This is a genomic window from Duganella violaceipulchra, from assembly GCF_019166075.1.
Classification (GTDB): Bacteria; Pseudomonadota; Gammaproteobacteria; order Burkholderiales; family Burkholderiaceae_D; genus Rugamonas; species Rugamonas violaceipulchra.
Window position 1 is genome coordinate 283,931 of record NZ_JAHTGR010000007.1, and the last position, 54,302, is coordinate 338,232.

General features: G+C 63.7%; 55 protein-coding genes (1 of these 55 cut by a window edge). 21 read left to right on the top strand and 34 right to left on the bottom strand.

The window, feature by feature from the left end; genetic code table 11:
* The 5 genes from KVP70_RS15550 to KVP70_RS15570 form a co-directional block, all read right to left on the bottom strand.
* Positions 1-450, bottom strand: the 5' portion of a protein-coding gene (locus KVP70_RS15550) for a cytochrome c oxidase assembly protein (protein ID WP_217943125.1). The gene continues 108 nt to the left of window position 1, outside the view; 450 of the gene's 558 nt are visible here — the first part of the coding sequence; its start codon is at positions 448-450; its stop codon lies beyond the left edge, outside the window.
* Between the two features lies 1 nt (position 451).
* Positions 452-559: a cytochrome oxidase small assembly protein gene (locus KVP70_RS15555; RefSeq protein WP_217943126.1), complete on the bottom strand. Its 108-nt coding sequence runs from the start codon at positions 557-559 to the stop codon at positions 452-454.
* 2 nt (positions 560-561) lie between these two features.
* Positions 562-2,151 carry a cytochrome c oxidase subunit I gene (ctaD, locus tag KVP70_RS15560; protein WP_217943127.1) on the bottom strand — a complete coding sequence of 530 codons (1,590 nt, stop codon included), beginning with the start codon at positions 2,149-2,151 and terminating at the stop codon, positions 562-564.
* 15 nt (positions 2,152-2,166) lie between these two features.
* On the bottom strand, positions 2,167-3,375 hold the full coding sequence (gene coxB, locus KVP70_RS15565) for a cytochrome c oxidase subunit II (protein ID WP_416053877.1): 1,209 nt from the start codon (positions 3,373-3,375) through the stop codon (positions 2,167-2,169).
* A 425-nt stretch (positions 3,376-3,800) separates the two neighbouring features.
* A complete protein-coding gene (locus tag KVP70_RS15570; protein ID WP_217943129.1) occupies positions 3,801-4,727 on the bottom strand; it encodes a methyltransferase domain-containing protein in 927 nt (308 codons plus the stop codon).
* Between the two features lie 71 nt (positions 4,728-4,798).
* On the opposite strand from KVP70_RS15570, the gene KVP70_RS15575 reads away from it, so the two are divergent.
* The 3 genes from KVP70_RS15575 to KVP70_RS15585 are packed head-to-tail and all read left to right on the top strand — an operon-like array spanning position 4,799 to position 6,797.
* Positions 4,799-5,563, top strand: a complete 765-nt coding sequence (locus tag KVP70_RS15575; RefSeq protein WP_217943130.1) for a ComF family protein — start codon at positions 4,799-4,801, stop codon at positions 5,561-5,563.
* A 21-nt stretch (positions 5,564-5,584) separates the two neighbouring features.
* Entirely contained in the window at positions 5,585-6,055 is a 471-nt protein-coding gene (trmL, locus tag KVP70_RS15580; protein WP_217943131.1) for a tRNA (uridine(34)/cytosine(34)/5-carboxymethylaminomethyluridine(34)-2'-O)-methyltransferase TrmL, read from the top strand.
* A 4-nt stretch (positions 6,056-6,059) separates the two neighbouring features.
* The gene (locus KVP70_RS15585) at positions 6,060-6,797 is read left to right on the top strand and encodes a substrate-binding periplasmic protein (RefSeq protein ID WP_217943132.1); all 738 of its coding nucleotides are present in this window, start codon (positions 6,060-6,062) and stop codon (positions 6,795-6,797) included.
* Positions 6,798-6,853: 56 nt separating this feature from the next.
* Here the strand turns inward: KVP70_RS15585 and KVP70_RS15590 are convergent, their stop codons facing one another.
* From KVP70_RS15590 to KVP70_RS15640, 11 genes are all read right to left on the bottom strand, one after another.
* Complete coding sequence (locus KVP70_RS15590; protein ID WP_217943133.1) at positions 6,854-7,816, bottom strand: DMT family transporter; 963 nt, start codon at positions 7,814-7,816, stop codon at positions 6,854-6,856.
* A gap of 64 nt (positions 7,817-7,880) precedes the next feature.
* The gene (locus tag KVP70_RS15595; protein ID WP_217943134.1) at positions 7,881-8,624 is read right to left on the bottom strand and encodes a helix-turn-helix domain-containing protein; all 744 of its coding nucleotides are present in this window, start codon (positions 8,622-8,624) and stop codon (positions 7,881-7,883) included.
* 28 nt (positions 8,625-8,652) lie between these two features.
* A complete protein-coding gene (locus KVP70_RS15600; RefSeq protein ID WP_217943135.1) occupies positions 8,653-8,958 on the bottom strand; it encodes a cytochrome C oxidase subunit IV family protein in 306 nt (101 codons plus the stop codon).
* Between the two features lie 8 nt (positions 8,959-8,966).
* The gene (locus KVP70_RS15605; RefSeq protein ID WP_217943136.1) at positions 8,967-9,632 is read right to left on the bottom strand and encodes a heme-copper oxidase subunit III family protein; all 666 of its coding nucleotides are present in this window, start codon (positions 9,630-9,632) and stop codon (positions 8,967-8,969) included.
* Positions 9,629-10,213 (bottom strand): cytochrome c oxidase subunit 3, encoded by a 585-nt coding sequence (locus KVP70_RS15610; protein ID WP_217943137.1) that lies wholly within the window; start codon positions 10,211-10,213, stop codon positions 9,629-9,631. Before KVP70_RS15610 ends, KVP70_RS15605 begins: the two co-directional genes overlap by 4 nt.
* Positions 10,210-11,943 carry a cytochrome c oxidase subunit I gene (gene ctaD / locus KVP70_RS15615; RefSeq protein ID WP_217943138.1) on the bottom strand — a complete coding sequence of 578 codons (1,734 nt, stop codon included), beginning with the start codon at positions 11,941-11,943 and terminating at the stop codon, positions 10,210-10,212. Before ctaD (KVP70_RS15615) ends, KVP70_RS15610 begins: the two co-directional genes overlap by 4 nt.
* Positions 11,944-11,953: 10 nt before the next feature.
* Positions 11,954-13,039 (bottom strand): cytochrome c oxidase subunit II, encoded by a 1,086-nt coding sequence (locus KVP70_RS15620; RefSeq protein ID WP_217943139.1) that lies wholly within the window; start codon positions 13,037-13,039, stop codon positions 11,954-11,956.
* A 15-nt stretch (positions 13,040-13,054) separates the two neighbouring features.
* Positions 13,055-13,558 (bottom strand): hypothetical protein, encoded by a 504-nt coding sequence (locus KVP70_RS15625; protein WP_217943140.1) that lies wholly within the window; start codon positions 13,556-13,558, stop codon positions 13,055-13,057.
* A 35-nt stretch (positions 13,559-13,593) separates the two neighbouring features.
* The gene (locus KVP70_RS15630; protein WP_217943141.1) at positions 13,594-13,917 is read right to left on the bottom strand and encodes a hypothetical protein; all 324 of its coding nucleotides are present in this window, start codon (positions 13,915-13,917) and stop codon (positions 13,594-13,596) included.
* A 1-nt stretch (position 13,918) separates the two neighbouring features.
* Entirely contained in the window at positions 13,919-14,401 is a 483-nt protein-coding gene (rfaE2, locus tag KVP70_RS15635) for a D-glycero-beta-D-manno-heptose 1-phosphate adenylyltransferase (protein WP_217943142.1), read from the bottom strand.
* 12 nt (positions 14,402-14,413) lie between these two features.
* Entirely contained in the window at positions 14,414-15,598 is a 1,185-nt protein-coding gene (locus KVP70_RS15640) for a PilT/PilU family type 4a pilus ATPase (RefSeq protein WP_217943143.1), read from the bottom strand.
* Between the two features lie 111 nt (positions 15,599-15,709).
* Between KVP70_RS15640 and KVP70_RS15645 the strand changes: the two genes are divergently transcribed.
* From KVP70_RS15645 to KVP70_RS15655, 3 genes are all read left to right on the top strand, one after another.
* Positions 15,710-16,645: a hydrogen peroxide-inducible genes activator gene (locus tag KVP70_RS15645; RefSeq protein WP_217943144.1), complete on the top strand. Its 936-nt coding sequence runs from the start codon at positions 15,710-15,712 to the stop codon at positions 16,643-16,645.
* A 57-nt stretch (positions 16,646-16,702) separates the two neighbouring features.
* The gene (gene ubiA / locus KVP70_RS15650; RefSeq protein ID WP_217943145.1) at positions 16,703-17,557 is read left to right on the top strand and encodes a 4-hydroxybenzoate octaprenyltransferase; all 855 of its coding nucleotides are present in this window, start codon (positions 16,703-16,705) and stop codon (positions 17,555-17,557) included.
* A gap of 84 nt (positions 17,558-17,641) precedes the next feature.
* Entirely contained in the window at positions 17,642-17,989 is a 348-nt protein-coding gene (locus tag KVP70_RS15655) for an ElaB/YgaM/YqjD family protein (RefSeq protein WP_217943146.1), read from the top strand.
* A 93-nt stretch (positions 17,990-18,082) separates the two neighbouring features.
* Here KVP70_RS15655 and KVP70_RS15660 read toward each other — a convergent pair whose 3' ends face one another.
* Positions 18,083-18,382, bottom strand: a complete 300-nt coding sequence (locus tag KVP70_RS15660; RefSeq protein ID WP_217943147.1) for a high-potential iron-sulfur protein — start codon at positions 18,380-18,382, stop codon at positions 18,083-18,085.
* Between the two features lie 143 nt (positions 18,383-18,525).
* Between KVP70_RS15660 and KVP70_RS15665 the strand changes: the two genes are divergently transcribed.
* Both KVP70_RS15665 and KVP70_RS15670 read left to right on the top strand, forming a co-directional pair.
* Positions 18,526-19,785 (top strand): parallel beta-helix domain-containing protein, encoded by a 1,260-nt coding sequence (locus KVP70_RS15665; protein WP_217943148.1) that lies wholly within the window; start codon positions 18,526-18,528, stop codon positions 19,783-19,785.
* The gene (locus KVP70_RS15670; RefSeq protein WP_217943149.1) at positions 19,782-20,915 is read left to right on the top strand and encodes an SO2930 family diheme c-type cytochrome; all 1,134 of its coding nucleotides are present in this window, start codon (positions 19,782-19,784) and stop codon (positions 20,913-20,915) included. The genes KVP70_RS15665 and KVP70_RS15670 overlap by 4 nt, the downstream gene beginning before the upstream one ends.
* 1 nt (position 20,916) lies before the next feature.
* Here the strand turns inward: KVP70_RS15670 and KVP70_RS15675 are convergent, their stop codons facing one another.
* From KVP70_RS15675 to KVP70_RS15685, 3 genes are read right to left on the bottom strand one after another with little or no spacing between them, the layout of a single operon-like run.
* Positions 20,917-21,879 (bottom strand): CE1 family esterase, encoded by a 963-nt coding sequence (locus KVP70_RS15675; RefSeq protein WP_217943150.1) that lies wholly within the window; start codon positions 21,877-21,879, stop codon positions 20,917-20,919.
* Between the two features lie 16 nt (positions 21,880-21,895).
* Positions 21,896-22,720, bottom strand: coding sequence for a pyrroline-5-carboxylate reductase (proC, locus tag KVP70_RS15680; RefSeq protein WP_217943151.1), 825 nt, complete (start codon positions 22,718-22,720; stop codon positions 21,896-21,898).
* A 2-nt stretch (positions 22,721-22,722) separates the two neighbouring features.
* Positions 22,723-23,427 (bottom strand): YggS family pyridoxal phosphate-dependent enzyme, encoded by a 705-nt coding sequence (locus KVP70_RS15685; RefSeq protein ID WP_217943152.1) that lies wholly within the window; start codon positions 23,425-23,427, stop codon positions 22,723-22,725.
* A 222-nt stretch (positions 23,428-23,649) separates the two neighbouring features.
* Here KVP70_RS15685 and KVP70_RS15690 point away from each other — a divergent pair, with 222 nt between their 5' ends.
* The 4 genes from KVP70_RS15690 to KVP70_RS15705 all read left to right on the top strand — a co-directional run bounded on the left by KVP70_RS15690 (position 23,650) and on the right by KVP70_RS15705 (position 29,104).
* A complete protein-coding gene (locus tag KVP70_RS15690) occupies positions 23,650-24,693 on the top strand; it encodes a type IV pilus twitching motility protein PilT (RefSeq protein ID WP_020704971.1) in 1,044 nt (347 codons plus the stop codon).
* Positions 24,694-24,800: 107 nt separating this feature from the next.
* Complete coding sequence (locus KVP70_RS15695; protein ID WP_217943153.1) at positions 24,801-25,937, top strand: PilT/PilU family type 4a pilus ATPase; 1,137 nt, start codon at positions 24,801-24,803, stop codon at positions 25,935-25,937.
* Positions 25,938-25,941: 4 nt separating this feature from the next.
* Positions 25,942-26,427, top strand: a complete 486-nt coding sequence (locus KVP70_RS15700; RefSeq protein ID WP_217943154.1) for a glutathione peroxidase — start codon at positions 25,942-25,944, stop codon at positions 26,425-26,427.
* A gap of 172 nt (positions 26,428-26,599) precedes the next feature.
* Positions 26,600-29,104 (top strand): EAL domain-containing protein, encoded by a 2,505-nt coding sequence (locus tag KVP70_RS15705; RefSeq protein WP_229224843.1) that lies wholly within the window; start codon positions 26,600-26,602, stop codon positions 29,102-29,104.
* Here KVP70_RS15705 and glcF read toward each other — a convergent pair.
* From glcF to KVP70_RS15725, 4 genes are all read right to left on the bottom strand, one after another.
* Positions 29,087-30,310: a glycolate oxidase subunit GlcF gene (glcF, locus tag KVP70_RS15710; protein ID WP_217943155.1), complete on the bottom strand. Its 1,224-nt coding sequence runs from the start codon at positions 30,308-30,310 to the stop codon at positions 29,087-29,089. The genes KVP70_RS15705 and glcF overlap by 18 nt on opposite strands.
* A 7-nt stretch (positions 30,311-30,317) precedes the next feature.
* A complete protein-coding gene (gene glcE / locus KVP70_RS15715; RefSeq protein ID WP_217943156.1) occupies positions 30,318-31,394 on the bottom strand; it encodes a glycolate oxidase subunit GlcE in 1,077 nt (358 codons plus the stop codon).
* A gap of 10 nt (positions 31,395-31,404) precedes the next feature.
* Entirely contained in the window at positions 31,405-32,904 is a 1,500-nt protein-coding gene (locus KVP70_RS15720) for an FAD-linked oxidase C-terminal domain-containing protein (protein ID WP_217943157.1), read from the bottom strand.
* 72 nt (positions 32,905-32,976) lie between these two features.
* Positions 32,977-33,726: an MBL fold metallo-hydrolase gene (locus KVP70_RS15725; RefSeq protein ID WP_217943158.1), complete on the bottom strand. Its 750-nt coding sequence runs from the start codon at positions 33,724-33,726 to the stop codon at positions 32,977-32,979.
* A gap of 117 nt (positions 33,727-33,843) precedes the next feature.
* Here KVP70_RS15725 and KVP70_RS15730 point away from each other — a divergent pair, with 117 nt between their 5' ends.
* Both KVP70_RS15730 and KVP70_RS15735 read left to right on the top strand, forming a co-directional pair.
* Positions 33,844-34,188 carry a winged helix-turn-helix transcriptional regulator gene (locus KVP70_RS15730; RefSeq protein ID WP_217943159.1) on the top strand — a complete coding sequence of 115 codons (345 nt, stop codon included), beginning with the start codon at positions 33,844-33,846 and terminating at the stop codon, positions 34,186-34,188.
* Between the two features lie 41 nt (positions 34,189-34,229).
* Positions 34,230-34,784 (top strand): cob(I)yrinic acid a,c-diamide adenosyltransferase, encoded by a 555-nt coding sequence (locus KVP70_RS15735; protein ID WP_217943160.1) that lies wholly within the window; start codon positions 34,230-34,232, stop codon positions 34,782-34,784.
* A gap of 5 nt (positions 34,785-34,789) precedes the next feature.
* Here the strand turns inward: KVP70_RS15735 and KVP70_RS15740 are convergent, their stop codons facing one another.
* The 4 genes from KVP70_RS15740 to KVP70_RS15755 all read right to left on the bottom strand — a co-directional run bounded on the left by KVP70_RS15740 (position 34,790) and on the right by KVP70_RS15755 (position 38,720).
* Positions 34,790-35,542, bottom strand: coding sequence for a M48 family metalloprotease (locus tag KVP70_RS15740; protein WP_217943161.1), 753 nt, complete (start codon positions 35,540-35,542; stop codon positions 34,790-34,792).
* 161 nt (positions 35,543-35,703) lie between these two features.
* Complete coding sequence (gene dxs, locus KVP70_RS15745; protein WP_217943162.1) at positions 35,704-37,575, bottom strand: 1-deoxy-D-xylulose-5-phosphate synthase; 1,872 nt, start codon at positions 37,573-37,575, stop codon at positions 35,704-35,706.
* The gene (locus KVP70_RS15750) at positions 37,576-38,466 is read right to left on the bottom strand and encodes a polyprenyl synthetase family protein (protein ID WP_217943163.1); all 891 of its coding nucleotides are present in this window, start codon (positions 38,464-38,466) and stop codon (positions 37,576-37,578) included.
* Positions 38,463-38,720, bottom strand: coding sequence for an exodeoxyribonuclease VII small subunit (locus KVP70_RS15755; protein ID WP_116992359.1), 258 nt, complete (start codon positions 38,718-38,720; stop codon positions 38,463-38,465). Before KVP70_RS15755 ends, KVP70_RS15750 begins: the two co-directional genes overlap by 4 nt.
* Before the next feature lie 318 nt (positions 38,721-39,038).
* Between KVP70_RS15755 and KVP70_RS15760 the strand changes: the two genes are divergently transcribed.
* Genes KVP70_RS15760 through KVP70_RS15770 form a run of 3 tightly spaced genes read left to right on the top strand, consistent with a single transcriptional unit; the run spans position 39,039 to position 41,935 of the window.
* Positions 39,039-40,139 carry an aromatic ring-hydroxylating oxygenase subunit alpha gene (locus KVP70_RS15760; RefSeq protein WP_217943164.1) on the top strand — a complete coding sequence of 367 codons (1,101 nt, stop codon included), beginning with the start codon at positions 39,039-39,041 and terminating at the stop codon, positions 40,137-40,139.
* Positions 40,140-40,146: 7 nt separating this feature from the next.
* On the top strand, positions 40,147-41,070 hold the full coding sequence (locus KVP70_RS15765) for a DMT family transporter (RefSeq protein ID WP_217943165.1): 924 nt from the start codon (positions 40,147-40,149) through the stop codon (positions 41,068-41,070).
* Positions 41,071-41,083: 13 nt separating this feature from the next.
* The gene (locus KVP70_RS15770) at positions 41,084-41,935 is read left to right on the top strand and encodes a sulfurtransferase (RefSeq protein WP_217943166.1); all 852 of its coding nucleotides are present in this window, start codon (positions 41,084-41,086) and stop codon (positions 41,933-41,935) included.
* On the opposite strand, the gene KVP70_RS15775 is transcribed toward KVP70_RS15770, so the two are convergent.
* The 5 genes from KVP70_RS15775 to polA all read right to left on the bottom strand — a co-directional run bounded on the left by KVP70_RS15775 (position 41,932) and on the right by polA (position 47,121).
* Entirely contained in the window at positions 41,932-42,234 is a 303-nt protein-coding gene (locus KVP70_RS15775) for a type II toxin-antitoxin system RelE/ParE family toxin (RefSeq protein ID WP_217943167.1), read from the bottom strand. The two genes, KVP70_RS15770 and KVP70_RS15775, sit on opposite strands and share 4 nt — an antisense overlap.
* Positions 42,206-42,487 (bottom strand): hypothetical protein, encoded by a 282-nt coding sequence (locus tag KVP70_RS15780; RefSeq protein ID WP_217943168.1) that lies wholly within the window; start codon positions 42,485-42,487, stop codon positions 42,206-42,208. The genes KVP70_RS15775 and KVP70_RS15780 overlap by 29 nt, the downstream gene beginning before the upstream one ends.
* 61 nt (positions 42,488-42,548) lie before the next feature.
* Entirely contained in the window at positions 42,549-43,301 is a 753-nt protein-coding gene (locus KVP70_RS15785) for a ZIP family metal transporter (protein WP_262311784.1), read from the bottom strand.
* A 134-nt stretch (positions 43,302-43,435) separates the two neighbouring features.
* Positions 43,436-44,320, bottom strand: a complete 885-nt coding sequence (locus KVP70_RS15790) for a dienelactone hydrolase family protein (protein ID WP_217943169.1) — start codon at positions 44,318-44,320, stop codon at positions 43,436-43,438.
* A gap of 29 nt (positions 44,321-44,349) precedes the next feature.
* Positions 44,350-47,121, bottom strand: coding sequence for a DNA polymerase I (polA, locus tag KVP70_RS15795; protein ID WP_217943170.1), 2,772 nt, complete (start codon positions 47,119-47,121; stop codon positions 44,350-44,352).
* A 243-nt stretch (positions 47,122-47,364) separates the two neighbouring features.
* Here polA and KVP70_RS15800 point away from each other — a divergent pair, with 243 nt between their 5' ends.
* The 3 genes from KVP70_RS15800 to KVP70_RS15810 all read left to right on the top strand — a co-directional run bounded on the left by KVP70_RS15800 (position 47,365) and on the right by KVP70_RS15810 (position 49,587).
* A complete protein-coding gene (locus KVP70_RS15800; RefSeq protein ID WP_217943171.1) occupies positions 47,365-47,769 on the top strand; it encodes a hypothetical protein in 405 nt (134 codons plus the stop codon).
* Positions 47,770-47,857: 88 nt separating this feature from the next.
* A complete protein-coding gene (locus tag KVP70_RS15805) occupies positions 47,858-48,817 on the top strand; it encodes a homoserine kinase (RefSeq protein WP_217943172.1) in 960 nt (319 codons plus the stop codon).
* On the top strand, positions 48,814-49,587 hold the full coding sequence (locus KVP70_RS15810) for a BPSS1780 family membrane protein (RefSeq protein WP_217943173.1): 774 nt from the start codon (positions 48,814-48,816) through the stop codon (positions 49,585-49,587). The genes KVP70_RS15805 and KVP70_RS15810 overlap by 4 nt, the downstream gene beginning before the upstream one ends.
* 49 nt (positions 49,588-49,636) lie before the next feature.
* Here KVP70_RS15810 and KVP70_RS15815 read toward each other — a convergent pair whose 3' ends face one another.
* Complete coding sequence (locus KVP70_RS15815) at positions 49,637-51,940, bottom strand: UvrD-helicase domain-containing protein (protein WP_217943174.1); 2,304 nt, start codon at positions 51,938-51,940, stop codon at positions 49,637-49,639.
* A 273-nt stretch (positions 51,941-52,213) separates the two neighbouring features.
* On the opposite strand from KVP70_RS15815, the gene KVP70_RS15820 reads away from it, so the two are divergent.
* Positions 52,214-53,980: a hypothetical protein gene (locus KVP70_RS15820; protein WP_217943175.1), complete on the top strand. Its 1,767-nt coding sequence runs from the start codon at positions 52,214-52,216 to the stop codon at positions 53,978-53,980.
* The last annotated feature ends 322 nt before the right edge of the window (positions 53,981-54,302 follow it).

The window sequence follows — 54,302 nt, forward strand, 5'->3', positions numbered from 1 at the left end:
CATCTGCCGCGCCTCGTTCGGCTTCATGGTCTGCTGCTTGAAGCAGAAACACTCGACCTTTTTAAAATGCGGCATCGCGCTTTGCGGCGCGTAGCTCGGTATCGCCTGCGCGCTGACTTCGCGGTTCTGGGTGTTGACCACCTCATACATCACCGTCGCCAGCTCGCCCGGATGCACCGTCATGCTGCGCGTCACGGGGCGGAAACGCCACGGGCCTTGCGCATTGCCGTCAAACTCGATCACCACATCGCGCGTCTTGTCGATTTGCGTGTTGGTGTCGGCGCTGACCGTGCCATCCTTCTGCGTCAGCACGTTGATGCCCAACGCCTCGCAGATCTGGCGGTAGAACGGGTTGAGCGCGTACGCAAACCCGAACATCAACACCGCCACCACGATCAGCTTGCCGAGCAGCGTGCGGTTCAGCCCGCCTGTTTCCTTGTCTTCGCCCACGTCAGCTCAGCCACATCCGTTTGACAAACACGGACAGGAAAAAGAACAGGGCCACGCCCGCCAGCAGCAGCGCGGTCCTGGTGTTATTCGGCTTCTTCTGTTCGGCCATGATTATTTGAACTGCGGTGGCGTTTCGAAGGTGTGGAACGGCGCCGGCGACGGCACAGTCCACTCCAGGCCTTCAGCGCCATCCCATGGCTTGTCCGCCGCTTTCTTGCCGCCACGGATGGTTGGCAAGATCACGAAGAACAGGAAGAACACCTGCGACAGACCGAAACCGAAAGCACCGATGGTGGCGATCATGTTGAAGTCGGTGAACTGCGCCGAGTAGTCGGCGTAGCGGCGCGGCATACCTGCCAGGCCCAGGAAGTGCATCGGGAAGAAGGTGATGTTGAAGGTGATCAGCGACAGCCAGAAGTGGGTCTTGCCCATCGCTTCGTTGTACATGTGGCCGGTCCACTTAGGCGACCAGTAGTAGAAGCCGGCGAACAGCGCGAACAGCGAACCCGCCACCAGCACGTAGTGGAAGTGCGCCACCACATAGTAGGTGTCTTGCAGCTGGATGTCGATCGGGGTCACAGCCAGGATCAGGCCGGTGAAGCCGCCGATGGTGAACACGAAGATGAAGCCTACGGCGAACAGCATCGGGGTTTCAAAGGTCATCGAACCCTTCCACATGGTGGCGATCCAGTTGAACACTTTGACGCCGGTCGGCACCGCGATCAGCATGGTCGCGTACATGAAGAACAGCTGCGAGGTCACCGGCATGCCGGTGGTGAACATGTGGTGGGCCCAGACGATGAAGGACAGGATGGCGATCGACGCGGTGGCGTACACCATCGACGCGTAGCCGAACAGCTGCTTGCGGGCGAAGGCCGGCAGGATCTGCGACACGATGCCGAACGCCGGCAGAATCATGATATAGACCTCAGGGTGGCCGAAGAACCAGAAGATGTGCTGGTACATGACCGGGTCGCCGCCGCCGGCGGCGTTAAAGAACGAGGTGCCGAAGTGACGGTCGGTCAGGGTCATGGTGATCGCGCCAGCCAACACAGGCATCACGGCGATCAGCAGGTAGGCGGTGATCAGCCAGGTCCAGCAGAACATCGGCATTTTCATCAGGGTCATGCCAGGCGCGCGCATATTCAGGATGGTGACGATGATGTTGATCGAACCCATGATCGACGAGGCGCCCATCAGGTGCATCGCGAAAATCGCCATGTCCATGCCTGGGCCCATCTGGGTCGACAGCGGTGCGTACAGCGTCCAGCCGGCCGCGGTGGCGCCGCCGGGGACCAGGAACGAGGTCGCCAGCAACAGCGCCGCCGGTGGCAGCAGCCAGAACGAGAAGTTGTTCATGCGGGCGAAGGCCATGTCCGACGCGCCCACTTGCAGCGGGATCATCCAGTTGGCGAAGCCGACGAAGGCCGGCATGATGGCGCCGAACACCATCACCAGGCCGTGCATGGTGGTCAGCTGGTTGAAGAACTCCGGCTGGAAGAACTGCAGGCCCGGCTTGAACAGCTCGGTGCGGATCATCAGTGCCAGCACGCCGCCGGACAGCAGCATGATGAACGAGAACCACAGGTACAAGGTACCGATGTCTTTGTGATTGGTGGCGAACAACCAGCGCGACAGACCATGGGGATGGTCGTGAGCGTGATCGTGATCGTGTGCGTGATCCAAGGTGCTAGTGCTCATTTGTAACGCTCCTGATTACTTACGTGCAGCCACAACTTCGGCTGGTTGAACGATGTTTTCGGCGGCCTTGTTCGACCAGCTGTTACGGGTGTAGGTGATGACAGCCGCAATATCCGTATCCGACAGTTGCTTCCATGCCGGCATTTCAGCGCTGTACTTGCCGCTCTTCTTACCGTGCAGCAGGACGTTGATCTGTTCCGCCTTGGGACCGTTGACCACTTCCGAACCGTCCAGCGGCGCGAACGCGGCTGGCACGCCCTTGCCGTTGGCCTGGTGGCAGACCACGCAGTTGGCGGCGTAGACTTTTTCGCCCTTGGTTTTCAGCTCGTCGATGGTCCAGGTTTTAGTTGGATCGTCAGCCAGCGCGGCCATTTCTTTTTTCTTGCCGTCGACCCAGACCTTGTACTCGTCGTCGGTGACGACCTTGACCACGATAGGCATGAAGGCGTGTTCCTTGCCGCACAGCTCGGAGCAGTAGCCGCGATAGGTGCCGGTGTGTTCGGCCTTGAACCAGGTGTCGCGCACGAAGCCGGGGATGGCGTCCTGCTTGACGCCGAAGGCCGGGATCGACCACGAGTGGATCACGTCGTTGGCGGTGGTGACCATGCGGATTTTCTTGTTGACCGGGACGACGACGTCGTTGTCGACTTCCATCAGGTAGTTGTCGCCGCGCTTCTCGGTCGGCTCGAAGCCTGGGGCGCCCACTTGCGAGCGCGGGGTCGACAGCGTGGACAGGAAGGAAATGCCTTCGCCCTCGCCCTTCAGGTAGTCGTAGCCCCACTTCCACTGCATGCCGGTCACTTTGATGGTGATGTCGGCGTTGGAGGTGTCTTTCATGCCGACCACGGTGCGGGTCGCTGGCAAGGCCATGCCGATGACGATCAGGAACGGTACCACGGTCCAGGCGATTTCAACGGCGGTCGATTCGTGGAAGGTGGCTGGCTTGTGGCCCAGCGATTTGCGGTGCTTGAAGATGGAGTAGAACATCACGCCGAACACGCCGACGAAGATGACCAGGCAGACCAACATCATCCAGGTGTGCAGATTGTAGATTTCGGTCGCGATCTGGGTCGCTGGAGGTTGCAGATTAAGCTCGCCGGGAACGGGACCGCCGGTACCGCCGGTCGCTGCGGCATAGGTACCCACTGAGGTGCCTACCGCGGTTGCCGCCTTGTCAGCCGCCCACGCTGGGATACTTGCCGCCGTTACCGACAGCCCGAGCATCAACGATTGAAGTCGCTTCGCATGTTTCATGTTTTCCCCAACCACCCAAGAAATTAAAATATTTTTTTAACGACTCCGGATTTCGGTGAACTGAACCGGCGCCGCTCCTTAAACAACTTCAGGCCCCTTGCCAGCCTCGTCTGAAAAATTCTTCATGACGCGACCCCGGCGGGACCTTGAGGCCTTCTACTTCATCCCCAGATACTGCCCAAGGACAACGCAAAAGCCTGATTCTGCTTAATTCAAATGCTCGTTCGTGCTCGTTCTTGCCTGCCTATTGCTCCGCTCGCTGGTTTATAGCTGGCGACGTGACTAGCTGGCAAAATTAGTGAATGATTATATATAACAACAACGCCCCGCTCAAGAAATAATCCATATCACAACTATGGCGTAGCCCGTGGCACCACACTGTGCCCGCAAAGCCGCTACTGGCGCGGCTTTCGTGGTAAATCAAAACGGATGATCGCTTCGCCCTTGGAGGTCATTTTGGGCGCAGGACGGAAGGCGTGGCCGTAAATCACCTCGAAAGTCAGGCCCAGCTTGCCATCCGGACGACGTCCTTTTTCCAGCGTGGCCAGCATGCGCTGCCATGCCTGCCTGCCCATCAGACCGCGCCGCAGCGTGCTCAGCGGGTTGCCGCCCAGCGCGCGCACGTCGGCCAACAGGGCCTGCGGCGTGTCGTAGGTGACGGTGATGACTTCCATGTCCAGCACCGGTGTCGAAAAGCCAACTTCCACCAACTGGTCGCCAAAATCGTGCATGTCGACGAAAGGCAGCGCATGCTGGGCCAGGTCGGCCTCGGCAAACGCGGCGCGCAGTTCGCGCAAGGTGTCCGGGCCGAAGCAGGAAAACATCAGCAGGCTGTTCACGCGCAGCACGCGGCGCCACTCGGCGAACACGCGGTCCGGCTGCGGATGCCAGTGCAGCGCCAGGTTGGACCAGACCAGGTCCACCGTGTTCGGTCCCAGCGGCAGCTCGGCGAAGTCGCCGCACAGCAGGTCGACGCCGGTCTTGGTCGGCAGCAGCTTGCTCAGCAGCTGGTTCAGCGACGATTGTTTCGCCGCCGGGCTCTGCGCGGCACGCACCATGGCTTCGGCCGCATCAATGCCGAGTATTTGCGCGGCCGGATAGGATTTCTGCAACAGTGACAGATCGGCACCAGCGCCGCAGCCGGCGTCCAGCACGCGCTGCGGGACAACCTTGATCAGTTCCAGCCGGTCGAACATGCGCGAGGCGATTTCGCGGCGCAGGAAATCGGACGGCGCGATGCGCTCGGGACGGTTGAACAGCGCGCGCACGCGCTCCTGGTCGATCGGGGCGCTCAACTTCGGGGGATTTGCGGGGACTTGCATGATGTGGTTCGGTGTAGTGCGATAATGTCGGCAGTGTACATGGTTGAACGCAAACGCGTCCTGGAGCTTTGATGCTTGCCACTCCGAGAATCGGCACTGTCGGCACGATAGCCGCCCTGCTTCATCAAGGCGGATCGGCCTTGCTGCGCGGTCTGCTGCCGGCCTCCTGCGCGCTGTGCGCCGCCAGCGGCGAATTGCTGTGTCCCGCCTGCGCCGCCCAGTTCTTCGGCGCCGAGGCCGCCATCGTGCGTTGTCCGCGCTGCGCCAACCCCTTGCCGGACACTGACCAAGGCCAGCTGTGCGGCGCTTGCCGCGTCGAGCCGCCGGCCTTCGACGTCACCCTGGTCGCCGCCGACTACGCCATGCCGCTGGACCAGCTGGTATTGCAACTGAAGTTCGGCCACCGTCTCGCGCTGGCGCCACTGTTTGCCCGCCTGCTGCGCGACGCCGTCCTGCAACAGCCCGGCTTCACCCTGCCCGCCCTGCTGTGTCCGGTGCCGCTGGGTCCCCGCCGGCTGGCCGAACGCGGCTACAATCAAGCCCTGGAGATCGCACGGCCGTTGGCGCGCAGCCTGGGCGTGGCGCTGCATCCGCGGCTGGCCCGCCGCGTGCACGAGACCGCGGCCCAGAGCAGCGTCGCACCCGAGCAACGGCTGCACAACATCGCCGGCGCGTTTGCGATTCCGGACGCCGCGCTGGTGCAGGGCCGCCACATCGGCGTGGTCGACGACGTCATGACCAGCGGCCGCACGCTGAACGAACTGGCGGCAACGCTGAAGCGCCACGGCGCCGCGCAGGTGAGCAACCTGGTGTTTGCCCGCACGCCGCCACATTGAATTTGAAAGAGGAGAACCACTTTGTTTCACGTCGTACTAGTCCAACCCGAAATCCCTCCGAACACCGGCAACGTGATCCGGCTGTGCGCCAACACCGGCGCGCAACTGCACCTGATCGAACCGCTGGGCTTCCCGCTGGAAGACTCCAAACTCAAGCGCGCCGGCCTGGACTACCACGAATACGCGCAGATGAAAGTGCATAAGGACTGGTCCGCCTTCCTGGCCGAGGTGCAGCCGGACCCGGCCCGCATGTTCGCCATGACCACGCACGGCTCGTCGCCGTTCGCCGACGCCGCTTTCAAGCCGGGCGACGTGTTCGTGTTCGGCTCGGAAACGCGCGGCCTCGATCCGGCCTTCCGCGAGACCTTCCCGCCGGCCCAGCGCATCCGCCTGCCGATGCGTCCCGACAACCGCAGCCTGAACCTGTCGAACACGGTGGCCGTGGTGGTATTCGAAGCCTGGCGCCAGAACGGCTACGCCGGCGGAGCATAAGGCCATGCTGATCCGCTCCGCCCTGTTGTGCCTGATGCTGCTGAGCAGCGCGCACGCGGCGGAGCCGGTGACCTTGTACACGGAAGACTATCCGCCCTTCAGCTGGGTCGACAAAGGCAGCGGCAAGGTGGTCGGCCTGTCGGCCGAGATCGTCGCCGAGCTGATGCTGCGGGCCGGTGTGCCGACCTCGCAACCCATCGTCGCGCCGTGGGCGCGGGCGATGGTGCTGACCATGAGCACCGCCAATTCCTGCCTGTACACCACGGCCCGCGTGCCCGAGCGCGAAGACAACTACCAGTGGGTCGGTCCGATCGGTCAGAACAACTGGGTGCTGTTTGCCCGGCGCGACGACCACATCAAGCTCAACAGCCTGGACGAGGCGGCCGGCTACCAGATCGGCACCTTCATCGGCGACGCCTCGGTGACCTTCCTGCGCGAGCATAAGCTGCGCGTGGCGATCGTGCCCAACGACAGGCTCAATCCGCCCAAGCTGCAGAAGCAGCGCATCCAGCTGTGGTCGGTTGGCAGGATGTCGGGCCTGTTCCTGCAACGCGAGTTGGGCATCGACGACTTCGAACAGGTGCTCGCCTTCGCGCACGCCGAGATGTACCTGGCCTGCCACAAGGACATGGACAAGGCCGAGGTGGCGCGGCTCAACGACATCCTGCGCGGCATGTACCGCGACGGCACCATCCGCCGCATCTACCTGCAGTACGGCTACGAAAAAGAAATGCCGCGCTAGAAGCAACGCCGGGGTCAAGTCTGACATTCGGACACGAGGTCAACCGTAAAAAAACGTTACAGCTCAGCTCGTGTCCGAATGTCAGACCTGACCCCGGTCCGGTCTTGGGTGTGCAGCCACACTGACCAGGCTACACCGGCAATCAGCAGCACGACGGCCATCACCTCCAGCAGGCGTGGCGCTGAACGCTGGTAGAGGTAGCCATACAACAGGCCGAACAGGATCTCGAACAGCAGCAGTTGTCCGGACAAGGTCACCGGCACGCGGCGGCAGGCCATGTTCCACAGCTGGTTGCCGATCACCGAGGCGCCAGCGGCCACCAGCGCGATCAGGCCCCAGAAGCGCAACCAGTCGCGCGGTGGCGCTGTGGCTTGCTCCGCACCATTGATGCAAAACATCGCCAACCCCATCGCCAACGCCACCAGCCCGCTGGCGATGCCGAACAGGCCGGACCAGTCGCCGCTGCTGAAACGCGGGTTGCGCTTCAGGAAGCGCGTGTTGTCGACGGCATACCAGGTCCAGCTGAGCAGCGCGCCAACGGCGCACAACATGCCAGTCGCCACGCTCGGCCAGGCGGCATGGCCTGGCGGGCTGGCGAACACTTCGACGTTGATGCACACCATGCCCGCCACCACCAGCGCCAGCGGCCAGGCCAGCACGCGCAGCGACACCGCGCCGTGGTCGCGCTGGCCCAGCATCGAAATCGTCAAAGGCAGCAGGCCGACAATCAGGGAAGCGGCCGACACGCCGGCCAGTTGCACGCCGCACGACAGCAGCAGGTAGTAGACGACATTGCCGGCCAAGGCGTAGCGCAGCAGCACCCAATAGTCGGCACGGGTCAGCCGGCGCAACAGGCCGCCGAGGCGCGGCGCCAGCAGCACCAGCGAAATCAGCGCGTAGGCCACATAGCGTCCAAACATCAGCTCGAACGGGGAGAACTCCGCCAGCCACTTCGGCAGCACAAACACCATGCCCCACATCGAGCCCGCCGCCACGCCGCACAACACGCCATACCACATACCGCCTCCTGTCATCGAAGCGGCATTGTCGGCGCGGGCCGAGCTCAGCGATTGTGCGTGGCTGTCAGGTTTTTGTCTGGTTCTGCCGTTCGCGCTTGCGGTAGGCCAGCGGCGTGACATCCATCGCGCGGCGCATCGCGTGCGTCAGCGCGCTCTGGTCGGCGTAGCCGGCCTGCGTCGCCAGCCGGGCGATGGGCAGCTCGGTTTGCGCCAGTTGGCGGCAGGCCCAGCGCAGGCGCATGTCGGTCAGCCAGGCCACCGGCGTGGTGTGCAGCTCGTCTCGGAAGGCGCGGTGCAGGCTGCTCACGCTCATGTGCGCGGCCTTGGCCATGGTCTCGGTATTCCACGGTTGGCCGGGATGGGCTTCGATCTGGCCCAGCGCGGCCAGCAGGCGCGAGACGGGTCGGATTTCCTGCTGCGCCAGCGTTTCCAGCAGCAACGGCATCCAGTGGCTCAGCGTCGCCTCGCTGGCGCCGGACTGCGCGCGCAACAGTCCGATGAAGTCGATCAGCTTGGCGGCCGGCGCGCTGATGGGGGCATACGGCCGTTCGGACAGTCTGGCGGCGGTGGCCTCGGGCACGGCCGCCAGGTCGAAATCCAGGATCAGCGATTGGTTCGGCCCGGTGGCCGACGCCGCGTGCACCAGGCCCGGCTCGACGAACGCGGCGCGCTGCGGATGGACCACGGCGCCGGAACCCTTGATATCCATGAGCACCCTGCCCTTGATCGGCAGCACCAGCTGGGCGAAGCTGTGCACGCCGGACAAGGGTTCGGCGACGTAGCTGCGGAGGTCGAGTTCGGTCGGCATGGTGGCTACAGTGTAGCAGCCTCCACCGTCAACGGAAGTACAGCATGCGGGTGAGGAAGGTGTAGTCCGACTCCATCCACATCAGCAAGGCCAGCACCAGCAGGCACAGCGGCGGCGCCAGCACCACATAGATCAGCGCCGCGCGCTCCCAGCGCAAATGCATGAACACCGCCACGATCAGGCCGGCCTTGGCCATCATCAGCAGCAGGATCAACGTCCAGCGCAGATAGCTTTCGGCGTGGAAGAAATCGACCAGGTAGGAAAACGTGCTGAGCACGAACAGCAGCAGCCAGACCTTCAGGTACAGGCCGATCGGATGGGTGGCGGTTTCCATGGCGGCTCCTACCAGAGATAAAACAACGCGAAGATGAACACCCAGACCAGGTCGACAAAGTGCCAATACAGGCCGGCGATCTCGACGATGCCGTAATTGCCGCCGTGCTCGTAGTGCCCGCGCCGCACACGCCGCGCGACGATGCTCAGGTAGATCACGCCGGCCGTCACGTGCAGGCCGTGGAAGCCGGTGATCATGAAGAAGCAGGCGCCGAACTGCGCCGCGCCGTCGGGATTGGCCCATGGCCGCACGCCTTCCGCGATCAGCTTGCTCCACTCGAAGGCTTGCATGCAGACGAAGCTCGCGCCCAGCGCGGCGGTCAGCAGCATCAGCGTGGCGCAGCGGGCGCGCTCGCGCCGGTAGGCGTAGTTGACCGCCATCGCCATCGTGCCGCTGCTGGTGATCAGGATGAAGGTCATGATGGCGATCAGGATCAGCGGCAGCTTGGTGCCACCTATGGTCAGCGCAAACACTGCGCTGGGGTTGGGCCAGGCCGCCGTGGTGGCGATGCGTACCGACATGTAGCCGGTCAGGAAGCTGCCGAAGATGAAGGTGTCACTGAGCAGGAAGATCCACATCATCGCCTTGCCCCACGGGACGCGCAGGGCGGCACGGTCGCCCGACCAGTCCGCCACCATGCCTTGCCAGCCAGCCGTTTCGTTCGGTTTGTTCATGGGCCGCCTCCGCAAATCTGGTTCACCAGTTCCGGCGTCACGCCGAACAGCAGGCCGAACATGGCCAGCCACAAGGCCAGCAGGAAATGCCAGTAGCGCGCGCACAGCTGGAGGGTCACGCTGTTGCGCCCCAGGTCGCGGTAGGCCCAGCCGGCAGCCGCCAGGCCGCCGACCACATGCAGGCCATGCAGGCCGGTAATCAGGTAAAAAAAGCTGTTGGCCGGATTGGCGCTCAGCGTGAAGCTGGCGGCGTCCATGGCCCGCCACGCCCACAGCTGAGCTGCCAGGAAGGCCAGCGTAGCGGCGCAGGCCACGCCATAGGCCGTCCGCTGCGCTCCCGCGCCGCGGCCGTGCGCGGCGCGCTGCCAGGCCACGCTGGCGACGATCAGCAGCATGGTGCTCAACCATAGCTGCCCTGGCACGAACGGCAGCGCACGCCAATCGGAGGTCGCCATCCGCATCACGTAGGCGCTGCTGAACAGGAAGAACAGCATGCCGATCACGCCCATGAACACCCACAGGCCGGTGCGCCGTCTGAGCAGGTCGGCGTGATTGCTCACCAGGTAGAGGCTGGCATTCATGGCAGCTCCCGCGCCGGCTCGGCCCGCCCGATTTCGCCCGGCGGCTGGCCTTGCGGCACATAGTCGCTATCGCCGTCCTGCACGCCGTATTCGTAGGCGCCGCGATACGCCACCGGCGCCTGCTCGCCCCAGTTGCCGTGCGCCGGCGGGGTCTGCGGCGTGTGCCATTCCAGGCTGGCCGCGCGCCACGGGTTGCCGCCCGCCTCGCGGCCACGGACGGCGCTCCAGCACAGGTTCAGCACGAACAGCAGCTGCGACGCACCCACCAGCAGCGCGACGATGGTGATGAAGGCGTTCAAGGTTTGCGCCGATTCGGGGATGAAGGCGTAGTGCTCGTAGGCATAATAGCGCCTCGGCATGCCGAGCAAGCCCAGGTAGTGCATGGGGAAGAAGATCAGGTAAGCGCCGACAAAGGTGATCCAGAAGTGCGCCCGCCCCAGCATCTCGTCGTACATGCGTCCGCTAACTTTGGGGAACCAGTGGTATAGCCCGCCGAACACCGCCAGTACCGGCGACACGCCCATCACCATGTGGAAGTGGGCGACCACGAAATACGTGTTCGACAGCGGGATGTCGACGCTGACATTGCCCAGGAACAGGCCGGTCAAGCCGCCGATAAGGAAGGTGCTGATGAAGCCGACGGTAAACAGCATCGGCACGGTCAAGTGTATGTCGCCGCGCCACAAGGTCAACGTCCAGTTGTAGACCTTGAGCGCGGTCGGCACGGCGATGATCAGCGTGGTGGTGGCGAAGAAGAAGCCGAAATACGGATGCATGCCGCTCACATACATGTGGTGCGCCCAGACCACAAAGCTCAGGCCGCCGATCGCGACGATGGCCCAGACCATCATCTTGTAGCCGAAGATCTGCTTGCGCGCATGCACGCTGATCAGGTCGGAGATGATGCCGAAGGCCGGCAAGGCCACGATGTACACTTCCGGGTGGCCGAAGAACCAGAACAGGTGCTGGAACAGCAGCGGGCTGCCGCCCTGGTGCGGCAGGTGCTGCCCCATCGACACCAGCGCCGGCATGAAGAAACTGGTGCCCAGCACCTTGTCGAACAACATCATCACGCCGCTGACGAACAGCGCCGGGAACGCCAGCAGCGCCAGGATGGTGGCGGTGAAGATGCCCCACACCGTCAGCGGCATACGCATCAGCGTCATGCCTTCGGTGCGCGCCTGCAGCACGGTGGTGACGTAGTTCAGCCCGCCCATGGTGGCGGCGGCGATGAATACCAGCAGCGACACCAGCATCACGACGATGCCCCATTCCGTGCCCGGCGTGCCGGGCAAGATCGCCTGCGGCGGATACAGCGTCCAGCCGGCGCCGGTGGGGCCGCCGGGCACGAAGAAGCTGGCCGCCAGGATCAGCACCGCCAGCAGGTAGAACCAGTAGCTGAGCATGTTCAGGAAGGGGAACACCATGTCGCGCGCGCCGATCATCAGCGGTATCAGGTAGTTGCCGAAGCCGCCCAGGAACAGCGCCGTCAGCAGATACACCACCATGATCATGCCGTGCATGGTCATGAACTGGTAATAGCGGCTGGCGTCGATGAAGGCGAACTTGCCGGGAAAGCCCAGCTGCAAACGCATCAGGTCCGACAGCAGCATGCCCACCAGCCCGATCACCAGCGCGGTGACGGTGTACTGGATCGCGATCACTTTGTGATCCTGGCTCCATACATAGCGGGTCCAGAAACTGTGAGGATGCTCGCCGCCGTAGCCCATGCCCGCCTCCCTATTTGATGGTCTTGATGTACTCGACCAGCTGCGCCACTTCGGCCGGCTGGAACGGCTGCACCGGCATGATGGGCTGATAGCCCTTGACCACGCGCGCCGCCGGATTGGTGATCGACTCGCGCAGATAGGCCTCGTCCACCCGCACGGTGGCGCCGTCGTTCATCGCCTCGTTCTTGCCGAACAACCCTTTCCAGCTGGGCCCCACGCCGGGGTTGCCGTCGACGCTGTGGCAGGCCGCGCAGCCGCGCGCCTGCGCCAGCAAGCGCCCCTGCTGGCCCGGTTCGGCGCCGGCGGCGGATGTCAGCGCGGCAAAGGTCGGCTGCGCCGCCAGCCACGCCCGGTACGCCGGCTCGTCGTCGACCACCACATAGCTGCGCATATTGAAATGGCCGATGCCGCACAGTTGCGCGCACATCACCTCGAAGCGGCCGAGCCGGGACGGCGTGAACCAGAACGAAGTCACCATGCCAGGCACCATGTTCATCCGCGTGCGGAATTCCGGCACATAGAAATCGTGCAGCACATCCTGCGCGCGCAGCAGCACGCGCACCGGCCGGCCTATGAGTATATGCACTTCCTGCCCGTCGACCAGCACGTCGTCCTGGCCGCCGGGATCGGCGGGATTGATACCATAGGGATTGGCGTTGCCGATGAAGCGCATGTCGGTGCTGCCCAGCTTGCCATCCTTGCCGGGCAAGCGGTAGTGCCATTGCCATTGCTGGCCCAGCACTTCGAACACCATCGCATCGGGCGGCGGATCGATCAGCTTGGCGTACACCGACAAGCCCGGCGCCAGCAGCGCGACGATGCCCACCGTGGTCACGCCGACCAGCCACCATTCCAGCCGCGCGCTGCCGTGCGTGGCCGCCGCGCGCACGCCGTCCCGGTGCCGGAAGGTGACCACCGCATACGCCACGAACAGGTTGATGACGACGAACGCCACGCCGGTGATGGCGAAGGTCAGCATCAGCGCATCGTCCATCTGCTGCCAGTTGGAGGCGATGGGCGTAAGCCACCACGGACTCATGTAATGAAATTCCAGGGCGCCAACTACGATCAGTACCAGTACCAGTGCGAGTGCCATGGCGGCTTCCAATAGCTAACGCGGCCTGCTCGGTCTTTCAAGCTTGACATAAATGAAAGCTGCGCTCGCCCCGAAGAACATGTGGGCGAGCGCCGTCGGCCAGCCGCGCAGCGCGACGAACCAGGTATAGATACCGGCCATGCCGTAAAAGTTCAATCCATACAGCAACAAGCCGAACACCGCGCCGGCCGCCAGCGCCATGGCGATGCTGGAATCGAGACGGAACGGCGCCATGATGGCGGCCAGCATGACGCCGAACGCCACGCCCAGCGCATAATGCACCAGCAGCGCGGCGACGGTCACGCCCAGGCTGTAGCCGCTGGTTTGCAGCACGTCCCCATTCATCACCAGTGCGGCGATCATGTGGGTGGCCAACCAGGGATCGGTAGTGCTGGTCAAGGAAGACCAGCTAAGTTCCAACAACATGAGCACGCCGCCGGCGCCGAAACCGGCGACCGCGGCGGCCGCCCAGTCCGGCAGGCGGGCCTGCCAGTGATGCGATTGCAGATGCAGTTCCATGATGCCCTCCTGGAGATGCCATTGCAATGCTCAGTTTAGAAGGTTTTTTCAGCCCTGTCAGCTCGCGCACGAATTAAATCAAGGGAAAGCGACAGTCGCAGGGCCAGCGCGCCGGCCCCGGCCAGCCCCACGCAGGCCGTGCTGGCGGCCGCCAGCGCGGCCGGATGGCGCAGGCCCAGCAGGTCGGCGGCAAAGGCCAGCGAGACCGTGGTGATCAGCTGGGCCGGATACAGCCAGCGCAGCTGGCGGAAGGCGCGGGCGTCGCCGCGCCGCCAGTAGCGCAGCGCGACCGCGAACGCCGGCCCCCACAGCACGCCGAGGAACAATAGCGCCGCGAAGGCGGCTATCAGGAGCCGCATCTCAAGGACGCTGGGCGCGCACCTTGGTCAACAGCTTGGTGGTCGAGCGGTCGTGCTCGAAGTCGATGGCGATGGCCTGGCCGCCGTAAGCCAGCACGGCCTTGCCCTCCGGGATGGCGTCCATCTGGTAGTCGCCGCCCTTGGCGTAGATTTCGGGCCGCGCCTGCTGCACCACTTCCAGCGCCGTGTCTTCGTCGAAGTCCACCACCAGGCTCACCGCCTCCAGCGCGGCCAGCACGGCCATGCGGTCGGCGCAGTTGTTGAGCGGACGGTCGTCGCCCTTGCCCAGGCGTTTGACTGAGGCGTCGGTATTGGCCGCCACCACCAGCGAGGCGCCCAGTGCGCGCGCCTGCGCCAGGTAGGTCACGTGGCCGCGGTGCAGGATGTCGAACACGCCGTTGGTCAGCACCACCGGCTTGGGCAGCGCGGCGACGCGCGCGGCCAGTTGTTCACGGGTGCAGATCTTGGTTTCAAATTGAGGCATGAGGTTTTTCTGTTATTTGGTTTCTTCGTCTTCCGGCTCTTCGTCGATCTGCATGCTGAGCGAATCGGCGGTGCTCGGACTGTTGTCGCCCGGCTCCTTGCGGTCGCCGCGCAGCTTGATCTGCAAGCGCAGGCCGTTGGCCGAGTCGGCGTTGCGGATCGCCTCTTCGTAGGCGATATAGCCCTTATTATAGAGTTCGTACAGCGCCTGGTCGAAAGTGCACATGCCGAGCTCGCGCGACTTGTGCATGATCTCCTTGATCGCCTGGAAGTTCCCCTTGAAGATCATCTCGGCGATGGTCGGCGTGTTGAGCAGGATTTCAATCGCCGCCTTGCGCCCCTTGCCGTCCTCGGTGCGCACCAGCCGCTGCGAGACGATGGCGCGCAGGTTGGACGACAGATCCATCAGCAGCTGGTTGCGCCGCTCTTCCGGGAAGAAGTTGATGATGCGGTCCATGGTCTGGTTGGAGTTGTTCGCGTGCAGCGTGCCCAGGCACAGGTGGCCGGTCTCGGCGAACGCGATCGCGTGCTCCATGGTCTCGGTGTCGCGGATCTCGCCGATCAGGATCACGTCCGGCGCCTGGCGCAGCGTGTTCTTCAGCGCGTTGTGCCAGGACAGCGTGTCGACGCCCACCTCGCGGTGCGTGATCAGGCAGCCCTTGTTCTTGTGCACGTACTCGACCGGGTCTTCCACCGTGATGATGTGGCCGGCCGAATTGGCGTTGCGGTAGTCGATCATCGCCGCCAGCGTGGTCGACTTGCCGGACCCCGTGCCGCCCACCACCAGCACCAGCCCGCGCTTGGTCATGATGACTTCCTTCAGCACCTCGGGCAGGTCCAGCTTTTCGAAATTCGGGATTTCCGAGGCGATGGTCCGTATCACCATGGCCACGTTCTGCTGCTGCACGAACACGTTGACGCGGAAGCGGCACACGTCCGGCAGCGAGATCGCAAAGTTGCATTCCAGCTCGGCCTCGAACTCGCGCTTCTGCTTGTCGTTCATGATGGACAGCGCCAGCGCGCGGGTCACGCCGCCGGTCAGCTTCTGCTGACTCAGGGGCTTCATCGCCCCCTGCGACTTCATACTCGGCGGGAAATCCGCGGAAATGAACAAATCCGAACCGCCGGTGTGGTGCATCACCTTGAGCAGCTTGTGCAGATAGGCTTGCGCTTCTTCTGGACCAAATGTGGAGGACATGCTTGCCTTTCGATGGGTGGTACCAACATACACTGCATTATATCGACAGCATTCGCTACAATACCTTTTCTAATTATTGCATCCCAGCATCGCCTGTGTTCAAATACATTTATGACACTGACCGAACTGAAATACATCGTCGCCGTTGCACGAGCGAAACACTTCGGACATGCGGCCGAAGCCTGTTACGTCGCGCAACCGACGCTTTCGGTCGCCATCAAGAAACTGGAAGATGAACTGGGCGTGGTCCTGTTTGAACGGGGCGGCGCTGAAATCTCGGTCACCCCGCTGGGCGCGCAAATCGTCGCCCAGGCCGAGCGCGTGCTGGAACAGACCGCCGCCATCAAGGAACTCGCCAAGCAGAACAAGGACCCGCTGGCCGGCCCGCTGCGCCTGGGCGTGATCTACACCATCGGCCCCTACCTGCTGCCGCCGCTGGTCAAGGGCATGATAGACAAAGTCCCGCAGATGCCGTTCATCCTGCAGGAAAACTTCACCGTGCGCCTGATCGAGATGTTGCGCCAGGGCGAGCTGGACGCCGCCATCATGGCGCTGCCGCTGCCCGAGCACGGCATGGCGATGCAGGCGCTGTACGACGAACCGTTCGTGGTGGCGATGCCGTCCCAGCACCCGTGGACCAAGCGCCGCAGCATTCCCGCCGAGGACCTGAAAACCGAAAACATGCTGCTGCTTGGTAACGGACACTGCTTCCGCGACCAGGTACTGGAAGTATGTCCCGAGATAGCCCGCTTCTCCGCGCCGGGCAATGGCATGCAGCGCACCTTCGAGGGCTCGTCGCTGGAAACCATCCGTCACATGGTGGCCAGCGGCATCGGCCTGACCGTGCTGCCGCGCGCCTCGGTGCCCGACATGGACACCAGGGAAGGCATGTTGCAGTTCCGCCCGTTCGAGGGGACGCAGCCGTCGCGCCGCGTGGTCATCGTGTGGCGTAAAAGCTTCACCCGCAAGGCCGCCATCGACGCCGTGTGCGAAGTGGTCGCCGCCTGCAAGCTGCCCGGCACCACCACCCTCTGCGCCGGCGATTGAGCTGGCAGCGCCAGGATTTGCGATAATCCTGATCTTTCCCTACAAGCGGCACTATCCATGAACAAGCTGGAGCTCTATTTTCGCCTGGTCAGGCTGGACAAACCGATCGGCACCCTGCTGCTGCTGTGGCCGACGCTGTGCGCGCTGTGGCTGGCGTCCAACGGCAAGCCCAGCCTGACGCTGGTGCTCATCTTCTCGCTCGGCACGCTGCTGATGCGCTCGGCCGGCTGCGCGATGAACGACTACGCCGACCAGGATATCGACAAGTTCGTCAAACGCACGGCGCAGCGCCCCATCACCAGCGGCCGCATCAGCGGCAAGGAAGCGCTGGCCATCGCCGGCGCGCTGGCGCTGCTGTCGTTCTGCCTGATCCTGCCGCTGAACGCGCTGACCAGGCAGCTGTCGGTGGCGGCCGTCGTCATCGCCGGCACCTACCCCTACTTCAAGCGCTTCTTCGCGATACCGCAAGCCTACCTGGGCATCGCCTTCGGCTTCGGCATCCCGATGGCGTTTGCCGCGATCCAGAACACGGTGCCGCTGGTGGCGTGGCTGCTGTTGCTCGGCAACGTGTTCTGGGCCGTGGCCTACGACACCGAGTACGCGATGGTCGACCGCGACGACGACCTGAAGATCGGCATCCAGACCTCGGCCATCACCTTCGGCCGCTACGACGTGGCGGCGGTGATGCTGTGCTACGCCGTGCACCTGGGCTTGCTGCTGGCCTGCGGCTGGCAGCTGGGCATGGGCGTATGGTTCGCCGGCGGCGTGGCGGTGGCGGCGGGCATCGCCTGCTATCACTACACGCTGATCCGCAGCCGCGAGCGCGACGCCTGCTTCTACGCCTTCCGCCACAACAACTGGCTGGGCGCGGCCGTGTTCGCGGGCGTGGCGCTGGACTACGCGCTGCGGTGACACGATTGAGGCAGCGCAAGGCGACGCCGCCTGCGCTGCCTACAATGGCTATCCCCAGCCACCCGGACATTCAACGAGGTCATCATGGATCAGACACAACAGAACGGCAAAGGCATCGCCGACAACCAGGCCGCCAGCGCCACCGCGCGCGACAGGCTGATGGATGAACTGAAGCACGCCATCGGCGAAGCCGAGGACTGGTTGAAGGATGCCGCCAAAGAGCCCGCGCCCAACCCCGAAACCCGCGCCCGCTTCGACGACACGCTGCGCACCGCCAAGAGCGACCTGCGCAAGCTGGAAGACAGCGTCATCGCCAGCAGCCGCGGCGCCGCCGAATCGGCCAACGTCTACGTGCGCGACAATCCGTGGAAATCGGTGGGCCTGGGCGCGGCGCTGGGCGTCATCGTCGGACTGCTGGTAGCGAGGAAGTAGCCGGAGCTGGGGGTCAAGTCTGACGCCACCGTCAGCAAGCGTTCGCGCGCTTCCCACGTGGTGCGCACCACTACCGACTCGCCATAGTCCACGTCAGCCGAACGAGGTACACCAGCCGGCGGCCGTCACCAGCTTGCCGGGGAAGATGGCGCAGCCACCCATGTCGTTCGGGCCGTCCTCGTAGATCTGGCACTTGCTGCAGCGGTCGCCGGCTTTGAAGTCGGGGAATTTGTGCCCGTCTACCTTGGCGGCGTCAACCACATAGTTGAACTCTTTGGCCAGCGGGTCGTCCTCCTTCAGCGGCACGCGGTCCTCGGCCCGGGCCATGCAGCCCAGCGTAGCAGCGGCCAGCCCGGCGCAAGTGTGCAGAATAAATATCCGGCGATTCGTCATCTTTTTTCCCTTCCGTCGCTGCCGCGCCACATGGCCACGGCCCGACAATGATACGCGCTTCATGTCGAAAACATACTGCTATACTCAATGTTGCCAAGCACTCTACATCGAACAAATTCTAACAAATAGAATGAGGGGACGACATGTACAAGGCCTTACGCACACTAGCTCTATGCGGTACCTTAGGCGCCCTGCTGGGCGCTTGCGGCAAGTCCGAGGCACCCGTCTCGGCCGAGCAGGCCAGCGCCGACGCGGCGTTCCAGAAGAGGCTGCAGGAGCAGCTGCTCGACGCCAAACCCGGCAGCGTGGTCGAGATTCCGGCCGGTACCTATCATCTCACTAGCGGCCTCACGCTGCGCGGCAACGGCGTCACGGTGCGCGGCGCCGGCATGGACCAGACCATCCTCTCGTTCAAGGGCCAGGTCACCGGACCGGAAGGCATGCTGGTCTACGCCAGCAACTTCACCATCGAAGGCCTGACCATCGAGGACTCCAAGGGCGACGGCCTGAAGATCAACGACGGCGACAACATCACCATCCGCAAGGTCAAAGTGCAGTGGACCGGCGGCTCCAAGGTGACCAACGGCGCCTACGGCATCTACCCGGTCAAGACCCGCAACGTGCTGATCGAGGACAGCGTGGCGATCGCCGCTTCCGACGCCGGCATCTACGTCGGCCAGTCCAACGGCGTCGTGGTGCGCCGCTGCCGCGCCGAGCAGAACGTGGCCGGCATCGAAATCGAGAACACCATCAACGCCGACGTCTACGACAACGTCGCCACCAACAACACCGGCGGCATCCTGGTGTTCAACATGCCCAACCTGTCGCAGCCCGGCCATAGCACCCGCGTGTACCAGAACAAGGTCGAGAAGAACAACCTCGGCAACTTCGCCGCGCGCGGCACGGCGGTGGCCAGCGTGCCGGCCGGTTCCGGCATCGTCATCAACTCCAATTCGAAGGTGGAGATCTTCGACAACGACGTCACCGACAACCAGACCGCCAACGTCATCATCTCCAGCTACCACTCCACCGGCTACTTCACCGAGAAAGGCGTGGCCGCCGGTTACGATCCATATCCGAAGGCGATCTACGTCTACGGCAACCGCTTCAAGGGCGGCGGCGATTCGCCCGATGGTCTGGACCTGAAGGCGCTGAAGATCGCCATGTACGGCATCGGCGGCCACCTGCCCGACGTGCTGTGGGACGGCTACGTCGACACCAAGCTGCTGGTCAAGGGCGTGATGCCGGCCGAGCAGCGCATCTGCATCCAGGAGGGCGTGGACGTGCTGAACGCCGACGGTCCGAACAAGTACAAGAACCCCAGCAAGGAAACGGCGCCGTTCCGCTGCGCGCTGGCCAAGCTGCCGCCGGTGACCATCGCCCAACTCGCCGCGCAGTCATGATGGTGAGATTCGCAGCGATCACCTGCACGCTGATGCTCGCGGCGTGCACGCAGACCCAGGCCCCGGTGAGCTTTATCACCGAGGGCAATCCGGCCAGGTTGAGCGACTGGCACTTGATGGCCGTTTCCGGCGGCCGCCTGAACCTGAACACCGGCGTGGTCCCCTACGACCTCAATACGCCGCTGTTCACCGACTACGCGCAAAAGCTGCGCACCGTCTGGATGCCGAAGGGCCAGAGCGCCGTCTACAACGCCGATACGACGTTCGAGTTCCCGCTCGGGACCATCATCAGCAAGACCTTCTACTATCCGAAGGCGGACGGTCCCGCCAAGGCGGTGCTGGCGACCTACGACACCAGCAAGACCGGCGGCGACAAGCTCGATCTGGCCAACGTGCGCCTGGTCGAAACGCGCCTGCTGGTGCGCCGCGCCGACGGCTGGATCGCCCTGCCCTACGTGTGGAACGCCGAGCAGACCGAAGCCGTGCTGTCGCGCACCGGCGACCAGATACCGCTGGAAGTGGTGCATGCGGACCAGACCCGCAAGCCGCTGACCTACGTGGTGCCGAATGTGAACCAGTGCGCGTCCTGCCACGTGGCCGATGTGAAGTCGCGCCAGTTCCAGCCCATCGGCCCGAAGGCGCGGCATATGAACCGCAGCTACAGCTACGACGGCGTGAGCGTCAACCAGCTCGATTACCTGGCCCGCATCGGCTACCTGAGCGGCGTGCCGGCCAACGTCGCGGCCACGGCGCCGCACAACGCCAACTGGCGCGACCAGGGCCAGACGCTGGACGCGCGCGCCCGCGCCTACCTGGACATCAACTGCGCCCACTGCCACAACGACAAGGGCGCGGCCAACACCACCGCGCTGCACCTGAACATGGGCGCGCCGGCCGATCTGCATCTGGGTTTGTGCAAGCCGCCGGTGGCGGCGGGCGCCGGCACGGGCGGTCATGGTTACGGCATCGCGCCGGGCAAGCCGGATGAATCGATCATGGTCTACCGGCTGGGCTCCGAACAGACCGGCATCATGATGCCGGAACTGGGACGCGGCTCGGTCCACAAGGAAGGCGTGGACCTGATACGCGCGTGGATCGCCGCGATGAAGCAAGGCTGCGGCGCCTCCTAGCTTATGGCGCGGCGCGCTTGTCCTTGAAGAAGGCCCAGGTTTCGTCGGCGTATTCGACATCGCCGTTTTGCTGGCCGAGTATCGACGACATCAGCCATGACATCCGGTGCGCGATGCTGGGCTGGACGTGGCCGGCGTTTTCCATTTTCAGGAATTCAACCTGTGCGCCCTGGGGATCGCTGCCCCAGACATAGCGCACCAGCGCCGTCTTGTCGGCCGCATCGCGATGCGGCACCTGCGTGACGGCCGGCGTGGGCGGCAGCTGCGCCAGCTCGCGCCAGAACTTCACGGATTCCTCGGCACTCAGGCCGGAGCCGCGCCCCGTCAACAGGAAGTGTCCGACTTCGCCGCCGGCATAGGGCGCGATCTTGTCCTCGGTGCCATGCGCCACCAGTATCGGCACGGCGCGCTTTGGGAGCGGGCACAAGCTCTTGGCGGGCATCAGCATGCTCGACACGGCCACCGCCGCCAGACGCGGCCCCAGCTCGATCGCCGCCCGATACACCATGCCGCCGCCATTGGAGGCGCCGGACAGATACACCCGCGATGGATCGGCATGATGCTGCGCGACCGCCTGCTCGATCAGCGCGGCGATAAAGCCGACATCGTCGGTCTTGGGATTGGTGGGAGCGTCGGCGCGGCAGTCGTTCCAGCCCTGCTTGTCGTCGCTGCCCTTCGAGCCGTCGGGCGCGACGACCAGCAAGCCTTCGCGGTCGGCCACGGCCAGCCAGGCGGCGGCCGGATCGTCTATCCTGCCGCGGCCGAATGTGAGATTGGCGGTGGCCGCGTGGCCATGCAGCAGGATCACCAGCGGCAACTTGCCCGCCACCGGCGTCGCCGGCTGCGCCAGCAGATAGTGGCGCGGCCCTTCCGGCCGCTGCACCGTTTCGGAAACGATGGTCGCGGCGCCCGCCTGTAAAACGGTGAAGGCTGCAATCAAGGGCAAATACCGGGTTACCGTCATTGTGCAGCCTTTCGTCTTAGTTGGAAGAACCCAGTTCGTCGCCCATTTCCTTGCCGCGCTGCTGGGCCGCTTTTATCGCCTTGACGATCGCCGCCTTCACGCCGCTGTCTTCCATGCTGGTCAGCGCCGCGTAGGTGGTGCCGCCTTTCGACGTCACGCGCTCGCGCAGCAGCGACACCGGCTCGTTCGACTGCACCGCCAGTTGCGAAGCGCCGGCAAAGGTGGCCAGCGCCAGCTGCTTGCCCTGCTCCGTGCTCAGGCCCATGTCCACGGCGGCCTGCTGCATCGCCTCGATGAAGTAGAACACATAGGCCGGGCCGCTGCCCGACACCGCCGTCACCGCATCGATCTGCGACTCGTCGTCCAGCCACACGGTCGGACCGACCGCGCGCAGGATATCGTCGGCCGCCTGCTTCTGCGCCGGCGTCACGCCGGCCGTCGCCGCCATGCCGGTGATACCCATGCCAATCAACGCCGGCGTGTTCGGCATGCAGCGCACGATGGCGCCGTAGCCGCCCAGCCAGCGCGACAGGTCGACGATGCGGATGCCGGCCGCGATCGAGACGATCACCGGCTGCCTGGCCTGGTCGATCAGCGGCAGCAGCTGGGCCGCCACTTCGCGCATGCTTTGCGGTTTGACCGCCAGCACGATCACGTCCGCCGCCGAGACGGCGGCATCGGCGCCGCTGGCCGTGGTCACGCCGAACTGTTCATGCAGGCGAACCAGCGCTTCCGCGTTGGGATCGGCCACGTGGATGTTGGCGCCGGCGGTGAGCTTGTTGGCCAGTCCCGCGATCAGGGCGGAGGCCATGTTGCCGCCGCCGATAAATGCTATTTTCATTGTCAAGCCTTGTGGTAGTTTCGTGAACCAAAAATGGCGCTGCCGACGCGCACGATGGTCGCGCCTTCGGCGATCGCGGCGCGCAGGTCGGCCGACATGCCCATCGACAGCGTGTCGAGCGCCAAGCCGTCGGCGCGCAGCTGCTCGTACAACACGCGCAGCTGGGCGAACGCCGCCCGCTGCTGCGCAAAGTCTTCGGCCGGCTCGGGGATCGCCATCAGGCCGCGCAAGGTCAGATTCGGCAGCGCCGCGACCTTGTGGGCCAGCTGCGCCAATTCCGCCGGGGCCACGCCGCTCTTGCTGGCTTCCCCGCTGATATTCACCTGCAAGCAGATTTGCAACGGCGCCATGCCGGCCGGCCGCTGCTCGGACAGCCGCTGCGCAATCTTCTCGCGCTCGACCGTGTGCACCCAATCGAAGTGCTCGGCGATGGGGCGGGTCTTGTTGCTCTGGATCGGGCCGATGAAATGCCACTCCAGCGCGGGCGCGCCGGCCGCCTTCAGCGCGGCGATCTTGTCGAGCGCCTCCTGCAGGTAGTTTTCGCCGAAAGCGCGCTGGCCGGCCTGCACCGCCTCCAGCACCGCGTCCGGCCCGAAGGTCTTGGAGACGGCCAGCAGCTGCACCGATTGCGGCGCACGGCCAACATCTTGGGCTGCGGCAACAATTGTCGAGGTGATTGCTTGCAAGTTCTGGGGGATCAGGGACATAATCATCGAGTAAAAAATCGTTAACAAACGCTAGTGTGGTGTTGCGCTCTTGGGGCCGCGTATAAAAATGATGCGTTTGCGGGCCAGGCTAGGCGCAAACCGCAGCGATAGCGAGCTATCGCGAGGATTTGCAACCCCGCCTTGGCGCGACGCATGGCTCGCAAACGCGCATTTTTATGCGGCAACAAGAGCGCAGCACCACACTAGGCACAGGGATTATAAATGGACATCTCCGAACTTCTCGCATTCTCCGTCAAGAACAAGGCCTCGGACCTGCACCTGTCAGCCGGGCTGCCGCCGATGATACGGGTGCACGGCGACGTGCGGCGCATCAACCTGCCGCCGCTGGAGCACAAGGACGTGCACGGCATGATCTATGACATCATGAACGACGGCCAGCGCAAGGCCTACGAAGAGATGCTCGAATGCGACTTCTCGTTCGCGATACCGGGCCTGGCGCGTTTCCGCGTCAACGCCTACAACCAGGAACGGGGCGCCTCGGCGGTGCTGCGGACGATTCCATCGAAGATCCTCAGCCTGGAAGAGCTGAACGCGCCGAAAATCTTTGCCGAGTTCGCGCTCAAGCCGCGCGGGCTGGTGCTGGTGACGGGGCCGACCGGCTCCGGCAAGTCGACCACCCTGGCGGCGATGGTCAACCACCTCAACGAAAACGAGTACGGCCACATCCTGACGATCGAAGACCCGATCGAGTTCGTGCACGAATCGAAGAAATGCCTGATCAACCAGCGCGAGGTGGGACCGCACACGCTGTCGTTCAACAACGCGCTGCGTTCGGCGCTGCGGGAAGACCCGGACTGCATCCTGGTCGGCGAGCTGCGCGACCTGGAGACCATCCGCCTGGCCTTGTCTGCGGCCGAGACCGGCCACCTGGTGTTTGGCACCCTGCACACCTCGTCGGCCGCCAAGACCATCGACCGTATCGTCGACGTCTTCCCGGCCGATGAAAAGGAGATGGTAAGGGCGATGTTGTCCGAATCGCTGCAAGCGGTGATCTCGCAGACGCTGCTGAAAACCAAGGACGGCAACGGCCGCGTGGCGGCGCACGAGATCATGGTGGCGACGCCGGCGATCCGCAACCTGATCCGCGAAGCCAAGATCGCGCAGATGTACTCGGCGATCCAGACCGGCAGCAACGTCGGCATGCAGACGCTGGACCAGAACCTGACGGACCTGGTGCGCCGCAACGTCATCAGCGCCGCCGCCGCCCGCAGCGCCGCCAAGACGCCGGACAATTTCCCCGGCTAAAAACCGGGGGTCAAGTCTGACATTCGGACACGGCCTCGGCCGTAGCTGCGCTTACGGCCGAGGCCGTGTCCGAATGTCAGACTTGACCCCCACTGAAAGGAAACATCATGGAACGCGACCAGGCCTCCAAATTCATGTTCGACCTGCTGCGGTTGATGACCAGCAAGAAGGGCTCGGATCTGTTCATCACCGCCGGCTTCCCGCCCGCCATCAAGATCGACGGCAAGATGACGCCGGTGTCGTCGCAGGTGCTCACCTCCGCCCACACCATGGACCTGGCCCGCTCCATCATGAACGACAAGCAGACCGCCTCGTTCGAGCTGACCAAGGAAGCCAACTTCGCCATCAGCCCCGGCGACCTGGGCCGCTACCGGGTGTCGGCGTTTGTGCAGATGAGCTCGGTGGGCATGGTGCTGCGGACCATCACCAGCGAAATCCCCAAACTGGAAGACCTTGGCCTGCCCGAGGTGCTCAAGGACGTCGTCATGTCCAAGCGCGGCCTGGTCATCATGGTCGGCGCCACCGGCTCCGGCAAGTCGACCACCCTGGCGGCCATGGTCGGCTACCGCAACGAGAACAGCTACGGCCACATCATCACCATCGAGGACCCGGTCGAGTACGTCCACCCGCACAAGAACTGCATCATGACCCAGCGCGAAGTGGGGGTCGACACCGAGGACTGGGCCGTCGCGCTGAAGAACACGCTGCGCCAGGCGCCGGACGTGATCCAGATCGGCGAGATCCGCGACCGCGAAACCATGGACCACGCGATCGCCTTCGCCGAAACCGGCCACCTGTGCCTGGCCACCCTGCACGCCAACAGCGCCAACCAGGCGCTCGACCGCATCATCAACTTCTTCCCCGAGGAACGCCGCCAGCAGCTGCTGATGGACCTGTCGCTCAACCTGAAGGGCATGATCTCGCAGCGCCTGATCCCGCGCAAGGAATCCAAGGGCCGCGCGGTGGCGATCGAAATCATGCTCAACTCGCCGCTGATCTCGGACCTGATCTTCAAGGGCGAAGTCCACGAAATCAAGGAGCTGATGAAGAAGTCGCGCGAGCTCGGCATGCAGACCTTCGACCAGTCGCTGTTCGATCTGCACGAAGCGGATATCATCAGCTACGAAGACGCGCTGCGCAACGCCGACTCCGTCAACGACCTGCGGCTGGCCATCAAGCTCGAAGGCAAGGCCGCCAAGAACCGGGATCTCTCGGCCGGAACCGAACATTTAGGACTCATCTGACACCATGACCACCATTTACGACCTCAGCGCCGACAACCTGTCCGGCGCCCCCGTCAACCTGGGCCAGTACCAGGGCCAGGTACTGCTGATCGTCAACACCGCCAGCAAATGCGGCTTCACGCCGCAGTACAAGGGCCTGGAGCAGGTGTACCAGCAGTTCAAGGACAAGGGCGTGGTGGTGCTGGGCTTCCCCTGCAACCAGTTCGGCGCGCAGGAGCCGGGCCAGGCCGAGGAGATCGGCGCCTTCTGCGAAAAGAACTATGGCGTCACCTTCCCGCTGTTCGCCAAGATCGACGTCAACGGCGACCATGCCCACCCGCTGTTTACTAAACTGAAAAAAGACGCCCCCGGTATTCTCGGCACCGAGGCCATCAAATGGAACTTCACCAAGTTCCTGATCCGCAAGGACGGCACGGTCTACAACCGCTACGCCCCCGCCACCAAGCCGGAAGACCTGGTGGCCGACATTACTAAACTGCTGGCGGAATAAGCGCGCGCAACCCGCGCTCCACAATAAATTGTAAAAAGAGTGAAAACGTTTTCCAAAAAACGTGCTTCCGGTTAACTTTTCGGTAATAATGGCTTCTGGTCATTTCCAATTATCGAATCAGTCGCCTATGTCGTTGTTTGGAAAACTACTGTCGCGCTGGATGCGGATGGGGATGTACTCCCGCTTGTTCGTCCCCATCTTCATCATCATCGCCATCGTGATCGGCGTGCGATACAGCCTATTGTTCCAGTCGGAAAGCGCGTATGCCAACGCCCGCTACCAGAAGGACGCGGGCGACCTCGGCGTTTACCTGCACAAGGCCCTGCTGCCCGCGCTGACCACGCCGGACCGCGCCGCCCTCGACAACATGCTGTCCAGCGCCCTGCTGCTGGAGGCCGACCTGGTCTCGGCGCGGCTGGACTACGCCGGCGGCCACCTGGAGGCGCTGCGCAGCACGCCGCCGCTGGCGGACTATCCGCCCTGGTTCCGCGGCCTGAATGGCCTGCAAGCGATCAACCGCACCATCTACATCGGCAACGCCAGCCTGGTGCTGGGCTTCGAGCCGACGCTGCCGCTGGCGCAGGTGTGGCGCACGCTGCGCCAGCAGGCGGCGATCTCGCTGGTCAACATCACCATCATCTACACGCTGCTGGGCATCATCATCTTCGCCAACCAGCGCATGCTCAAGCGCGTGAACGACATCACCACCCGCTTCCAGAACGGCGACCACGGCGTGCGCCTGCCCGTCAGCGGCACGCTGGAGGCGCGCATGCTGGCCGTCACCTTCAACAACATGGCGCAGCGTGTGCAGGCGCTGGTGCACAAGCTTCAACAAAGCCAGAACAAATTGAGCGAGCAGCTGGCGCAGACGCTGGAGGCGCAGGCGCTGCTGCAAGTGGAGAAGGAGCGCATCGAAGTCACGCTAGCTTCCATCGGCGACGCCGTCATCACCACCGATTTGAACGGCAAGATCGACACCGTCAACGACGTCGCCCAGCAGCTCACCGGTTGGCCGGAGGCGCGCGCGCGCGGCATGGAGCTGCACCAGGTGTTCGTGCTGGCGAATAATTTCGGCCAGCATTCGCTGCTCAAGTCCATGGCGGCGATCTACGCCGGCGGCGACGTGATCAAGGTCGGCAACCAGAGCCTGCGCAACCGCATGGGCCAGACCATCACCGTCGAATACACCGCCAACGCGATCCGCTCCGCGCGCAACGAGGTCCAGGGCTCGGTGCTGGTGTTCCGCGACGTCACCGAACGCCGCCAGCTGATGCAGCAGATCTCCTGGCAGAGCAATCACGACATCCTCACCGGCCTGCCCAACCGCGCGGCGCTGGCCACCCGCTTCGAGCAGGAAGTCATCCGCGCGCGCGAGCAGGATTATCTGCTGGCCGTCTGCCTGTTCGACCTCGATCACTTCCAGTACGTGAACCAGACGCTGGGCCAGGACATCGGCGACGAGATCCTCAAGCAGGCCGCCAGCCGCCTGCACGACTTTGCCGGCGCGCGCCATTACGTGGCGCGCCTGGGCGGCGACGAATTCGTGCTGCTGCTGCCGGAGATGGACAACCGCGCCGCCGTCGAGCAGGCACTGGACCAATTGATGGCGGCGCTGTCACGCGACTACCAGTGCGACGGCGAAGCGGTGGGCATGTCCGCCAGCGCCGGCGTGGCGGTCTACACCGGCAACGAGATCAGCGCCGACAGCCTGCTGCGCCACGCCGACCAGGCGCTGTACCAGGCCAAGATCACGGGCCGCAACCGCTACCACTTCTTCGACGCCGACCTCGACGAACAGGTACGCACTCACCACAACCGCCGCACCGAAGTGCGCACCGCCCTGCTCGACGGCGAACTGCGGCTGTACTATCAACCGAAGCTGGACATGCGCAAGGCCCGCATCGTCGGCATGGAAGCGCTGCTGCGCTGGCAACACCCGCTGCGCGGTGTGGTCGGGCCGGGGGATTTCCTGCCCATCGTCGAGCACAGCGACGTCATCGTCGACATCGGCGAGTGGGTGCTGCGCGAAGCCCTGCGCCAGTTGCAGGATTGGCGCGCCTTCGATGCGCGCTGGGTCATCAGCGTCAACATCGCCGCCCGCCATTTCCAGCGCGCCGATTTCGTCGAACGGCTGACCGCCATCCTGGCCGAGTTCCCGGACGTGCCGCCGGATATGCTGGAGCTGGAGATACTGGAATCGTCGGCCCTGAGCGACATCGCCCACGTGCGCAGCATCATGCTCGATTGCCAGGCGCTGGGGATCAGCTTCGCGCTGGACGATTTCGGCACCGGTTATTCGTCGATGTCCTACCTGAAGCGGCTGCCGGCCGACATGCTCAAGATCGACCAGAGCTTCGTGCGCAACATGCTGGTGGACCGCGACGACCTGCACCTGGTGAGCGCCGTCATCGGCCTGGCCAAGTCCTTCGGCCTGGGCGTGATCGCCGAGGGCGTGGAGACCATGGAGCACGGCGCCATGCTGATGCGCCTGGGCTGCGACCTGGTGCAGGGCTACGGCATCGCAAGGCCGATGCCGGCGGACGAGGTGCTGGCCTGGGTCGCCAGTTTCGACACGGCGGCCATGTGGCAGGCGGCCGCGCAGCTGCCGCCCATCTTCAGCCTGCACGGCGAGCCGGCCGGCGGCACCGCACAAATGCCCTTATTTGTGCAGAGCTGAGTCGATCAGTTCTATCCAGTGCCTGACCGGCGTGTCCGTGCCCGATTGCAGGTGCGCGCTGCAGCCGACGTTGGCCGAGACGATGGTGGTGGCGCCGGTGTCGGCCAGGTTGGCCAATTTGCGGTCGCGCAGTTGCAGCGACAGCTCCGGTTGCAGCAGCGAGTAGGTGCCCGCCGAGCCGCAGCACAGATGACTGTCCGCGCACAGCACCACATCGACGCCGACCGCGCGCAGCACGCCCTCCACCTTGCCCCGTATCTGCTGGCCGTGCTGCAGCGTGCAGGGCGGATGGTAGGCCACGCGCTCGGTGACGCTGGCGCGGTGCTTCAGTTCTTCCTCGAACTCCGGCATCACTTCGCTCAGGTCGCGCGTCAGCGCCGAGATGCGCTGCGCCTTGGCGGCGTAGTCGCCGTCGTGCGCCAGCAGGTGGCCGTATTCCTTGACGGTGACGCCGCAGCCGGAAGCGGTCATCACGATCGCCTCCACCGCGCCGTCCTGCACGTGCGGCCACCAGGCGTCGACGTTGCGGCGCATGTCGTCCAGCGCCGCCTCCTGGTCGTTGAGGTGATGGCGCACCGCGCCGCAGCAGCCGGCCTTGGGCGCGACGATCAACTGCACACCCAGCGCATCGAGCACGCGGGCGGTGGCGGCGTTGATGTTGGGCGCCATCGCCGGCTGCGCGCAGCCTTCCAGCACCAGCATCTTGCGCGCGTGCGCGCGCGACGGCCACACGCCGGGGCTTTGCCGCGCCGGAATCTTGTCCTGCATGGCGGGCGACAGCAGCGGCCGGAACAGCTGCCCCGCGTGCAATGCCGCCGTGAAGACGGCCTTGCGCGGCAAGGCCTCCTTCAGCACCAGCCGCTTCATGCGCTCGATGAACGGCCGCTGCACGCGATCCTCCACCACCTTGCGGCCGATGTCGATCAGGCGGCCGTACTTGACGCCGGACGGACAGGTGGTCTCGCAGTTGCGGCAGGTCAGGCAGCGGTCCAGGTGAGTCTGCGTCTTGACCGTCACCGGCGCGCCTTCCAGCACCTGCTTGATCAGGTAGATGCGGCCGCGCGGGCCATCGAGCTCGTCGCCCAGCAGCTGGTAGGTCGGGCAGGTGGCGGTGCAGAAGCCGCAGTGGACGCAGGCGCGCAGGATGGCGTCGGCTTCTTCGCCTTCGCGGGTGTTCTTGATGAAGTCAGCCAGGTTGGTTTGCATAGGTTCACTAGTACATGCGGCCGGGATTGAAGATCCCCGCCGGATCGAAGGACTGCTTCAGCCGCTCGTGGATCTTCGCCACGGCCGGCGCCAGCGGATGGAACACGCCGACGCTCTTGTCCGCGCTTCGGAACAGCGTCGCATGGCCGCCCGCCGCCGCCACGGTGCGGCGGATGCCGGCCGCCTGTTCGGCATCGGTGCCTTCCACCTTGAGCCAGCGCTGCGCCCCGCCCCACTCGATCAGCTGCTCGCCGCGCAGGATGATGGCGCTGGCCGCCGGCGGCACCGACAAACGCCACAAGCTGCCGCCGTCCTTGAAGTAGCCGTGCGTCTGGTCGCGCAGCGAGGTCCAGAATGCCGCGTCGTCCTCCAGCGCAACGCCGCCCAGCTTGCGTTGCGCCGCCTCCACCGCCGCCTCGGCACCGGACAGCCGCAGCGACAGCACGCCCTCATGCCAGCAGCTGGCCGATATCGGCAACGGCTGGCCGGCCCATTCGTTCAGGCGGCGCAGCGCGTCGATCTCGCTCATCTCGAAGCGCAGGCTGGCCTCGCGCAGCGGCACCGGCAGCACCTTGAGCGACACCTCCAGTATCAGTCCCAGCGTACCCAGGGAACCTGCCAGAAGGCGCGAGACATCGTAGCCCGCCACGTTCTTCATCACCTGGCCGCCGAAGCGCAGCGCCTCGCCGTGGCCGTCCATCAGCACCGCGCCGAGCACGAAATCGCGCACCGCACCGGCGCTGGCGCGGCGCGGGCCGGACAAGGCGCTGGCCACCACGCCGCCGATGGTCGATGCGGCGCCGTAGCGCGGCGGCTCGAAGGCCAGCATCTGCTGGTGCTGCGCCAGCAGCGCCTCGATCTCCGCCAGCGGCGTGCCGCAGCGCGCGGTGATGACCAATTCGGTCGGCTCATAGGAGACGACGCCGGCGTAGGCGCGCGTGTCGAGCAGCTCGCCCTGTGGCGCCTGGCCGTACCAGTCCTTGCTGCCGCCGCCGCGCAGGCGCAGCGGCGTGCCGGCCTCCGTGGCGACACGTATGCGCTCGCTGAACTGCGCGGCGATGGGGGAATACGATGCGGTCGTCATGTCGCTCCGTTTAAAAGCGCGGCAAATGGGAGAACGGCAGCATGCCGCCGCTGACGCGCATCTTGCCGAATTCGGCGCAGCGGTTCAGCGTGGGGATGGCCTTGTCGGGATTGAGCAGGCCGACCGGATCGAAGGCGCGCTTGACCGAGAAGAAGGCATCCAGCTCGGCCGGCGCGAACTGCGCGCACATCGAATTGATCTTCTCGATGCCCACGCCATGCTCGCCGGTGATGGTGCCGCCCACTTCCACGCACAGCGCCAGGATCTCGGCGCCGAAGGCTTCGGCGCGCTCGAATTCATCGGGGATGTTGGCGTTGAACAGGATCAGCGGATGCAGGTTGCCGTCGCCGGCGTGGAACACGTTGGCGCAGCGCAGACCGTACTTGGTCTCCATCCGCGCGATTCCCTCCAGCACCTGGCCCAGGCGCTTGCGCGGGATGGTGCCGTCCATGCAGTAGTAGTCGGGCGAGATGCGGCCCGCCGCCGGAAACGCGTTCTTGCGGCCGGACCAGAACTTCAGCCGCTCCGCCTCCGACTGCGACACCGCGATGGCGCTGGCGCCGGCCGTGTTCAGCACCGCCGACATGCGGGCGATTTCCTCCTCCACTTCCTCGATGGTGCCGTCGGCCTCGCACAGCAGAATGGCGGCGGCCTCGGTATCGTAGCCGGCCTTGACGAAGGGTTCGACCATGCGCGACGAGGTCTGGTCCATCATCTCCAGCCCGGCCGGGATGATGCCGGCCGCGATCAGCGCCGCCACCGCGTGGCAGCCCGCCGTCACCTCGTTGAACGACGCCATGATGACGCGCGCCGTCGCCGGCTTGGGCACCAGCTTGACCGTCACCTCGGTGACGATGCCCAGCATGCCCTCGGAACCGATGAACACCGACAGCAGGTCCAGGCCTGGCGCGTCGAGCGCCTCGCTGCCTAGTTCCACCACGTCGCCGTCTATCGTCACCATGCGCACGCGCAGCACGTTGTGCACGGTCAGGCCGTATTTGAGGCAGTGCACGCCGCCGGAGTTCTCCGCCACGTTGCCGCCGATGGTGCAGGCGATCTGCGACGACGGATCGGGCGCGTAGTACAGGCCATGCGGCGCCGCCGCTTCCGAGATCGCCAGGTTGCGCACGCCCGGCTGCACCACGGCGGTCCGCGAATAGGCGTCCATGCGCACGATGCGGTTCAGGCGCGCGGTCGACAGCACCACGCCGTCGGCGATCGGCATGGCGCCGCCGGACAGGCCGGTGCCGGCGCCGCGCGGCACGATCGGCACTTTCAGCTCGCGGCACACCTGCAGCACGGCGACGATCTGCGCCTCGCTGTCGGGCAGCACGACGATCATCGGCAGCTGGCGGTAGGCGGCCAGGCCGTCGCATTCGTAGGGTCGGGTGTCTTCCGGCTCGGACAGGACGGCGCGCGCCGGCAGCACTCGCAGCAAGGCCGCGGCGACTTGCGCGCGGCGCGCGGCGATGGCGGCCAAGACGGCGGGATCGGGAATGGCAGTGCTCATGTGTGGACACCTGGAAGCGCGGAATCAGATGTCGATTGTAAGCACAAACGCCCGATGCTGTGGAATGTTTGACTACTTTACGCAACTATCGTCGGGATGACGGCAACCCAGCCTCCTCAACCTGCCGGCATGCGCGCGCACTTCGGCTGCCGGCAGCGGACCGCCGTGCCCCAGGTAGAAGGTCTGCATGCCGGCATCGACCAGCTGCTGCAAAGCCGCCGCAGTGGCCTGCGGGTCATCCTCGAACGGCGGACGGATCGCGTGCCCCGTGCGCACCAGGCCTCCCAGCAGGATGCCGGACGCGATCAGGTCGCCCACCAGCACCTCGCCACCCGCCAGCTCGATCGATACCGATCCGGCGGTATGGCCTGGCGTATGGCGCGCCACGCCTTCCACGCCATACTGCGACAGCTGAACGACCTGCCCGTCGTCCATCAGGATATCCGGCGTGAACGGCACATAGGGCTGGCGTATCAGCCCGGTCTTGAGGAACAGGCGGCCGAACCATCCGGTGCTGCAAAAGGTCATCGGCATCAACTGGCGGTAATAAGCAAGATCACCGCAGTGCGCCAGCACCGGGGCGCCGGTCAGTTGGCGCAGCCGCGCCGCGCCGCCGGCATGATCGACGTGCGCGTGGGTGATGACGATCAGGCGGATATCGGCAAACGTCAAGCCGTGGCGTTTGAGGGCGCGGGCGACCTTGCCTTCCGAGCCAGGCAGGCCGGCATCGACCAGCACACAGCCGCCATCGCCGATGATCAGGTGGCAGTTGACCATGCCGAAAGGCAGAATGGCGATACGGATGATACGCGGTGCAGCCATCGATACGGCTCCTTGAAAACAGTCTATGATCCTATTCTCAAGGCTGTCCGCGGACGCCGCAAGTACGCACTTTTTGGTGCCTGTCGACTATTTGTAACGGATCTGGAAAGGAGCACCATGATGCAAGCGCGCTGGCATATCGAAAACCCGGTCGACTGTCCGCTGGTGGCGGCGATCAATATCGTCGGCGGCAAGTGGAAGCCGATCATCCTGCACATACTGGGCACGCGCAGCATGCGCTTTGGCGAGCTTCAGCGCAGCATTCCGCCGGTCAGCCAGAAAATGCTGACGCAGCAACTGCGGGAACTGGAAGCGGACGGCATCGTCGAGCGTCGTGTGCATGACGGAAAACCGCTGCGCACCGACTATTCGCTGACCGCGCTGGGCGCCAGCCTGTGGCCCGTACTGCAAACGCTGTACGACTGGGGCCAGCAACTGGTGGAGCACAAGGCCGCCGCGTAGTCTACAATCGCATCCTCACCTTTCACGTATCAGGGAGCATCATGGGCAATCGACTCTCCAAAATCGCCACCCGCACCGGCGATGGCGGCACCACCGGCCTTGGCGACGGCAGCCGCACCGACAAGGACAGCGTGCGCATCCACTCGATCGGCGAAGTCGACGAGCTCAATTCGCACATCGGCCTGCTGCTGTGCGAAGACATGCCGGCCGACCTGCGCGAAGAGCTGGTCACCATCCAGCACGACCTGTTCGACCTGGGCGGCGAATTGTGCATACCGGGCTACCAGATGATCACCGAGGCGCACGTCGAACGCCTCGATACGCTGCTGGCCAAATACAACACCACGCTGCCGGCGCTGACGGAGTTCATCCTGCCGGCCGGCTCGCGCGCGGCCTCGCAGGCGCACGTGTGCCGCACCGTGTGCCGCCGCGCCGAACGCGCCATCGTCACGCTGGGCAAGACCGAGACCATCCACGAGCATCCGCGCCAGTATGTGAACCGCCTGTCGGACTTGATGTTTGTGCTGTCGCGGGTGTTGAACCGCTTCGGCGGCGGCAGCGACGTGCTGTGGCAGCACGAGCGCAAGCGCGGCTGAGACGCTTAGCGGTCGGTCAGGAACAGCAGCGCCATGCCTTTGGCCATGCTCAGGCGCGAGGCGCTGGCCGGATAGGCGCTGGACACCAGCGCCGCCTGGTCGCCGGCCGACAGCTTGCGGTAGAAGCTGACCATGTCGGCAGCCGGCCAGCCGGCGCGGTGGGCCAGCACCATGCCCAGCTGGTCCGCCTCCGATTCCTGCATGCTCGATAGTTTGGACAGGCGGATCTGCATCGACAGGTCGCTTTCCAGCCGTTCCATCACCACCTCCAGCGGCACCACCGGATAGCGGTTCAGGAATAACGCTTCCGACAAGGTTTCGCGGTGATGTTCGGCCACAGCGTGGGCGACTTCGTGGCCCAGCAGGGTGGCCAGTTCGCCGTCGCTCAACGCCAGCTGGCGTACAAACGCGCTGCCCACCAGGATTTTGCCGCCAGCCATGCAGATGGCATCGACTTCGGCGTCGCTGGTGGTATGGAACTCCCACTCCCACCCGGCCACTTCCGGCTTCAGCGCCACGGCGGCGCGTATCAGGCCCGCGCCGATGGCTTGCAACCGTGCCAGCAAGACGCGGTCGTCGTCCAGACGCCCGGCGGCCGCCAGGCTGACCACGCGGTCGATATAGCGGTCCTCCACCGTGCTGACTACTTCCTCGGCGCTGAAACTCAACTCCTGCGCCCTGCCCGATTCCGGCACCTGCGCGTCCGCCGTCCCGCAAGCGAACAACAAACCGGCAAACAGGGAAGCGGCGGCATTCATGGCGATATAAACCGAATAAACTGTTTATACCAATATAGGACGCACTTTGGGGATAGGCAAGAAAAACCCGGGGGTCAAGTCTGACAATCGGACACGGGCTGTTCCGTAGAGCATACTACGGAACAGCCCGTGTCCGATTGTCAGACTTGACCCCCGTGGTTTTAGCCGTTGTTGACGACCAGGCGCGGCTCGGCGGCGGCGTGGCGTTGCTTGATCGAGGCGGTGATGCCGGCGGCGTCCAGGCCCACGCTGGCCAGCAGCTTGGCCGGGTCGCCGTGGTCGATGAACTTGTCCGGCAGGCCCAGCATCTGCAACGGCTTAACGATGCCTTCGGCGGCCAGCGCTTCGGCCACGGCGGAACCGGCGCCGCCCATGATGGAGCCCTCTTCCACCGTCACCAGGTAGTCGTGTTCGGCGGCCAGCTGCTTCACCAGTTCCACGTCCAGCGGTTTGACGAAGCGCATGTTGGCGACCGTGGCGTCCAGCGCTACACCGGCGGCCACAGCAGGCGCCACCATCGAGCCGAAGGCCAAGATGGCAATCTTCTGGCCCTTGCGCTTGATTTCGCCCTTGCCGATCTCAATCGTGGTCAGCTCCGGCTTGATCGCCGCGCCGGCGCCGGCGCCGCGCGGATAGCGGATCGCCGCCGGTCCCTGGTACTGGTAGCCGGTGGTCAGCATCTGGCGGCATTCGTTTTCGTCCGAGGCGGCCATGACCACCATGTTCGGAATGCAGCGCAAATACGCCATGTCGTAGTTGCCGGCGTGGGTGGCGCCGTCGGCGCCCACCAGGCCCGCGCGATCCAGCGCGAATGTCACGTCCAGGTTTTGCAGCGCGACGTCGTGGATCAGCTGGTCGTAGCCGCGTTGCAGGAAGGTGGAGTAGATCGCCACCACCGGCTTCAGGCCTTCGCAGGCCAGGCCGGCGCCGAAGGTCACGGCGTGCTGCTCGGCGATGCCGACGTCGAAATAACGGTCCGGGAACTTCTGCTCGAAACCGACCATGCCCGAGCCTTCGCGCATGGCGGGCGTGATGCCGACCAGGCGCTTGTCGGCGGCGGCCATGTCGCACAGCCAGTTGCCGAAGACTTCCGTGTAAGTGACCTTGCCCGACGCCACGGCCGGCTTGAAGCCTTCGGCCGGGTTGAACTTGCCCGGGCCGTGGTACAGCACAGGGTCTGCCTCGGCCAGCTTGTAGCCCTGGCCCTTCTTGGTCACCACGTGCAGGAACTGCGGGCCCTTGAGCTGCTTGATGTTCTGCAGCGTCGGGATCAGCGATTCGAGGTCGTGGCCGTCGATCGGGCCGATGTAGTTGAAGCCGAACTCCTCGAACATGGTGGCCGGAACCACCATGCCCTTGGCGTGCTCTTCCAGCCGCTTGGCCAGCTCCAGCACCGGGCCGGGCAGCACGGACTTGCCGACGTTCTTGGCGGCGGCGTAGAACTGGCCCGACATCAAGCGCGCCAGGTAGCGGTTCAGCGCGCCCACCGGCGGCGAGATCGACATGTCGTTGTCGTTCAGGATCACCAGCAGATTGACGTCTTCCTGCACGCCGGCGTTGTTCAGCGCTTCGAAGGCCATGCCGGCCGTCATCGAGCCGTCGCCGATCACGGCGATCGCGTGGCGGTGCTCGCCCTTGATCTTGGCCGCCTGCGCCATGCCCAGCGCCGCCGAGATCGAGGTCGACGAGTGCGCCGTGCCGAAGGTGTCGTACTCGCTTTCGTCGCGTTTCGGGAAGCCGGAGATGCCGTTCAGCTGGCGCAGCGTGTGCATGCGCTCGCGGCGGCCGGTGAGGATCTTGTGCGAATAGGTCTGGTGGCCCACGTCCCACACGATGCGGTCGTGCGGCGTGTTGAACACGTAGTGCAGCGCCACGGTCAGTTCGACCGTGCCCAGGTTGGACGACAGGTGGCCGCCGGTCTTCGAGACCGAATCGAGCAGGTAGCTGCGCAGTTCATGCGCGAGCGGCGTCAGCTGGGTGCGCGCCAGTTTGCGCACATCCGCTGGTGAATCTATGTTTTCGAGCAATTTCATTTATGCCTTCCGCTGCACGATCAAATCCGCGAGTTCGCGTAACCGCAGAGCTTTTTCTCCGAACGGCGCGAGCGCTGCGTGCGCGTCGAGCCGTAGTTTTTGCGCCAACGCGCGCGACGGTTCCAGACCCAGGATCGAGACATAGGTCGGTTTGTTGTCGGCGGCGTCCTTGCCGGCGGTCTTGCCCAGCGTGGCCGAATCGGCCGTGGCGTCGAGCACGTCGTCCACCACCTGGAAGGCCAGGCCGATGGCGCGTGCATAGTCGTTCAGCGCGCCCAGTTCGGCCGGATCGAGATCCTTGCCGGCCAGCGCGCCCAGTACCACGGCGGCGCGCAGCAGCGCGCCGGTTTTGAGCTGGTGCATCTGCTCCAGCTGGGCCAAAGTCAGGCTCAGGCCCACGCTGTCGAGATCGATCGCCTGGCCGCCGCACATGCCGGCCGAGCCGGAGGCGTGCGCCAGCAGGCGCAGCATCGCCACCTGGCGCGCGGCGGGAATGCTGTCCGCCTCGGACAGCACCAGGAAGGCCTGCGATTGCAGCGCGTCGCCGACCAGCAGCGCGGTCGCCTCGTCGTAGGCCACGTGCACCGTCGGCTTGCCGCGGCGCAGTTCATCGTCGTCCATGCACGGCATGTCGTCGTGCACCAGCGAGTAGGCGTGGATCATTTCCACCGCCGCTGCGGCGCGGCTCAGGATGGCCGCGTCGGCGCCGAACAGCGCGCCGGCCGCGTACACCAGCAGCGGACGCACGCGCTTGCCGCCGCCCAGCAGCGCATAGCGCATCGCCGCGTGCAGCTTGGCCGGCACCACCGTGGCGGCCGGCAGGAAAGCGGATACATCGTTTTCCGAGGCCGTCTGCACGGTCTTCATCCAATCGTCGAAGGCGCCGTTCATTGTTCGGCCTCGCCGGCTTCCGCGAATGGCTTGAGCATGTCGCCTTCCAGCACCTTGACCTGGGATTCCACTTTTTCCAGCTGGGCGGCGCAAAACTTCACCAGCTCCGAGCCGCGCGCATAAGCGGCCACCGAGGCTTCCAGCGGCAGTTGGCCTGCCTCCATTTGTGCAACCAGCTGCGCCAGTTCCGCCATCGCTTCTTCAAACGAGACGGGGGCGGCGGCGGTCGCGTCGGCAGTTAATTTCTTAGACATAGTCACTCAGGTTTCAAGGCAAAAACACGTGCCAGCGCAGTGTAGCCCGTTATTTTAGAACAAACCACCTTATCCGGTGGAACTATAGCGGCCAAGCCGAGGGCGTAAACTATGGATTTTATCGCAATCGCCCCCATATCCCGCACAAGCATGCGTTTATTACAATGATACGCAGTAAAACGAGCACGGCAGTCCGCTGGATCGGGGAGAAACGCGGTATAATCTCCGGTTCTGTCCGAAATACCATTTTCAACAACTTTGAATTCAGGTCTTTACGGATTCTGTCTCTCTTTGGTGCACATATTAAGGGGGGTTGGGATGTCCGATCTGGGTACCCACGCCAAGCTGGCGCGTCCACACGCGCAACTTCCGGTTGACGTCTACTTTGACGAAGCGCTACTGCAGCGGGAAATGCAGCAATTATTTCAGGCCGGCCCGCGCTACATCGGGCATGAGCTGATGGTGCCGAACGTCGGCGACTTCGCGACCCTCGTTTCCGAAAACGAAGGGCGTATGCTGGTGCGCAACGCAAACGGACTGGAGCTGCTGTCCAACGTCTGCCGCCACCGCCAGGCGCTGATGTTCAACGGCCGCGGCAACGCCAACAACATCGTCTGCCCGCTGCATCGCTGGACCTACGACCTCAAGGGGGAGCTGATCGGCGCGCCGCACTTCCCGGAGACGCCGTGCCTGAACCTGCCCAAGACCAGGCTGCAAAACTGGAACGGCCTGCTGTTCGAGCAGAACGGCTACAACGTCATGGAAAAGCTGTCCGAACTCTCGGTCACCGGGGACCTGGATTTCTCCGGTTATATGTTCGACCACGTCGAAGTCCAGACCTGCAACTACAACTGGAAGACTTTCATTGAAGTCTACCTGGAGGACTATCACGTCGAGCCCTTCCATCCGGGCCTGGGCGGCTTCGTCAGCTGCGAAGACTTGCGCTGGGAATTCGGCCGCGACTACAGCGTGCAGACGGTCGGTGTCAACAAGGGCCTGCAAAAGTCCGGCTCCGAGATCTACCAGCGCTGGCAGGAGCAGGTGCTCAAGTTCCGCGGCGGCGAACCGCCGCCGTATGGCGCGATCTGGCTGACGCTGTATCCGAACATCATGGTCGAGTGGTATCCGCATGTGCTGATCGTCTCGACGCTGTGGCCGGACGGCCCGCAGCGCACCAGGAACGTGGTCGAGTTCTACTATCCCGAGGAAATCGTGCTGTTCGAGCGCGAGTTCATCGAGGCGGAACGCGCGGCCTACTTTGAAACCTGCGCCGAGGACGACGAGATCGGCCTGCGCATGGACGCCGGCCGCAAGGTGCTGATGCAGCGCGGCACCAGCGACGCCGGTCCCTACCAGTCGCCGATGGAAGACGGCATGCAGCACTTCCACGAATGGTACCGGGCCAATATCGATTTATAGGAAACCGATGCAGTCACTTTGGATGTTGTTTGCCAGCTTCATGTTCGCCGCCATGGGGGTGTGCGTGAAACTGGCCTCGGAGCAGTTCTCCACATCCGAAATCGTGATGTACCGTGGCGTGGTCGGCGTGACCGTGCTGTTCACCATCATCAAGCTACAAGGCGGTAAATTCACCACCACCATGCCGGGCGCCCACTTGTGGCGCGGGCTGGTCGGCGTGGTGTCGCTGTGGCTGTGGTTCTACGCCATCGCCAAGCTGCCGCTGGCCACCGCCATGACGCTCAACTACATGGCGCCGATCTGGATCGCCGTGTGGTTGTTCGCGCTGGGCTGGTGGCACGCCAAGAACCAGGTCAAGTGGCCGCTGCTGGCGGCGGTCGGCATGAGCTTTGTCGGCGTCACGCTGCTGCTGCAGCCGGCCTTCCATTCGAATCAACTGACGCCGGCGCTGATCGCGCTCAGCTCCAGCGTGCTGTCGGCCATGGCTTACATGCAGGTGCGCAAGCTGGGGCTGGCGGGCGAGCCCGAGAACCGCGTGGTGTTCTACTTCTCGATCATGAACCTGCTGGCCGGCATCGCCGGCAACTTCGTGTTTGCCGGCGACCAGGGCGCGGTGTGGCATCCGATCACCAGCGTGCACGGCGGCTTGCTGTTGCTGGGCATCGGCATCTGCGCCACCAGCGCGCAGATCGCCATGACGCGCGCCTATCGCCTGGGACAGACCTTGGTGGTGGCCAATCTGCAATATACGGGCATCGTGTTTTCCAGCGTCTGGGGCGTGTTTGTGTTCGGCGACGTGTTCAGCTGGCTTAGCTGGGCGGGCATCGCCGTGATACTGGCGTCCGGCATCGCCACAACGTTTTACAATACGCGTAACACCGAGCGCGGTAAGGCGATAGCCATTACCGATCCGATAGCCAGCGAAGTTTAAGGAAACCCGGAACATGCACACCACTTTGATCAGCGCCGCCGAACTGTCCCAGCACCTGACCGACGACAATTGGGTGATACTCGATTGCCGCCACGACCTGATGAATCCCAACGCGGGCCGCGACGGCTTTGCCATCGGCCATATCCAGAACGCGCAGTTTGCCAACATCGATACCGATCTGTCGGGCGCCAAGCAGGGTGAGGACGGCAAGTTCCGTGGACGCCATCCGCTGCCGGAGCGCGCCGCGCTGATCGAGAGCTTGCGCGGCTGGGGCATCAACGACGACACGCAGGTGGTGGCGTATGACGCGCACGGCGGCATGTTCGCGGCGCGCTTGTGGTGGTTGCTGCGCTGGGTGGGCCATCCGGCGGTGGCGGTGCTGGACGGCGGCCTGGCCGCGTGGCAGTCGCAGGGCTTGCCGATGGTGACGCCGGAAGCGCCGCGCGCGCGCGGGGCTATCCACGAGCAGCCGTCGCTGGCGCCGACAGTGTCGGTGGAGGACGTGGTGGCCAACCTGGCCACGCAGGCCCGCACCGTGGTCGACGCCCGCGCGGCCGACCGTTATCGCGGCGAGAACGAGACCATCGATCCGGTCGGTGGCCACATTCCTGGTGCCAAGAACCGCTTCTTCAAGGACAACCTGAACGCCGACGGCCGTTTCAAGGACGCCGCGCAATTGAAAGAGGAATTCGCGCCGTTGTTCGCCAGCGCGCCGCGGGCGATCATGCAATGCGGCTCGGGCGTGACGGCCTGCCACAACCTGCTGGCACTGGAAGTGGCCGGCCTGTCCGGCGCCGCGCTCTACCCAGGCTCGTGGAGCGAATGGTGCTCCGATCCGGCACGGCCGGTGGCGACTGGCGCTTAACCATTGCGCCTCTGGCGCGCCCAACGCGTGACCATGATTTCACTCTGACGGACACGATAGTCAATCGTGTGGCCAGTCTTCGGAATCGGGAATCGGCGCGTGTCGCGCCTGTCGGTGGGTGTACCAATACCCGGTTGAGCCACGATGACATCCAATGCATTCTGCAATCGCAGCAAGATAAGTTCGCCCGCCGAAACATCTTGCTCGTTAATGTGTGCAATGGTCTGATCAAGCGATCTGCGTGCCGCCGATGACCAGCGTATTGCCAGCTTAGCCGGTTTTACGCTTGGGTTTGACATGGGCTTCCAGGATACGTCGAGCCTGCGCCATTACCTCTTCGTGCGGGATAGTTCGACCCGCTGCGATATCCGCGTCAGCGTCCAGGTCAGCCTGTACGCTCTCCTCGACGTCGTCAAATCCATACTGCCAGACTTCCGGCCAAAGATGTTCGGCTGTCACTTGAGCCAGGGCAGCCAGCCGCTCAAGGCGCACGCGATCGGCGGCGGAGAGTGCCGCTAACGCTTCAGCCTGCTTTTTTTGTCTGGAGTTCATCCCGTCATCATACTCCCGGCGCCGCCTGGCGCAAGCGCGCCGGGTTGAGCGGTCACAAGCCTCAGTGGCCGTGGGTCAGCACCAGCACGATGGCGACGCCGAGTGCGATCAGCAACACCTGCGGGATGGTTTCACGCAGCGTGGCGCGGCGCTGCATTTGCGGCATCAGGTCGCTGACGGCAATGTAGATGAAACCCGACGAGGCGAACACCAGCACATACGGGATCATGCTGCTGGCGCTCTCCAGCGTGTAGTAACCCAGCAAGCCGCCGGCGATCGCCAGCAGGCTGCACAGCAAATTGTAGACATAGGCGCGCGTGCGCGAGAAGCCGGCGTTGAGCAGCACGATGAAGTCGCCGATCTCCTGCGGAATCTCGTGGGCGATGATGGCCAGCCCCGTCACCAGCCCCAGCTCGGGATTGGCCAGGAAGGCCGCCGCGATCAGGATGCCGTCGGTGAAGTTGTGCATGCCGTCGCCGACCAGGATCATCCAGCCGGCCTTGCCCGCCTCGCGCTTGTCGTGGCCGTGGTGGTGGTGGTGGCCGTCGCCCTCGTGGTGGTGCGAATGGCGCAGGATCGCCAGCTTCTCCAGCAGGAAGAAGGCCAACAGGCCGCCCAGCAGGGTGGCGAACAGGCTGCGCGCGCTGGCCTGCGATTCGAACGCTTCCGGCAAGGCGTGCAGCAGGGAGGTCGACAGCATGATGCCCACCGACAGGCTGACCATGCGCTCCACCACCTTGGACAGCAGCGTAAACGAGAACGCCGCGGCAGCGGTGATGCTGACGACGCCGGCAACCGTGGTGGCCAGTAGGATGGAGATGAGTACGGGATCGATGTTATAGCCTCTTGTAGCAGGGACCGGGCCGCTGCGCGCAGGCCGGGGGCATCATTTTACCGCCCGGCCCGCTTTTATGCTCATCTTTGGCTAAAAACCCGGCAAAACAGGTCCTAGATCACGCCGTTTTGCTTGAACCACGCCTGCAAACGGGTCCAACCGTCCTTGGCGTCGGCCTCGACGTAGCTGGCGCGGTAGTCGGCGTGGAAGGCGTGGCCGGAGTTCGGATAGACGACAAACACCGCCTTGTTCGGCCCCTTGGCCAGCGCCGCCTTCATCGCCGCGATCGAGTCCTGGGTGATGCCGGTGTCCTTCAGGCCGTACAGGCCCAGCACCGGCACGGTCAGAGATCCAGCGATATCAACTGGGTGCCTGGGAGTCACCGGAGTGCTGTCGCCCATCAGGCGGCCGTACCAGGCCACGCCGGCCTTGATGCTGGGGTTGTGCGCGGCGTACATCCAGGTGATGCGGCCGCCCCAGCAGAATCCGGTGATGCCGATCTTGTCGCCGTTGCCGCCGTTGGCCTTGGCCCAGGCCACGGTCGCGTCGAGGTCGGCCATCACTTGCGCGTCCGGCGTCTTGGAGATGATGTCGCGTTGCAGTTCGGCGATCGAGGCGGCCTTTTGCGGATCGCCCTGGCGCACGAACAGGTCCGGCGCCAGCGCCAGGTAGCCCAGCTTGGCGAAGCGGCGGGCGACATCGGCGATGTGCTCGTGCACGCCGAAGATTTCCGACACCACCAGTATCACCGGCAAGTTGGTCTTGCCTTCCGGCTGGGCGCGGTAGACCGGCACTTGCACGCCGTCCACCGTCAGGGTGATGGTGCCGGCGACCAGGCCGGCGGTGTCGGTCTTGATGACGTTCTGCGCCACCACCGGCAGCGCGGCGGCGGCGAAGCCGGTACCCAGCGCTACTTTCAGGAAGTCGCGGCGGTCGACGCCGTCCGACAGACTGGTCTTGGTCAACAAGCTCTCTGCATCCTGCCTCAAATCATCCATGCGATTCCTCCGTAATTAGCGTGAGAGGCTTAATGCGCCTCGTCCCAGTTCTTACCCACACCGACTTCGGCGGTCAGCGGCACCTTCAGCGCCGCCACGCCTGCCATCAGCTTCGGCAGCATTTCCTTGACCAGCGCCAGTTCGGCGTCCGGCACTTCCAGCACCAGTTCATCATGCACCTGCATGATCATCTTGGTCTGCAGCTTATCCTTTTCCAGCCAATCCTGCACCGCCACCATGGCCAGCTTGATCAAGTCGGCCGCCGTGCCCTGCATCGGCGCGTTGATCGCGGCGCGTTCGGCACCCTGGCGGCGCGGGCCGTTCGGCGAATTGATCTCCGGCAGCCACAGGCGGCGGCCGAACACGGTCTCCACATAGCCGCGCGCCTTGGCCTGCAGGCGGGTGTCGTCCATGTACTGCTTGACGCCCGAGAAGCGCGCGAAGTAGCGGTCGATATAGCTTTGCGCCGCGCCGCGCTCGATGCCCAGGTTGCCGGCCAGGCCGAAGGCGCTCATGCCGTAGATCAGGCCGAAGTTGATGACCTTGGCGTAGCGGCGCTGCTCGCTGCTGACGTCTGCCGGCGACACGCCGAAGATCTCGGCGGCGGTGGCGCGGTGAATGTCGACGCCCTCGGCAAACGCGCGCAGCATGTTCTCGTCTTCCGAGATGTGCGCCATGATGCGCAGCTCGATCTGCGAATAGTCGGCCGAAACGATGTGGCTGCCCGGCGGCGCGATGAAGGCTTCGCGGATGCGGCGGCCTTCCCTGGTGCGGATCGGAATGTTCTGCAGGTTGGGATCGTTGGAGGCCAGACGGCCCGTCACCGCCACCGCCTGCGCGTAGTTGGTGTGCACTCGGCCGGTGTCCTGGTTGATCCCTTTCGGCAGCTTGTCGGTGTAGGTCGACTTCAGCTTCGACAGGCTGCGGTATTCCAGCAGCACTTTCGGCAGCGGATAGTCCTCGGCCAGCTTTTGCAGCACTTCCTCGTCGGTCGACGGCGCGCCGCTCGGGGTCTTCTTCACCACCGGCAGCTTGAGCTTCTCGAAGAAGATCTCGCCGATCTGCTTCGGCGAGCCGAGGTTGAACGGCTGCTCGGCCAGTTCATGCGCCTTCGCTTCGAGCTCGACGATGCGCGCGCCCAGCTCGGCCGACTGGATGTTGAGCAGCTCGGCGTCGATGTGCACGCCGTTACGCTCGATCTTTTGCAGCGCCACGGCGGTGGGCAGCTCGATGTTGCGGTAGATGAAGTTCAGCCTGGCGTCGTTCTCGACTTGGCCGATCATGGCCTGGTGCAGGCGCAGCGTGATGTCGGCGTCTTCGGCCGCGTATTCGGTGGCGCGGGCGATCTCCACCTTGTCGAAGGTGATCATGTTGACGCCCTTGCCGCACACGTCCACGAACGGGATGGTGGTGTGGTTCAGGTGGCGCAGCGCCAGGCTGTCCATGTCGTGCGTGCGGTGCGATTCGAACACATACGATTCGAGCAGCGTGTCGTGCTCGATGCCTTGCAGCTTGACGCCGTGGTTGGCGAAGATGTGGCTGTCGTACTTCAGGTTCTGGCCGACCTTCAGCTTGGTGGCGTCTTCCAGCCACGGCTTGAGCCTGGCCAGCACGTGCTCGCGCGACAGCTGCTGCGGCACGCCGGGATAGGCGTGCGCGACCGGGATGTAGCAGGCCACGCCCGGCTCCACCGACAGCGAAATGCCGACCATCTGCGCCGTCATCGGCTCGAGCGAGGTGGTTTCGGTGTCGACCGCGGTCAGCTGGGCGGCGTCGATCAGGGCGATCCACTGGTCCAGCTGTTCGTCGGTCAGCACGGTTTCGTAGTGGGTGTCGAGCTTGGGCGCTTCGCCGAACATGTCCAGGTTGGCGGAGACGGCGCCGCCGGCCGCCGGCGCGGCGGCCACGGCGGCGGCCTTGCCCACCGGCGCCTGCGGCGTGGTCCCGCCCAGCTCGCGCAGCAAGGTCTTGAAGCCGTACTTGCTGAAGAAGGCCAGCAGCGTTTCCTGGTCTTCGCCACGCGCCACCAGCGATTCGGCGATGGTGGCCATGTGGGCCGACAGGTCGCAGTCCAGCTTGACGGTGATCAGCTCGCGGCCCTTGGGCAACCATTCCAGCGCGCTGCGCAGGTTCTCGCCCACCGCCCCGCCGACCTGGGCGGCGTTGGCGATCACGCCATCGAGCGAGTCGTAGGCGCTCAGCCACTTGAGCGCGGTCTTCGGGCCGCACTTGGACACGCCCGGCACGTTGTCGACGGTGTCGCCGATCAGGGTCAGGTAGTCGATGATGCGGTTGGGCGGCACGCCGAACTTGGCCAGCACGCCGGCCTCGTCCATTTTCTCGTTGGTCATGGTGTTGATCAGCATGACCTGCGGATTGACCAGCTGCGCCAGGTCCTTGTCGCCGGTGGACACCACCACGTTCATGCCGGCCTGCGCCGCCTGGACCGACAGCGTGCCGATGACGTCGTCCGCCTCCACGCCCTCGACCATCAGGATGGGCCAGCCCATGGCCTTGACCGCCTCGTGGATGGGCTCGATCTGCAGGCGCAGGTCGTCCGGCATCGAGGCGCGCGTGGCCTTGTACTCGGGATACATGTCATCGCGGAAAGTTTTACCCTTGGCGTCGAACACGCAGGCGATGTAGGCGGCCGGGTAGTCGGCGCGCAGGCGGCGCAACATATTGACCATGCCGTGCATGGCGCCGGTCGGATGGCCGTCCGGGCTGCGCAGGTCGGGCAGCGCGTGGAAAGCGCGATAAAGGTAACTGGAACCGTCAACTAACAGCAGGGTATTTTGCATAGACACTAGATATGGGTGAGGGCGCCGCGCAACAATGGCGGCAAGGCCACGAATGGCGCATTATCGCAGGTTTTGGCGGCGCTTCCGTCGCCCGGCATGGTCTTTTCAAAATAACAATACCCCAGCGCCACTGTGGGGAAATCGGCTTTTAAAAACAGCGAAGCGTGTCTGTTTGTTACAATGGATCATACATAAAATTTTGACGGTTTTTCACAGCCGTATTTCACCCTAAGGCGATCCATCATGACGCGCACCTCCATTCTTGTGCCTGCCCTCCTCCTGACGCTCAGCGCCCACACGGCGTTTGCCCAGTCGACGCCGAGCCAGGCGCCGCCAAAACTGGAAAAGATCGAGGAAGTGGCCGACGATGCGATCACCGTGACCGCCAAGCCGACGCCGGAACACAAGATCACCGAAAAGCGCGACAACAGCGGTCAAGTGGTGGAAGCGACCGTCAAAAGCGGCCCCAGCACCTACACGCTGAAGCCGAACCGCCCGGCCGGCACCGCCTTACCCGGCGATGCGATGGGGGGCGCCAACCGCGGCCCGCAATGGACGGTGATGGAATTCGACATCGGCAAGAAAAAGAAAAAGACCACGGAAGAAGACGGCTCGACGGACAGCACCGCGCCCCCTGCCGTGAAATAACGATCTAGCGAGCGCCCGCCCTGCGCGGGCGTCCCCCGGCGCCCGTCCCGACGGCGGCGCCGCCCACCGAACCTCATCAAGTTTTCTCATGGCAGTGTTTACCCCGGTCAGCCTGGACGACCTTCCCCAGTGGATCAAGCAATTCCCCCTCGGCCAGCCCCTGGCGCTCAAAGGCATCGCCAGCGGCATCGAGAACAGCAACTTTTTCCTGACGACGGAAACGGGCGAATACGTCCTGACCGTGTTCGAGGTGCTGACCTTCGAGCAATTACCGTTTTACCTCAAGCTGATGCACCACCTGGCCGATCGCGGCGTGCTGGTGCCGGCGCCGGTCGCCAACGACCAGGGCGAGCTGATCGTCGCCCTGCACGGCAAGCCGGCGTCCATCGTCACCAAGCTTGAAGGCAAGTCGCAGATGGCCCCGCAGCCGGCGCATTGCGCCGCCGTCGGCGCCATGCTGGCGCGCATGCACCTGGCCGCCGTCGACTATCCGCTGCAGCAGCCCAATCTGCGCGGCCTGGACTGGTGGAACGAGACCACGCCGCAGGTGCTGCCCTTCCTCGACGACAGCTGCGCCCATCTGCTGCGCGCCGAGATGCATTTCCAGGAAGCGTTTGCCGGCTGCGACACCTACCATCAGCTGCAACGCGGCCCGGTGCACGCCGACCTGTTCCGCAACAACGTGATGTTTGACGGCGAGCGCCTGACCGGCTTCTTCGACTTTTACTTCGCCGGCTGCGACACCTGGCTGTTCGACGTCGCCGTCACGGTCAACGACTGGTGCATCAACCTCGACACCGGCGTGCTCGACGCCGCCCGCGTGCGCGCCCTGCTGGACGCCTACCACGCCGTGCGGCCGTTCACCGACGCCGAGCAGACCGCCTGGCAGCCGATGCTGCGGGCGGCGGCGCTGCGTTTCTGGCTGTCGCGCCTGTACGACTTCCACCTGCCGCGCGAGGCGGAGATGCTGACGCCGCACGACCCGACCCACTTCGAACGCATCCTGCGCGAGCGCATCGCCACGCCGGCGCCGGGATTGCGCGGATGAACAAGCTCCCCGCCAAGGCTGGTTGGCACTGGGTCAAGCAGGCCCTACAGCTGTTCCGCAAGCAGCCGGGCGCGCTGATGGCGCTGTTCTTCTGCTGCATGTTCCTGTCGCTGTTCTCGCTGGTGGTGCCACTGCTGGGCTCGATCGCGCCGACCTTGCTGGCGCCGATGTTCAGCATCGCCATGCTGCAAGCCTGCGCCGACGTCGACCACGACCAGCGCGCGCTGCCCAACCTGGTGTTCAGCGGCTTCCGCAAGCCGGTGCGCAAACCCTTGCTGGGCCTGGGCGTGCTGTATTTGCTGGTGATGCTGCTCGCGCTGGCGGTGCTGAGCTGGCTGGACGACGGCGTGCTGATCCAGATGGCCACGCGCCAGATCCCGATGGACAAGGACATGCTGGAAAATTCCCGCGGCGCCCTGTTCGTCTCGTCCGGCATCTACATGCTGGGCTGGATGCTGACCAGCCTGGCCGCGCCGCTGATCTACTGGCAGAAGATGACGCTGGCCAAGGCGCTGTTCTTCAGCGTGGTGGCGGTGTGCCGCGACATCAAGGCCTTCCTGACGGCGGCCGTGGTGCTGTTCCTGATGTTCCAGGTCGGCAGCATGATCCCGGTGCTGCTGTTCGATTCGGCGCAGATGGAGGTGACGGCCATCTTCACCATCTTCCTGATCATGGTCGTGCTGATGCATTGCACGCTGTACACCTGCTACCGCCAGATCTTCGGCACGCCGGAGGCCAGCGCGCCGCCGGTGCTGCCACCGAAGCCATAAGAAAAGGCGGCCATGGCCGCCTTTTCTCATGGTGCACCTCGCGCCCGCCTCAGCGGCCCAGCCGGTCCAGCTTGGCGATGCTCAGGTCCAGCACCTTCATGCCGTGGCTGCCGAAGTTGATCTGCGCGCGGGCGTTGTTGCCGCTGCCCTCGATGTTGACGATCACCCCCTCGCCGAACTTGCCGTGCGCGACGGACTCGCCGATGCGCCAGCCGGAGCCGGGCGACTTCTGCGCGATCTTCTGCGCGATGGCGTTGTCCGAACCGACCAGCGGCGCCTGGTCCCAGGCCGATTTCTTGTTGCCGGACCAGTGCGACTGCACCTTGGGCGACAGCCACTTCAAGGACTCTTCCGGCAACTCGTCGAAGAAGCGCGACTTCATGTTGTAGCGGGTCTGGCCGTGCAGCATGCGGGTCTGCGCAAAGCACATGTACAGGCGCTGGCGCGCACGCGTGATCGCCACGTACATCAGGCGGCGTTCCTCTTCCACGCCGTCGTGTTCGCGCGAGCTGCTCTCGTGCGGGAACAAGCCCTCTTCCAGGCCGGTGATGAAGACGTTGTTGAACTCCAGCCCCTTGGCCGAGTGCACCGTCATCATCTGCACGGCTTGCTGGCCGGCGGTGGCCTGGTTGTCGCCCGCCTCCAGCGACGCGTGCGACAGGAAGGCCGACAGCGGCGACATCACGGTCGGCAGCGCGGCGTCGGCGTCGAGGATCTCGAAGCCGTCTTCGTTGACGATCGGCATACCCGCCTGGGCCTGGGCCTGCGGGCCCAGGTGCGCCGGCGCGCCCTGGCCGAAACCTTCCTCGGAGACGAACTGGGTGGCGGCGCTGACCATCTGCTCCAGGTTCTCGATGCGGTCGGCGCCTTCTTTTTCGGTCTGGTAGTGGGCCAGCAGGCCGGACGCCTCCAGCACCACGCGCACCAGTTCCGGCAGGGCCATCTGCTGCGTTTCAAAGCGCGCGCCCTCGACCAGCTTGACGAAGCCGCCCAGCGACGAGCCGGCCTTGCCGGCCACGTAAGGCACGGCAGCGTACAGCGAGATGCGGTGCTGGTCGGCGGCCGCCTGCAAGGCTTCGATCGAGCGCAGGCCGATGCCGCGGGTCGGGAAGTTCACCACCCGCAGGAAGGCCGAATCGTTGTGCGGGTTGTCCATCAGCTGCAGGTAGGCGATCGCGTGCTTGACCTCGGCGCGCTGGAAATAGCGCAGGCCGCCGTAGACGTGGTACGGAATGCCGGCCGAGAACAGCGCATGCTCGATCACGCGCGACTGCGCGTTGGAGCGGTACAGCACCGCGATCTCGCTGCGGGCGGCGCCGTCGGCGATCAGGTTCTTGGTTTCCTCGATGATCCACTGCGCCTCGGCCAGGTCGGAGCTCGCCTCGTACACGCGCACCTGTTCGCCGTGGCCGGCGTCGGTGCGCAGGTTCTTGCCCAGGCGCTTGCTGTTGTTGGCGATCAGCACGTTGGCGGCGTCCAGGATGTGGCCGTGGGAGCGGTAGTTCTGCTCCAGCTTGATCAGGTTCTGGACCTTGAACTCGCGCTCGAAGGCGCTCATGTTGCCGACGTTGGCGCCGCGGAAGGCGTAGATGCTCTGGTCGTCGTCGCCGACCGCGAACAGGGCGCTGCCGCCGTCGCGTTCGCCGTGGCCGGCCAGCAGCTTGAGCCACTTGTATTGCAGGTCATTGGTGTCCTGGAACTCGTCGACCAGGATGTGCTTGAAGCGCTGCTGGTAGTGTTCGCGCAGCGGCTGGTTACGGCTGAGCAGCTCGTAGGTGCGCAGCAGCAGCTCGGCGAAATCGACCACGCCTTCGCGCTGGCACTGGTCGTCGTACAGCTGGTAGAGCTCGCACTTCTTGCGCTCGTCGGCGTTGTAGGGTTCGATCTTGTTGGCGCGCAGGCCCTGGTCCTTGGCGCCGTTGATGAAGTACATCACCTCTTTCGGCGGAAACTTCTCATCGTCGACGTTGTTGGCCTTGATCAGGCGCTTGATGGCCGACAGCTGGTCCTGGCTGTCGAGGATCTGGAAGGTTTGCGGCAGCGCGGCGTCGCGGTGATGGGTGCGCAGCAGGCGGTTGCACAGGCCGTGGAAGGTGCCGATCCACATGCCGCGTGTATTGATCGGCAACATCGCCGACAAACGCGTCATCATTTCCTTGGCGGCCTTGTTGGTGAAGGTCACCGCCAGCAGGCCGGACGGCGACACCTGGCCGGTCTGTATCAGCCAGGCGATGCGGGTCGTCAGGACGCGGGTTTTGCCGGAGCCGGCGCCCGCCAGGATCAGGGCGCTTTGTGCCGGCAGGGTCACGGCAGCGAGTTGTTCGTCGTTGAGATTATGGAGAAGATTGTGCATCCCGTGATTATACCGGGGTGGCGATCAAGTTGAGGTAGCCCTGAGGTATCCCGGATTTCCCGGACAGTTACTTCACTAGGATCGAACGCCGGTCCGTAGCCGGGGGGGTAAAAAGTATCCAATAATTAAATTTAATTATTTTGCAACTATTTCATGATTCCTGCTACTATTGGTCTCTGAAAGCTTCGATTTCTGTGTCAGGTTCCGAACGTAGCTTTCGAGAAATTTATCTTATCATTGCTGAAAACTGTTACTCAATTAAATGGAGAAGACATGTTTAGATACTTTCTTTCCTTGCTGATTTTTTTATCTTTTAGCAATACATCGTTTGCCTCTGCACTGCCATATTCTTCGTCACCTGTTAATGGTTTTACACCTGAATCAGAAATAGCAAAAGGATTCACACGGTTAAAAATTAGTCTTGCCATCGGCGAGTTAAATCCAGAAAACTCCATCCGCTTGGGTAGATTGAATGTTTGCACAAAAAGTGCATGTTTTAGCCCACCTACCCCTGGCTATTTCAACGCGATAAACACGGCAAACGGGTCTGCCACGTTGGTTGTCGACGCGATCGTTCCGTCAGTGAAAATTGAAAGCGTATATTTTTCAGAAATCACAGGGGCAAAAGTTGTTGATGGAAATATCAAACTACGCACTCCATTGGCGCTTGAAGAAGGATACTATGGCGGTGAAATATTAATAATATTATCAAGGAGGTCGAATGGAAAAAATGAAATTTATTATCCATCTGACTCTTCAAGTAATTTCTTCAACAAAGAAAGCCAATCCGTATACTACAATCCAAAAATTGCAATGACGGCAACCTTGAGCCATGCCACGATTTTTTTCCTACCCGTTGGCGCTTTGGAAACCGCTCAAATATTTTCGGTTGGAATTCATGATAACGGCAACAAACATCCATTGGTTGATATTTTTCCTTATGTGAATTTCATCCACAATGGGTCGCTAGAGACGGCTGAAATTGACCGTTCCAAAGAAGGCATGCGTGGCGACGGCGCTGTTACGCCGACACCCGCGCCGATGAGTTATCAAATGCATTCGCAGTCAGCAAAGTCAGCTCCGACTCCAAACCAATCGAGAAAAATAAAAAAAACAATCCCCAAGACCGGGGTATTTAGCAATTCAGATACCGACGTTATAAATTCGAGCGAAAATCAGAAAGAGAAAGGTATATCAGCTACGGCTGCACAGTCGTGTGCGGAAATCATCTCAAATCCCGTGAATTTAAATGGAATCAGAAGTGCGGCTTCTGGAAGTGGTGTTGTGAATGTTAATTGGTGTGAAAATATACCACCGTATATCCATATTGCATATATCAATACATCTGACCCAAGAGTTAAATATTCGATTCCGCTACATGATAGTAAATTCAGAGACTCAGCGGGCACAGGCCCTTATTTCTTCCTTAAAAGAATTACTGATTCTGGAGCTAATTCCATTGTCTCTATCAACGGGTTTACATGGTCAGGAGATCTTGGAATTGTATCAGGGGGAGATGGAACGTTAGATGGTTATGTAACATCCAATGGACAAGTGAAGGCAAACAATACGATTGGCGGTGGAACTACCAACATATGCACATTATTGTATCCCTGTTTCAACACAGGGCAGAAATTTGTAATGGGGTACGGCCGAGATTTTTCAAACCTCGCATTTTTCGACACAAGTGACCTGTATGTGAATTTCGGTAATTCTGGATTTAATGTGATAAGTTCCTCAACATCAGTGGTTAAAAATGGAGTATGTCAAACTCCTGGCACAAGTAGTAGGTGGTCGGCTATCGGTGCAGGACCTGGACAAATGGTGATGATGTCGTCAGTTTCTGGCTCGTCGACAACCGCTGCTGATCTTTGCCCAATATTTAAATCGTTCCAGATACAAAATGCGCTGAGATTGGATGGAGGTCCAAGCGCAGCTATAATGATTGATTCTAATGTGAAAAATCCACTGGTAGGACTCGACTATTTAAGATACGGAAGTCTTCGGTATATTGCATATCCACTTCGATTTTCTAAGTAGTCTGAGACGCCTACAGGGAACCTCGAATAACCGCCAATTTGTCATTCCCGCGCAGGCGGGAATCCAGGCATTGCCTGAATTCCCTCCATGCTGAGCCTCTGGGGATGCGGCGTATGGGGGGAAACTCATGCAGTGCATGGGGGGAACTCATGCAGTGCATGGGTTCCCGCCTTCGCGGGAACGACAGGTATTTCGTGCGGTGGTCAAGTAATTTCGGACACAACGATAGGTTCACGTGCTGCCATTTTCCGTTCGTAGACGGCGGGTGACAGATTTCCCAATGCTGAATTGATGCGCTTGCAGTTATAGAAGCCGACGATGT

Bases quoted from the DNA above. Each gene is read 5' to 3' on its own strand.
- KVP70_RS15595 (WP_217943134.1), bottom strand. From the start codon at position 8,624: ATGCCGACCGAACTCGACCTCCGCAGCTACGTCGCCGAACCCTTGTCC.
- KVP70_RS15670 (WP_217943149.1), top strand. From the start codon at position 19,782: ATGATGGTGAGATTCGCAGCGATCACCTGCACGCTGATGCTCGCGGCG.
- KVP70_RS15700 (WP_217943154.1), top strand. From the start codon at position 25,942: ATGACCACCATTTACGACCTCAGCGCCGACAACCTGTCCGGCGCCCCC.
- coxB (WP_416053877.1), bottom strand. From the start codon at position 3,375: ATGCTCGGGCTGTCGGTAACGGCGGCAAGTATCCCAGCGTGGGCGGCT.
- dxs (WP_217943162.1), bottom strand. From the start codon at position 37,575: ATGAAATTGCTCGAAAACATAGATTCACCAGCGGATGTGCGCAAACTG.
- KVP70_RS15755 (WP_116992359.1), bottom strand. From the start codon at position 38,720: ATGTCTAAGAAATTAACTGCCGACGCGACCGCCGCCGCCCCCGTCTCG.
- rfaE2 (WP_217943142.1), bottom strand. From the start codon at position 14,401: ATGCCTCAATTTGAAACCAAGATCTGCACCCGTGAACAACTGGCCGCG.
- KVP70_RS15555 (WP_217943126.1), bottom strand. From the start codon at position 559: ATGGCCGAACAGAAGAAGCCGAATAACACCAGGACCGCGCTGCTGCTG.
- KVP70_RS15820 (WP_217943175.1), top strand. From the start codon at position 52,214: ATGTTTAGATACTTTCTTTCCTTGCTGATTTTTTTATCTTTTAGCAAT.
- KVP70_RS15630 (WP_217943141.1), bottom strand. From the start codon at position 13,917: ATGCGGCTCCTGATAGCCGCCTTCGCGGCGCTATTGTTCCTCGGCGTG.
- KVP70_RS15685 (WP_217943152.1), bottom strand. From the start codon at position 23,427: ATGTCCCTGATCCCCCAGAACTTGCAAGCAATCACCTCGACAATTGTT.
- KVP70_RS15705 (WP_229224843.1), top strand. From the start codon at position 26,600: ATGTACTCCCGCTTGTTCGTCCCCATCTTCATCATCATCGCCATCGTG.
- KVP70_RS15775 (WP_217943167.1), bottom strand. From the start codon at position 42,234: ATGTCAAACCCAAGCGTAAAACCGGCTAAGCTGGCAATACGCTGGTCA.
- proC (WP_217943151.1), bottom strand. From the start codon at position 22,720: ATGAAAATAGCATTTATCGGCGGCGGCAACATGGCCTCCGCCCTGATC.
- KVP70_RS15815 (WP_217943174.1), bottom strand. From the start codon at position 51,940: ATGCACAATCTTCTCCATAATCTCAACGACGAACAACTCGCTGCCGTG.
- KVP70_RS15655 (WP_217943146.1), top strand. From the start codon at position 17,642: ATGGATCAGACACAACAGAACGGCAAAGGCATCGCCGACAACCAGGCC.
- KVP70_RS15770 (WP_217943166.1), top strand. From the start codon at position 41,084: ATGCACACCACTTTGATCAGCGCCGCCGAACTGTCCCAGCACCTGACC.
- KVP70_RS15625 (WP_217943140.1), bottom strand. From the start codon at position 13,558: ATGGAACTGCATCTGCAATCGCATCACTGGCAGGCCCGCCTGCCGGAC.
- ctaD (WP_217943127.1), bottom strand. From the start codon at position 2,151: ATGAGCACTAGCACCTTGGATCACGCACACGATCACGATCACGCTCAC.
- KVP70_RS15740 (WP_217943161.1), bottom strand. From the start codon at position 35,542: ATGAATGCCGCCGCTTCCCTGTTTGCCGGTTTGTTGTTCGCTTGCGGG.
- glcF (WP_217943155.1), bottom strand. From the start codon at position 30,310: ATGCAAACCAACCTGGCTGACTTCATCAAGAACACCCGCGAAGGCGAA.
- KVP70_RS15620 (WP_217943139.1), bottom strand. From the start codon at position 13,039: ATGGCACTCGCACTGGTACTGGTACTGATCGTAGTTGGCGCCCTGGAA.
- KVP70_RS15605 (WP_217943136.1), bottom strand. From the start codon at position 9,632: ATGAACAAACCGAACGAAACGGCTGGCTGGCAAGGCATGGTGGCGGAC.
- KVP70_RS15610 (WP_217943137.1), bottom strand. From the start codon at position 10,213: ATGAATGCCAGCCTCTACCTGGTGAGCAATCACGCCGACCTGCTCAGA.
- KVP70_RS15600 (WP_217943135.1), bottom strand. From the start codon at position 8,958: ATGGAAACCGCCACCCATCCGATCGGCCTGTACCTGAAGGTCTGGCTG.
- KVP70_RS15800 (WP_217943171.1), top strand. From the start codon at position 47,365: ATGACGCGCACCTCCATTCTTGTGCCTGCCCTCCTCCTGACGCTCAGC.
- KVP70_RS15730 (WP_217943159.1), top strand. From the start codon at position 33,844: ATGATGCAAGCGCGCTGGCATATCGAAAACCCGGTCGACTGTCCGCTG.
- KVP70_RS15765 (WP_217943165.1), top strand. From the start codon at position 40,147: ATGCAGTCACTTTGGATGTTGTTTGCCAGCTTCATGTTCGCCGCCATG.
- KVP70_RS15780 (WP_217943168.1), bottom strand. From the start codon at position 42,487: ATGAACTCCAGACAAAAAAAGCAGGCTGAAGCGTTAGCGGCACTCTCC.
- KVP70_RS15720 (WP_217943157.1), bottom strand. From the start codon at position 32,904: ATGAGCACTGCCATTCCCGATCCCGCCGTCTTGGCCGCCATCGCCGCG.
- KVP70_RS15725 (WP_217943158.1), bottom strand. From the start codon at position 33,726: ATGGCTGCACCGCGTATCATCCGTATCGCCATTCTGCCTTTCGGCATG.
- KVP70_RS15695 (WP_217943153.1), top strand. From the start codon at position 24,801: ATGGAACGCGACCAGGCCTCCAAATTCATGTTCGACCTGCTGCGGTTG.
- KVP70_RS15575 (WP_217943130.1), top strand. From the start codon at position 4,799: ATGCTTGCCACTCCGAGAATCGGCACTGTCGGCACGATAGCCGCCCTG.
- KVP70_RS15790 (WP_217943169.1), bottom strand. From the start codon at position 44,320: ATGGATGATTTGAGGCAGGATGCAGAGAGCTTGTTGACCAAGACCAGT.
- KVP70_RS15735 (WP_217943160.1), top strand. From the start codon at position 34,230: ATGGGCAATCGACTCTCCAAAATCGCCACCCGCACCGGCGATGGCGGC.
- KVP70_RS15690 (WP_020704971.1), top strand. From the start codon at position 23,650: ATGGACATCTCCGAACTTCTCGCATTCTCCGTCAAGAACAAGGCCTCG.
- glcE (WP_217943156.1), bottom strand. From the start codon at position 31,394: ATGACGACCGCATCGTATTCCCCCATCGCCGCGCAGTTCAGCGAGCGC.
- KVP70_RS15805 (WP_217943172.1), top strand. From the start codon at position 47,858: ATGGCAGTGTTTACCCCGGTCAGCCTGGACGACCTTCCCCAGTGGATC.
- ubiA (WP_217943145.1), top strand. From the start codon at position 16,703: ATGAACAAGCTGGAGCTCTATTTTCGCCTGGTCAGGCTGGACAAACCG.
- KVP70_RS15645 (WP_217943144.1), top strand. From the start codon at position 15,710: ATGACACTGACCGAACTGAAATACATCGTCGCCGTTGCACGAGCGAAA.
- polA (WP_217943170.1), bottom strand. From the start codon at position 47,121: ATGCAAAATACCCTGCTGTTAGTTGACGGTTCCAGTTACCTTTATCGC.
- KVP70_RS15570 (WP_217943129.1), bottom strand. From the start codon at position 4,727: ATGCAAGTCCCCGCAAATCCCCCGAAGTTGAGCGCCCCGATCGACCAG.
- KVP70_RS15810 (WP_217943173.1), top strand. From the start codon at position 48,814: ATGAACAAGCTCCCCGCCAAGGCTGGTTGGCACTGGGTCAAGCAGGCC.
- KVP70_RS15750 (WP_217943163.1), bottom strand. From the start codon at position 38,466: ATGAACGGCGCCTTCGACGATTGGATGAAGACCGTGCAGACGGCCTCG.
- ctaD (WP_217943138.1), bottom strand. From the start codon at position 11,943: ATGGGCTACGGCGGCGAGCATCCTCACAGTTTCTGGACCCGCTATGTA.
- KVP70_RS15665 (WP_217943148.1), top strand. From the start codon at position 18,526: ATGTACAAGGCCTTACGCACACTAGCTCTATGCGGTACCTTAGGCGCC.
- KVP70_RS15590 (WP_217943133.1), bottom strand. From the start codon at position 7,816: ATGTGGTATGGCGTGTTGTGCGGCGTGGCGGCGGGCTCGATGTGGGGC.
- KVP70_RS15660 (WP_217943147.1), bottom strand. From the start codon at position 18,382: ATGACGAATCGCCGGATATTTATTCTGCACACTTGCGCCGGGCTGGCC.
- KVP70_RS15760 (WP_217943164.1), top strand. From the start codon at position 39,039: ATGTCCGATCTGGGTACCCACGCCAAGCTGGCGCGTCCACACGCGCAA.
- KVP70_RS15585 (WP_217943132.1), top strand. From the start codon at position 6,060: ATGCTGATCCGCTCCGCCCTGTTGTGCCTGATGCTGCTGAGCAGCGCG.
- KVP70_RS15640 (WP_217943143.1), bottom strand. From the start codon at position 15,598: ATGTCCTCCACATTTGGTCCAGAAGAAGCGCAAGCCTATCTGCACAAG.
- KVP70_RS15675 (WP_217943150.1), bottom strand. From the start codon at position 21,879: ATGACGGTAACCCGGTATTTGCCCTTGATTGCAGCCTTCACCGTTTTA.